At 66.1% G+C, this 47,436-nt stretch carries 40 protein-coding genes; 14 read left to right on the forward strand and 26 right to left on the reverse strand.

Features of this window, described 5'->3' with window-relative positions:
• The coding region (gene nirD, locus CK944_RS15585) for a nitrite reductase small subunit NirD (RefSeq protein ID WP_103173997.1) at positions 1-320 on the forward strand (320 nt) is incomplete at its 5' end.
• A 275-nt stretch (positions 321-595) separates the two neighbouring features.
• Here nirD and CK944_RS15590 read toward each other — a convergent pair.
• Positions 596-2,005, reverse strand: coding sequence for a class II 3-deoxy-7-phosphoheptulonate synthase (locus tag CK944_RS15590; RefSeq protein WP_103173998.1), 1,410 nt, complete (start codon positions 2,003-2,005; stop codon positions 596-598).
• A 130-nt stretch (positions 2,006-2,135) separates the two neighbouring features.
• On the opposite strand from CK944_RS15590, the gene CK944_RS15595 reads away from it, so the two are divergent.
• The gene (locus CK944_RS15595) at positions 2,136-3,113 is read left to right on the forward strand and encodes a GlxA family transcriptional regulator (protein ID WP_103173999.1); all 978 of its coding nucleotides are present in this window, start codon (positions 2,136-2,138) and stop codon (positions 3,111-3,113) included.
• 53 nt (positions 3,114-3,166) lie between these two features.
• Here the strand turns inward: CK944_RS15595 and CK944_RS15600 are convergent, their stop codons facing one another.
• The 6 genes from CK944_RS15600 to CK944_RS15625 all read right to left on the reverse strand — a co-directional run bounded on the left by CK944_RS15600 (position 3,167) and on the right by CK944_RS15625 (position 9,361).
• On the reverse strand, positions 3,167-3,616 hold the full coding sequence (locus tag CK944_RS15600) for a F0F1 ATP synthase subunit epsilon (protein WP_103174000.1): 450 nt from the start codon (positions 3,614-3,616) through the stop codon (positions 3,167-3,169).
• Positions 3,617-3,625: 9 nt separating this feature from the next.
• Positions 3,626-5,050 (reverse strand): F0F1 ATP synthase subunit beta, encoded by a 1,425-nt coding sequence (atpD, locus tag CK944_RS15605; RefSeq protein ID WP_103174001.1) that lies wholly within the window; start codon positions 5,048-5,050, stop codon positions 3,626-3,628.
• A gap of 17 nt (positions 5,051-5,067) precedes the next feature.
• A complete protein-coding gene (locus CK944_RS15610) occupies positions 5,068-5,946 on the reverse strand; it encodes a F0F1 ATP synthase subunit gamma (protein ID WP_103174002.1) in 879 nt (292 codons plus the stop codon).
• A 12-nt stretch (positions 5,947-5,958) separates the two neighbouring features.
• A complete protein-coding gene (atpA, locus tag CK944_RS15615) occupies positions 5,959-7,494 on the reverse strand; it encodes a F0F1 ATP synthase subunit alpha (RefSeq protein ID WP_103174003.1) in 1,536 nt (511 codons plus the stop codon).
• Entirely contained in the window at positions 7,494-8,054 is a 561-nt protein-coding gene (locus tag CK944_RS15620) for a F0F1 ATP synthase subunit delta (RefSeq protein WP_188714654.1), read from the reverse strand. The genes atpA and CK944_RS15620 overlap by 1 nt, the downstream gene beginning before the upstream one ends.
• A 479-nt stretch (positions 8,055-8,533) precedes the next feature.
• Entirely contained in the window at positions 8,534-9,361 is an 828-nt protein-coding gene (locus CK944_RS15625) for a methyltransferase domain-containing protein (RefSeq protein WP_103174005.1), read from the reverse strand.
• A gap of 58 nt (positions 9,362-9,419) precedes the next feature.
• Here CK944_RS15625 and gloB point away from each other — a divergent pair, with 58 nt between their 5' ends.
• Positions 9,420-10,166 (forward strand): hydroxyacylglutathione hydrolase, encoded by a 747-nt coding sequence (gene gloB, locus CK944_RS15630; protein ID WP_103174006.1) that lies wholly within the window; start codon positions 9,420-9,422, stop codon positions 10,164-10,166.
• A 212-nt stretch (positions 10,167-10,378) separates the two neighbouring features.
• On the forward strand, positions 10,379-12,700 hold the full coding sequence (gene clpA, locus CK944_RS15635; protein WP_103174007.1) for an ATP-dependent Clp protease ATP-binding subunit ClpA: 2,322 nt from the start codon (positions 10,379-10,381) through the stop codon (positions 12,698-12,700).
• Positions 12,701-12,822: 122 nt separating this feature from the next.
• Here clpA and CK944_RS15640 read toward each other — a convergent pair whose 3' ends face one another.
• The 4 genes from CK944_RS15640 to CK944_RS15655 all read right to left on the reverse strand — a co-directional run bounded on the left by CK944_RS15640 (position 12,823) and on the right by CK944_RS15655 (position 18,598).
• Positions 12,823-13,458, reverse strand: coding sequence for an aminotransferase class IV family protein (locus tag CK944_RS15640; protein ID WP_239986101.1), 636 nt, complete (start codon positions 13,456-13,458; stop codon positions 12,823-12,825).
• Entirely contained in the window at positions 13,419-14,480 is a 1,062-nt protein-coding gene (locus tag CK944_RS15645) for an aminodeoxychorismate synthase component I (protein WP_371411671.1), read from the reverse strand. Before CK944_RS15645 ends, CK944_RS15640 begins: the two co-directional genes overlap by 40 nt.
• Positions 14,481-14,542: 62 nt before the next feature.
• Positions 14,543-17,989, reverse strand: a complete 3,447-nt coding sequence (mfd, locus tag CK944_RS15650; protein WP_103174009.1) for a transcription-repair coupling factor — start codon at positions 17,987-17,989, stop codon at positions 14,543-14,545.
• A 36-nt stretch (positions 17,990-18,025) separates the two neighbouring features.
• Positions 18,026-18,598: a hypothetical protein gene (locus CK944_RS15655; RefSeq protein ID WP_103174010.1), complete on the reverse strand. Its 573-nt coding sequence runs from the start codon at positions 18,596-18,598 to the stop codon at positions 18,026-18,028.
• A gap of 89 nt (positions 18,599-18,687) precedes the next feature.
• Between CK944_RS15655 and hemB the strand changes: the two genes are divergently transcribed.
• The gene (hemB, locus tag CK944_RS15660; RefSeq protein ID WP_103174011.1) at positions 18,688-19,692 is read left to right on the forward strand and encodes a porphobilinogen synthase; all 1,005 of its coding nucleotides are present in this window, start codon (positions 18,688-18,690) and stop codon (positions 19,690-19,692) included.
• A gap of 110 nt (positions 19,693-19,802) precedes the next feature.
• Positions 19,803-20,453 carry a YSC84-related protein gene (locus CK944_RS15665; protein ID WP_103174012.1) on the forward strand — a complete coding sequence of 217 codons (651 nt, stop codon included), beginning with the start codon at positions 19,803-19,805 and terminating at the stop codon, positions 20,451-20,453.
• A 9-nt stretch (positions 20,454-20,462) separates the two neighbouring features.
• On the opposite strand, the gene CK944_RS15670 is transcribed toward CK944_RS15665, so the two are convergent.
• Positions 20,463-21,110 (reverse strand): GntR family transcriptional regulator, encoded by a 648-nt coding sequence (locus CK944_RS15670; RefSeq protein ID WP_103174013.1) that lies wholly within the window; start codon positions 21,108-21,110, stop codon positions 20,463-20,465.
• 31 nt (positions 21,111-21,141) lie between these two features.
• Positions 21,142-21,840, reverse strand: coding sequence for a M48 family metallopeptidase (locus CK944_RS15675; RefSeq protein WP_103174014.1), 699 nt, complete (start codon positions 21,838-21,840; stop codon positions 21,142-21,144).
• A gap of 112 nt (positions 21,841-21,952) precedes the next feature.
• Here CK944_RS15675 and CK944_RS15680 point away from each other — a divergent pair, with 112 nt between their 5' ends.
• Entirely contained in the window at positions 21,953-22,267 is a 315-nt protein-coding gene (locus CK944_RS15680) for an FYDLN acid domain-containing protein (protein ID WP_103174015.1), read from the forward strand.
• 39 nt (positions 22,268-22,306) lie between these two features.
• Here the strand turns inward: CK944_RS15680 and guaB are convergent, their stop codons facing one another.
• Positions 22,307-23,755 carry an IMP dehydrogenase gene (gene guaB / locus CK944_RS15685; RefSeq protein WP_103174016.1) on the reverse strand — a complete coding sequence of 483 codons (1,449 nt, stop codon included), beginning with the start codon at positions 23,753-23,755 and terminating at the stop codon, positions 22,307-22,309.
• Positions 23,756-24,003: 248 nt separating this feature from the next.
• Here guaB and CK944_RS15690 point away from each other — a divergent pair, with 248 nt between their 5' ends.
• The 6 genes from CK944_RS15690 (at position 24,004) to CK944_RS15715 (ending at position 29,829) form a co-directional block, all read left to right on the forward strand.
• Positions 24,004-25,191 carry an OmpP1/FadL family transporter gene (locus CK944_RS15690; protein ID WP_103174017.1) on the forward strand — a complete coding sequence of 396 codons (1,188 nt, stop codon included), beginning with the start codon at positions 24,004-24,006 and terminating at the stop codon, positions 25,189-25,191.
• Positions 25,192-25,289: 98 nt separating this feature from the next.
• Complete coding sequence (locus CK944_RS15695; protein WP_103174018.1) at positions 25,290-26,150, forward strand: ATPase; 861 nt, start codon at positions 25,290-25,292, stop codon at positions 26,148-26,150.
• Between the two features lie 3 nt (positions 26,151-26,153).
• Complete coding sequence (gene metA / locus CK944_RS15700; RefSeq protein ID WP_103174019.1) at positions 26,154-27,080, forward strand: homoserine O-succinyltransferase; 927 nt, start codon at positions 26,154-26,156, stop codon at positions 27,078-27,080.
• Positions 27,081-27,083: 3 nt separating this feature from the next.
• Entirely contained in the window at positions 27,084-27,962 is an 879-nt protein-coding gene (gene ppk2 / locus CK944_RS15705) for a polyphosphate kinase 2 (RefSeq protein WP_103174020.1), read from the forward strand.
• 9 nt (positions 27,963-27,971) lie between these two features.
• Positions 27,972-28,694 carry an SDR family NAD(P)-dependent oxidoreductase gene (locus tag CK944_RS15710; protein ID WP_103174021.1) on the forward strand — a complete coding sequence of 241 codons (723 nt, stop codon included), beginning with the start codon at positions 27,972-27,974 and terminating at the stop codon, positions 28,692-28,694.
• 94 nt (positions 28,695-28,788) lie between these two features.
• On the forward strand, positions 28,789-29,829 hold the full coding sequence (locus tag CK944_RS15715) for a PotD/PotF family extracellular solute-binding protein (RefSeq protein WP_103174022.1): 1,041 nt from the start codon (positions 28,789-28,791) through the stop codon (positions 29,827-29,829).
• 67 nt (positions 29,830-29,896) lie between these two features.
• Here CK944_RS15715 and metH read toward each other — a convergent pair whose 3' ends face one another.
• The 8 genes from metH to xdhA form a co-directional block, all read right to left on the reverse strand.
• Positions 29,897-32,614, reverse strand: a complete 2,718-nt coding sequence (gene metH / locus CK944_RS15720; RefSeq protein WP_103174023.1) for a methionine synthase — start codon at positions 32,612-32,614, stop codon at positions 29,897-29,899.
• Positions 32,607-33,650 (reverse strand): homocysteine S-methyltransferase family protein, encoded by a 1,044-nt coding sequence (locus tag CK944_RS15725; protein WP_103174024.1) that lies wholly within the window; start codon positions 33,648-33,650, stop codon positions 32,607-32,609. Before CK944_RS15725 ends, metH begins: the two co-directional genes overlap by 8 nt.
• 158 nt (positions 33,651-33,808) lie before the next feature.
• Positions 33,809-35,242, reverse strand: coding sequence for a mannose-1-phosphate guanylyltransferase/mannose-6-phosphate isomerase (locus CK944_RS15730; RefSeq protein WP_103174025.1), 1,434 nt, complete (start codon positions 35,240-35,242; stop codon positions 33,809-33,811).
• A 128-nt stretch (positions 35,243-35,370) separates the two neighbouring features.
• A complete protein-coding gene (locus tag CK944_RS15735) occupies positions 35,371-35,826 on the reverse strand; it encodes a DUF1236 domain-containing protein (protein ID WP_158248025.1) in 456 nt (151 codons plus the stop codon).
• A 102-nt stretch (positions 35,827-35,928) separates the two neighbouring features.
• Entirely contained in the window at positions 35,929-37,212 is a 1,284-nt protein-coding gene (gene guaD / locus CK944_RS15740; RefSeq protein ID WP_103174027.1) for a guanine deaminase, read from the reverse strand.
• On the reverse strand, positions 37,200-37,940 hold the full coding sequence (gene xdhC / locus CK944_RS15745; RefSeq protein ID WP_103174028.1) for a xanthine dehydrogenase accessory protein XdhC: 741 nt from the start codon (positions 37,938-37,940) through the stop codon (positions 37,200-37,202). The genes guaD and xdhC overlap by 13 nt, the downstream gene beginning before the upstream one ends.
• Positions 37,937-40,243: a xanthine dehydrogenase molybdopterin binding subunit gene (gene xdhB / locus CK944_RS15750; RefSeq protein ID WP_103174029.1), complete on the reverse strand. Its 2,307-nt coding sequence runs from the start codon at positions 40,241-40,243 to the stop codon at positions 37,937-37,939. Before xdhB ends, xdhC begins: the two co-directional genes overlap by 4 nt.
• A 1-nt stretch (position 40,244) precedes the next feature.
• Positions 40,245-41,696, reverse strand: a complete 1,452-nt coding sequence (xdhA, locus tag CK944_RS15755; protein ID WP_103174030.1) for a xanthine dehydrogenase small subunit — start codon at positions 41,694-41,696, stop codon at positions 40,245-40,247.
• Positions 41,697-41,809: 113 nt separating this feature from the next.
• On the opposite strand from xdhA, the gene CK944_RS15760 reads away from it, so the two are divergent.
• Positions 41,810-42,709: a LysR family transcriptional regulator gene (locus CK944_RS15760; protein WP_103174031.1), complete on the forward strand. Its 900-nt coding sequence runs from the start codon at positions 41,810-41,812 to the stop codon at positions 42,707-42,709.
• Between the two features lie 63 nt (positions 42,710-42,772).
• Here the strand turns inward: CK944_RS15760 and CK944_RS15765 are convergent, their stop codons facing one another.
• From CK944_RS15765 to CK944_RS15780, 4 genes are all read right to left on the reverse strand, one after another.
• On the reverse strand, positions 42,773-44,035 hold the full coding sequence (locus CK944_RS15765; protein ID WP_370463842.1) for a urate hydroxylase PuuD: 1,263 nt from the start codon (positions 44,033-44,035) through the stop codon (positions 42,773-42,775).
• Positions 44,036-44,038: 3 nt separating this feature from the next.
• The gene (gene uraH / locus CK944_RS15770) at positions 44,039-44,392 is read right to left on the reverse strand and encodes a hydroxyisourate hydrolase (RefSeq protein ID WP_103174032.1); all 354 of its coding nucleotides are present in this window, start codon (positions 44,390-44,392) and stop codon (positions 44,039-44,041) included.
• A 173-nt stretch (positions 44,393-44,565) separates the two neighbouring features.
• Positions 44,566-45,915, reverse strand: a complete 1,350-nt coding sequence (locus CK944_RS15775; protein ID WP_103174033.1) for an 8-oxoguanine deaminase — start codon at positions 45,913-45,915, stop codon at positions 44,566-44,568.
• Complete coding sequence (locus CK944_RS15780; RefSeq protein ID WP_103174034.1) at positions 45,899-47,377, reverse strand: nucleobase:cation symporter-2 family protein; 1,479 nt, start codon at positions 47,375-47,377, stop codon at positions 45,899-45,901. The genes CK944_RS15775 and CK944_RS15780 overlap by 17 nt, the downstream gene beginning before the upstream one ends.
• Positions 47,378-47,436: the final 59 nt, after the last annotated feature.

Raw genomic sequence — 47,436 nt, forward strand, 5'->3', positions numbered from 1 at the left:
TCGATATCGGATCGCTTGACGACGTCCCGGCCCAAGGCGCGCGCGTGGTCAGGACCGCGCAGGGCTGCGTGGCCGTGTTCCGCACCGCCGACGACCGCGTCTTCGCGCTGGAGGATCGCTGCTCCCACAAGGGCGGGCCTTTGTCCGAAGGCATCGTCCACGGCACCTTTGTCACCTGTCCGCTGCACAACTGGGTCTTCGACATGAACACCGGCCAGGCCCAGGGCGCGGACGAAGGCCGGGTGCGGACCTTCGCCGCCAAGGTGCAGGAGGGCCGCATCCTGATCGAGGCCACCCTGCTTCGCCGCAGCGCCGCCTGAGGAGCGCCCAGGGCCATCCACCACTTTAGTCCTGCAACCCGCACGATCTGTCCTTGTTGCGGCCTGGGTTGCGGAGTTCTGTCACCGGATATCACACCCCAAGGCTGTCCCATGCTGCGAGTGCTGTTCACCGACCGCAGGCGGCCGGGCCATTCATTTGCGCCGATCCGTTGGACGGACGAGACACAGCGGCACCGGCGGCTGGAACGACCACCTTGCCACCAAAGCCATGGTGCAGACAAAATCGGCCGCCCGGCAAGGGCGGCCGTGAGGCATCAGCCCACCATGGCGTCCGGGGTTCGGACGGCGGCTTCGCGGCGGTTGCGCAACTCCTCGGCCACCAGGAAGGCCAGCTCCAGAGACTGGCTGGCGTTCAGGCGCGGATCGCAGGCGGTGTGGTAACGGTCCGACAGATCCTCGTCGGTGACCGCGCGGACGCCGCCGGTGCATTCGGTCACGTCCTGGCCCGTCATCTCGAAATGCACGCCGCCGGGGATCGTGCCTTCCGCCTTGTGGACGGCGAAGAACTCTCGCACCTCGCGCAGGATCGAATCAAAGGCCCGCGTCTTGTAGCCGGTCGAGGACTTGATGACGTTGCCGTGCATCGGGTCGCAGGACCAGACGACATTCGCGCCCTCGGACCGGACGGTCTGGATCAGGCGCGGCAGATGGTCGCCCACCTTGCCCGCCCCGAAGCGCGCGATCAGGGTCAGCCGGCCCGGCTCGTTCTGCGGGTTCAGCTTCTCCATCAGGACCTTGAGGTCTTCCGCCGTCGTGGTCGGGCCGCATTTCAACCCGATGGGGTTCTGCACGCCCCGGCAGAACTCGACATGGGCGCCATCCACCTGGCGGGTGCGGTCTCCGATCCAGATCATGTGGCCCGACCCGGCCACTGGCAGGCCGGTCGTCGAATCGACACGGGCCAGGGCTTCCTCATATTCCAGCAGCAAGGCTTCGTGGCTGGTGTAGAAATCGACCTTGGACAGTTGGTGCGCCGTGTCGGAATTCACGCCCGCCGCCTGCATGAAGGCCATGGCGTCGCTGATCCGGCCAGCGATGTCGCGGTACTTCGCCGCCTCGGGGCCGCCCACGAAATCGGCGATCCAGCTTTGGACGCGGTGCATGTCCGCAAAACCGCCGGTCGAGAATGCCCGCAGCAGGTTCAGGGACGCCGCCGCCTGCGTGTAAGCCGCCAGCATTCGCTGCGGATCGGGGATCCGCGCTTCGGGCGTGAAGTCGAAGCCGTTGATGATATCGCCGCGATAGCTGGGAAGCTCGACCCCGTTCATCACCTCGGTCGGGGCGCTGCGGGGCTTGGCGAACTGCCCCGCCATCCGGCCGACCTTGATCACCGGCATCTGCGCGCCCCAGGTCAGGACCACGGCCATCTGCAGCAGCACCTTGAAGGTGTCGCGGATGTTGTCGGCGCTGAATTCGGCAAAGCTTTCGGCGCAATCCCCGCCCTGCAGCAGGAAGGCGCGGCCTTCGGCCGCCTGGGCAAGCTGGGCCTTCAGGCGGCGCGCCTCTCCGGCAAAGACCAGGGGCGGATAGCGGCGCAACTGCGCTTCGACCGCGTTCAGGGCGGCCGGGTCGGTATATTCCGGCATCTGCACGCGTGGATAGGCGCGCCAACCGGCCTTGTCCCAGGACTGGGTGGCAACGGTCTTGCGGTTCTCCTGCGTCATGGCACGGACTCCTTGGAAAAATGATCGTGCAGGTATAGACGGGAATGATGCCGGGGGGAAGAAGGCGGATCCCCTTGCAGCGGTCGCAAATCCCTGATGATGTGTCGTGATCACGCGCGAAGACTGCCCCATGCCCTCCGAAAAACCCCGACGCTTCACGTTCCTGTTGCTGGACAGGTTCACCATGCTGCCGTTCACGGCCGCGATCGAACCGCTGCGGCTGGCCAACCGCGCCGCCGGGGGCGAACTTTATTCCTGGCGTCTGGTGGGCGCCGGCCGCGACTGGGCCACCTGCTCAAACGGCGCAAGGGTGGCCCTGGACGGCGGCCTGGATGCCGAGATTGTCCCCGAACGCGATGAAGTGGTCATCGTCTGCGGCGGCACCGACATCGCCCGCGAGGCGACCAGGCCCGTTCTGACCTGGCTGCGCAAACAGGCGCGCGGGGGCGCCAGCATGGGCGCGGTCTGCACCGGCGCCTGGATCCTGGCCGAGGCCGGGCTGCTGGACGGGCGCAAGGCCACGATCCATTGGGAAAACCACGATGGCTTCGCCGAGGCCTTTCCGCAGGTCGATCTGTATCGGTCGGTCTTCGTCAATGACGGGAACAGGCTGACGGCGGCGGGGGGCACGTCGTCCATCGACATGATGCTGCACCTGATCGCCGAGGCGCAGGGCGACGCCATCGCGACCGAAGTCGCGGACCAGATGCTGCACACCACGATCCGCACCAACCAGGACCGGCAGCGGCTGTCCATCCCGACCCGGATCGGCGTCCGCCACCCCCGCCTGGCCGCCGTGATCGCCCGCATGGAGGGCAACCTGGAAGACCCGATCAGCCCTGCCCGGCTGGCGGCGGATGCGGGCATGTCCACGCGGCAGTTGGAACGCCTGTTCCGCCGCTATCTGAACCGCAGCCCGAAACGCTATTACATGGAAACTCGGCTGGCCCGCGCGCGCAATCTTCTGATGCAGACCGAAATGTCGATCATCGAGGTTGCGCTGGCGTCCGGCTTTTCCAGCCCGTCGCATTTCTCGAAATGCTATCGCGCGCTTTACGGCAGCACGCCTTACCGGGAACGGGGCACCGGGGCTGCGCCGCAGGCATGAAAAACCCCGGCGCGGGCTGCCGCGCCGGGGTTTTCTTTCTTCAAGCCGGCCGCTTAGGCGGGCACGGTCGATTGATTCGGATCCAGCCCCACATGGGTGCCCAGGGCCTCCATGTCCGCCAGCAGCTTGACCGCGGCGGTGACGACATCCTCGCCCACCGAATCGCGCTTGCCTTCGACGGCCTGGCGACGACGACGAGCCTCGGCCATCATGTCGTTATAGACGGCCTGGGTCATTTCCTCGCGCGGGTGGCCGCGTTCGGCCAGCAGGCTGACCGAATCGGCGCTGATCTCGACAAATCCGCCGGTGACGGCGAATTCGGTCTGCGATCCGTCGGCCCCCACGACCGTGACAAGGCCGGGCCGCAGCGTGACGATGGTGGGCGCATGGCCGGGCATGGCGGTCAGATCGCCATCCGTGCCCGGCAGGCGCACCTCGCGCACGGGAACGGAGACAAGTCTCCGTTCCGGCGACACGAGGTCGAACTGCATGGTATCGGCCATTTCCCCCCCTTACGCGGCTTCTGCCGCCAGACGCTGGGCTTTCGCCTTCACGTCCTCGATATCGCCGACCATGTAGAAGGCGGCTTCGGGCAGGTGGTCGTATTCACCCGCGACCACGGCCTTGAAGGACGCGATGGTCTTTTCCAGCGGCACCTGGACGCCGTCGGAACCGGTGAACACCTTCGCCACGTCGAAGGGCTGCGACAGGAAGCGCTGGATCTTCCGGGCGCGGGCCACGGTCAGCTTGTCCTCCTCGGACAGTTCGTCCATGCCCAGGATGGCGATGATGTCCTGCAGCGACTTGTACTTCTGCAGGATGCCCTGGACGTCGCGGGCGACCTGGTAATGCTCCTCTCCGACGACGGCCGGATCGAGGATACGGCTGTTCGAATCCAGCGGGTCCACGGCCGGATAGATGCCCAGTTCCGAGATCGCGCGCGACAGCACGGTCGTGGCGTCCAGGTGGGCGAAGGTCGTGGCGGGCGCCGGGTCGGTCAGGTCGTCGGCCGGAACATAGACGGCCTGGATCGAGGTGATCGAGCCGTTCTTGGTCGAGGTGATGCGTTCCTGCATCGCGCCCATGTCGGTGGCCAGCGTCGGCTGGTAACCCACGGCGGATGGGATGCGGCCCAGCAGCGCCGACACTTCGGAACCGGCCTGCGTGAAGCGGAAGATGTTGTCCACGAAGAACAGAACGTCGGTGCCGGTGGCGTCGCGGAACTGCTCGGCCACGGTCAGGCCGGTCAGCGCGACGCGCATCCGCGCCCCGGGAGGCTCGTTCATCTGGCCGTAAACCAGGGCCACTTGGCTTTCCGCCAGGTTGTCCGGCTTGATGACGCCCGACTCCACCATCTCGTGGTAAAGGTCGTTGCCTTCGCGGGTGCGCTCACCCACGCCCGCGAACACGGAATAGCCCGAGTGCACCTTGGCGATGTTGTTGATCAGTTCCATGATCAGAACGGTCTTGCCCACGCCGGCGCCGCCGAACAGGCCGATCTTGCCGCCCTTGGAATAGGGGGCCAGCAGGTCGATGACCTTGATGCCCGTCACCAGGATTTCCGACGAGGTCGCCTGCTGGGCGAATTCCGGCGCCGGCTGGTGGATCGCGCGGCGTTCGCTGACGTTCAGCGGCTCGCCCTCGTCAACGGGCTCGCCCACGACGTTCAGGATGCGGCCCAGCGTCACGTCTCCGACCGGCACGGTGATCGGGCCGCCGGTGTCGCTCACGCGCTCGCCGCGGACCAGACCTTCGGTCGAGTCCATGGCGATGGTGCGGACGGTGTTCTCGCCAAGATGCTGGGCCACTTCCAGGACCAGCTTCTTGCCGTTGTTGGTGGTTTCAAGCGCGTTCAGAATCGCCGGCAGGTGATTGTCGAACTGCACGTCAACGACGGCGCCGATCACCTGCGTGATTTTACCAGTGGCCTCTGCCATGTGATTACCCCTACGTGTCAGAGCGCCTCGGCGCCCGAGATGATTTCGATGAGTTCCTTGGTGATCGCGGCCTGACGCGAGCGGTTGTACTCGGTCGTCAGACGGTCGATCATCTCGCCCGCGTTGCGCGTGGCGTTGTCCATGGCCGTCATCCGCGCGCCCTGTTCGGACGCGGCGTTTTCCAGAAGCGCCGCAAAGATCTGCGTCGCGACCGAACGCGGCAGCAGGTCGGCCAGAATGGCTTCCTCGCCGGGTTCGTAATCGTAAAGCGCCGAGGCTCCGCCAGCCGCCTCGCCTTCCGGCATCTCGGCGGGGATGATCTGGCGCGCGGTCGGAACCTGGCTGATCACCGATTCGAAGCGGTTGTAGAAGATCGTGGCGACATCGAAGTCGCCGGCCTCGAAGCGGTCCAGCACGTCGTCCGCGATGGCGCGGGCGTTGTCATAGCCGACGCGCTTGACCTCGGACATGTCGACATGGTTCACGAACAGGCTGCCGTATTCACGCTTCAGCTGTTCGCGGCCCTTCTTGCCGACGGTCATGATCGCGACTTCCTTGCCCTCGCCGCGCAGGCGGTCGGCGTGCTGCCGCGCCAGCTTGACGATGGTGCTGTTGAAGCCGCCGGCCAGACCGCGTTCCGAGGTCATCACGACCAGCAGATGCTTGCGGTCCGCACCCGTCCCCGCCAGCAGGCGCGGCGCGGATGCCGAACCGGCCGCATTCGCGGTCAGTCCGGCCATCACCGCCGCCATGCGGTCGGCATAGGGGCGCGCGGCTTCCGCCGCGTCCTGCGCGCGGCGCAGCTTCGCGGCGGCGACCATCTGCATCGCCTTCGTGATCTTCCGCGTGTTCTTGACGCTTCCGATCCGGTTCTTGAGATCCTTGAGACTGGGCATCTATTCCCCCTCTCAGGCGCGGGTCTTGTTGTATGCGTCCAGAGCAGCCTTGATCGCGTCTTCCAGATCGCCCGAAACCTTGCGGTCGTTGCGGGTCATGTCGTCCAGCAGGTCGGCCTTCTGGTTGCGCAGGAACTGGATCAGCCCGTCTTCCCAGGCAACGACGTCGCGCACCGGCACGTTGTCGATATAACCCTTGGTGCCGGCATAGATCACGATCACGATCTCGGCGTTGGTCAGCGGACGATACTGCGGCTGCTTCATCAGTTCCGTCAGGCGCGAACCGCGGTTCAGCAGGCGCTGGGTCGCGGCGTCGAGGTCGGACCCGAACTGGGCGAAGGCCGCCATCTCGCGGTACTGGGCCAGCTCCAGCTTGACCGGACCGGCGACCGACTTCATCGCCTTGGTCTGGGCGGCAGAACCCACGCGGGACACGGACAGACCGGTGTTCACGGCAGGGCGGATGCCCTGGAAGAACAGTTCCGTTTCCAGGAAGATCTGGCCGTCGGTGATCGAGATCACGTTGGTCGGGATATAGGCCGACACGTCGCCCGCCTGCGTCTCGATGATCGGCAGCGCGGTCAGCGAGCCTGCGCCATTGGCCTCGTTCAGCTTGGCCGAACGCTCCAGCAGGCGCGAGTGCAGATAGAACACGTCGCCCGGATAGGCTTCGCGGCCGGGCGGACGGCGCAGCAGCAGCGACATCTGGCGGTAAGCCACGGCCTGCTTGGACAGGTCGTCATAGATGATCAGCGCGTCCATGCCGTTGTCGCGGAAGTATTCGCCGATCGCGGTGCCCGAATAGGGCGCCAGGAACTGCATCGGCGCGGGGTCGGACGCGGTCGCGGCCACCACGGTCGTATAGGCCATGGCGCCGGTTTCTTCCAGCTTCTTGACCAGCTGGGCGACGGTCGAACGCTTCTGACCCACGGCGACATAGATGCAGTGCAGGGTCTTCATGCCCTCGGCCTCGCGGCCGTTGTAGTTCTGCTGGTTCAGGATCGTGTCCAGAACGATGGCGGTCTTGCCGGTCTGGCGGTCGCCGATGATCAGTTCGCGCTGGCCCCGGCCAACGGGGATCATGGCGTCAACCGACTTCAGGCCGGTCGCCATCGGCTCGTGCACCGACTTGCGCGGCATGATGCCCGGCGCCTTGACGTCGGCGATGCGACGCTCGGTGAACTCGATCGGGCCCTTGCCGTCGATCGGGTTGCCAAGCGCGTCCACGACGCGGCCCAGAAGGCCCTTGCCGACCGGCACGTCCACGATGGAGCGGGTGCGCTTGACGGTGTCGCCTTCCTTGATGTCGCGGTCGTCGCCGAAGATCACGATGCCGACGTTGTCGGTTTCGAGGTTCAGCACCATGCCCCGGACGCCGCCCGGGAATTCCACCATCTCGCCGGCCTGCACCTTGTCGAGGCCATAGACGCGGGCGATGCCGTCACCGACGGACAGCACCTGGCCCACTTCGGCCACTTCGGCTTCTTGACCGAAATTCCTGATCTGATCCTTGAGGATGGCCGAGATCTCGGCTGCCTGGATTCCCATTATCCGACCTCTTTCATAGCATTCTGGAGGGAAGCGAGCTTCGAGCGGATCGAACTGTCGATCATCTGCGAGCCCAGCTTGACAATCATGCCGCCGATAAGAGCCTCATCGACGCGGGTGTTCAGTTTCACTTTCTTGCCCGACTTCTGCGCCAAGGTATCGCGCAGGCGGGCCTGCTGGTCGTCGGTCAGCGCAACGGCGCTCGTCACCTCGGCCGTCACCTCGCCGCGTTCTGCGGCGATCAGCGCCTGCAACTGGCGCACCAACTGCGGCAGCACGAACAGGCGGCGGTTCTTCGACATCAGCTGCAGCGTGTTGGCCAGGACCGGCGAAAATCCCATCTTCTGCGCCAGGGCACCGATGGCGCGGGCCTGGTCGTCACGGGTATAGATGGGAGAGCTGATCAGGGCGCGCAAGTCGGCGCTGTCATGCAGCGCGGCGCCCAGATCCTCGGTCTGCTGGGCCAGGGCGTCCAGGCCCCCGTCTTCCTTGACGATGTCGAAGACGGCCTGCGCATAGCGCCCGGCGATGCTCTGGGACATGGAAACAGAGTTGGCCACGGTCATCCTTTACGGTTTGCGCAAGCCCCACTGGCGGGCCGGTTTGCTGCCGGTCTGTCGCGGGGTGCGGGTCGCAGTCGCACGGCTTATGGAGGGCCGTTCGGAAATCTGCGGCGTCTCTAGCAGGTGATTGCGGGCCGGGCAACCGGATAGCGCATGGAAATAAGAGGCTTGCGGGCTAACAATCCTCAGCCCGCGGAACGGTGCGCAAAACACCCCGTCCCGCATCGTGGCAAGACCGGAACAGGCCCCGCTTCCCTGGACGCAGGGGGAACCGTTTCCGCAAATGGGCCGGAAAAAACCCGGCATGCGTGACCCGCGGACGCAGTGCACGCATGCCGGGCGCAACCGAGCACTGTACAGAGGACGGCTTGACCGTCCTGCCGATACCAGGACCGACCGGACGGACGGACACAAAAGTAGGCTACCAGTTACGACTTTAGGCTATATGCGAAACCGGTGACGGCCGTCAGTTCACCTTATGGACAGGTTTCTTCGCGATTCGACCCGGGGGCACGCCCTCTCTTCTGCAGATGGTGCAAGTTTCGGCCCAGCGGCGCACGGGCCGGGCGGGGGCCGACGACCCCGTCCAGAATCTCCAGCGGGCTTGGCACATGGACACGCAGTTCCGGGCCGATGGGCGCGCGGACCTGCTTTGACAGTTCGGTCAGCACGACGCCGGCGATCAGCACGCGGCTGATCCGCATGCCGGTGCGTTCCCACATCTGCGCGCTGCCCAGCCAGAACCGCCGGTCCGAGGGCGGGATATACACCGCCGATCCGTGCCATTCCGGGACAAAGCCCGCGCGCCGGGCCTGGGTCTCGATCTGTCCGGTCGTATAGCTGCGCCCCAGGCCGAAGGGCGTGCGGTCTGATGCCGCCCACAAGCCCGCGCGGTTCGGCACCATCGCCATGACCCGCCCGCCGGGTCCAAGGACGCGCCAGGCCTCGGCCAGCAGGGCGGCGGGATCGTCGCTGGTCTCCAGCCCGTGCAGGATCACCAGCCGGTCCACGCTTCCGGTTTCCAGCGGCCAGGCCGTCTCGTCGCACAGGACGCTGTGGTTGGGCATCCCGGCAGGCCAGGCCATCACCCCCTGCGGCCCCGGCATCAAGGCCGTGACCCGCCGCGCCGTGGGCAGATAGGGACGCAGCATCGGCGCGGCAAAGCCGAAGCCCGCCACGTTCATGCCGGTGCAGCCTGCCGGCTGCCAGCGGGACACCAGCCGGTCGCGCAGGATGCGCTGCACCACGCGCCCCAGTGACCGCTGGTAATAGAACTGGCGAAGGTCGGCGATATCGTGGTGCATTGCGCCCCGGCCCGGCTTTTGACAGGCTTGACCACATCACAGGAAAAGGACTTTGCCAATGCCGCTGGAACTGGTCACGCTGCGCTGCCTGAAGGACAACTATGCCTATTTGCTGCATGGCGACGAGGGCACCGTCCTGATCGACGCCCCCGAGGCCGCGCCGATCCTGCAGGAACTGGCGGCGCGCGACTGGGGCCTGTCGGCGATCCTGCTGACCCATCACCATTCGGACCATGTGGATGGCGTGGCCGAGATCGTGAAGCAAACCGGCGCCATGGTGATCGGCGCCGCCGCCGACGCCCATCGCCTGCCCCCGCTGGATCTGCGGATCACGCCCGGCGAGCCGCTGGAAGCCCTGGGCGAGCCGGTGAAGATCCTCGACGTGTCCGGCCATACGGTCGGTCATGTCGCCTTTCATTTTCCGCAATCGGGCTTTGCCTTCACCGCCGACAGCCTGATGGCCCTGGGATGCGGCCGCCTGTTCGAAGGGACGCCGCAGATGATGTGGGACAGCCTGGCGCGGCTGAACGCCCTGCCGGCAGACACCTTGATCTGTTCGGGCCACGATTACTGCGCGGGCAACGGCGCCTTCGCCCTGTCGGTCGATCCCGACAACCAAGCCCTGCGCGACCGCCTGGACACCGTCCAGCGCGCCCGGATGCCCTGCGCCCCTGCCCCCCTGTCGCTTGAGCGCGAGACGAATCCGTTCCTGCGTGTGGCGGCCCTGCGCACGGGGCTGGGGATGGAAGATGCCTCGGATGCCAAGGTCTTCGCGAAGCTCCGCGCGATGAAGGACGCATTCTGACCGGCAAGTGAAAATCGACATGCAGGGGCTGGCGCTTGAAATCCGCACCATGGCGCATCACATTTGCCTCAACCGTGGGAAAACCGTGGCATCGGCTAAAAATACCACTTGATGCCGCCCGAATTCCACCAAATCTTAACTGTATCGTGACAGTCTGGGCAGGTGGGCCTCAAGATATGCCCATACCGCCAGTCGACTGACAGGAGACGACCGTGCCAAGCTTCTCGACCTCATTGGAACAGGCCATCCACCAGGCGCTTGCCCTGGCGAACGAACATCGACACGAGCTTGCCACGCTCGAACACCTGCTGCTGGCCCTGACCGAGGAACCGGACGCGGTCAAGGTGATGCGGGCCTGCAATGTCGACCTGGACGAACTTCGCAAGCTGCTGATCGACTTCATCGAGGACGATCTTTCGACGCTGATCACCGATGTGGAAGGGTCCGAGGCCGTGCCGACAGCCGCCTTCCAGCGGGTGATCCAGCGTGCCGCAATCCATGTCCAAAGCTCGGGCCGGCAAGAGGTCACGGGCGCCAACGTGCTGGTCGCGATCTTTGCCGAACGCGAATCCAACGCGGCCTTCTTCCTGCAGGAAATGGACATGACCCGTTACGACGCGGTCAACTTCATCGCGCATGGCGTGGCGAAGAACCCCTCCTTCAACGAGAACCGCAAGGTCGTCGGGTCGGACGAACCCGAACAGAAGCAGGCCGAGGCCGCGACGGAATCCAAGGATGAAACCGCGCTTGGCAAGTATTGCGTGGACCTGAATGCCAAGTCCAAGAAGGGCGACATCGACCCGCTGATCGGCCGCGAGGCCGAGGTGGAACGCGCGATCCAGGTCCTGTGCCGCCGCCGCAAGAACAACCCGCTTCTGGTGGGCGATCCCGGCGTGGGCAAGACTGCCATCGCCGAGGGCCTTGCGCTGAAGATCACGCGTGGGGAAACCCCGGACGTGCTGGCGGGCGCCACGATCTTCTCGCTCGACATGGGCGCGCTGCTGGCGGGCACCCGCTATCGCGGCGATTTCGAGGAACGGCTGAAGGCGGTCGTGAAGGAACTGGAAAACCATCCGGACGCGATCCTGTTCATCGACGAGATCCATACCGTGATCGGCGCGGGCGCGACCTCGGGCGGGGCGATGGATGCCTCGAACCTGCTGAAACCCGCGCTGTCGGGCGGCAAGCTGCGCTGCATGGGCTCCACGACCTACAAGGAATTCCGCCAGCACTTCGAGAAGGATCGGGCCTTGTCGCGCCGGTTCCAGAAGATCGACGTGAACGAGCCTTCGGTGCCCGACACGATCAAGATCCTCATGGGCCTGAAGCCATCCTTCGAGAAGCACCACGACCTGCGCTATACCAACGATGCGATCAAGTCGGCGGTGGAACTGGCCAGCCGTTACATCAACGACCGCAAGCTGCCCGACAGCGCCATCGACGTGATCGACGAGGCCGGGGCGGCCCAGCACCTGGTCAGCGAAAGCAAGCGGCGCAAGACCATCGGCCCGAAGGAGATCGAGGCCGTGGTGGCCAAGATCGCCCGTATCCCGCCCAAGAACGTCAGCAAGGACGATGCCGAGGTTCTGCGCGATCTGGAAAGCTCGCTCAAGCGCGTGGTCTTCGGGCAGGATGCGGCGATCACCGCCCTGTCATCGGCCATCAAGCTGGCCCGCGCCGGCCTGCGCGAACCCGAAAAGCCCATCGGCAACTATCTGTTCGCCGGGCCGACCGGGGTGGGCAAGACCGAGGTCGCCAAGCAGCTGGCCGCGACCCTGGGTGTCGAACTGCTGCGCTTCGACATGTCGGAATACATGGAGAAGCACGCGGTGTCCCGCCTGATCGGCGCGCCTCCGGGCTATGTCGGCTTTGACCAGGGCGGGATGCTGACCGACGGCGTGGACCAGCATCCGCATTGCGTGCTGCTGCTGGACGAGATCGAGAAGGCGCATCCGGATGTCTACAACATCCTGTTGCAGGTGATGGACCACGGCAAGCTGACCGACCACAACGGCCGGCAGGTGGATTTCCGCAACGTGATCCTGATCATGACCTCGAACGCCGGGGCCTCGGACATGCAGAAGGCGGCGATCGGCTTCGGCCGCGACAAGCGCGAGGGCGAGGATACCGCCGCCATCGAGCGGACCTTCACGCCCGAGTTCCGCAACCGCCTCGACGCGGTCATCAGCTTTGCCGCGCTGTCGCGCGACGTGGTGGTCCATGTGGTCGAGAAGTTCGTGCTGCAACTGGAAGCGCAGTTGATGGATCGCAATGTCCATATCGAACTGACCCCGGAAGCAGCCGACTGGCTGGCCGAAAAGGGCTACGACGACAAGATGGGCGCCCGTCCCCTGGGCCGCGTGATCCAGGAGAACATCAAGAAGCCGCTGGCCGAGGAACTGCTGTTCGGCCGACTGACCAAGGGCGGCGTGGTCCGCGTCAAGATCGAGGACGACAAGCCCGTCTTCGATATCACCGGCCCCGACGCCCCGCGCATTGGAAAGTCCAAGACGCCGCTGCTGACCGCCGACTGATCGGCACGACAGAAACGAGGCCCCGCCCGACCTGTTCGCGGCGGGGCTTTCCTTTTGCGGGGGCGGCAAGCCGAAGGCTTGGCGTTTCCGGCCCCCTCGACGGGGGTCGGAAACGCTGCGCCCTAGATCAGCCGCGCCGGGATCAGCCCGCGCAGGGCATTGCCCATCAGGAACTCTCCGTCGCGCAGGTCGTCGGGCATCAGCCGCGCTTCCTCGGCGCGGCCCGCCTCGACCAGCGACCGGCGCAGCACGCCGGGCAACAGGCCGCAGGACAATGGCGGCGTCAGCAGGCGCGCGCCTTTGCGCAGGAACAGGCTGGTGATCGTGCCCTCGCAAACCTCGCCGCGCTCGTTCAGCAGGATCGCTTCGTCCACCCCTGCGGGAAGGGTCGCGCGGGCGCGGTCATAGATCGGCCGGTGCGATGTCTTGACCCGCAGCCAGGGATCCCCGCTGTCCAGCCGCAGATCCGAGACGACGACCCGCCACAGATCCGGGTTCGGCGGCAGCGGCTGGTGGGTCAGCGCGACCTGGCCCGCCGCATCGACGGCCAGCCGCGCTCGCAGCACCCGGCCGCGCGGCAGCCCGGCCAAGACCGCCATCACCCGCGCTTCGTCAAGGGCAAAGCCCACCGTGGCGCAGCCCGCCCGCAGCCGGTCCAGATGCAGCGGCCACAGCGCGATGCGCCCATCGGGTTCGGCGCGCATGGTCTCGAAGACGGTCAGGCCTTCGGGGACAGGTCCAGGAATGCGGCCTTGCACAATGCTTCCTCCCATTCGGAACCGGCGCGGCTGTCATGGATGATGCCGCCGCCGACATTCAGCCGCAACCGCCCCGGCGCCTCCAGCACCGGCGAGCGGATTGCCACGGAAAAGCGCATCGGCCCCGCCGGGTCGATCCAGCCGATTGCCCCGCAATAGACCCCGCGCGGCGCCTGCTCCAGTTCGGCGATGATCTCCATCGCGCGGATCTTGGGCGCCCCGGTGATCGAGCCGCAGGGAAAGATCGCCCGGAGGATATCCGGAAAGCCGACGCCGGGCGCAAGCTGGCCTGTCACGGTCGAGATCATCTGGTGGACGGTCGCATAGGTTTCGACATGAAACAGTTGCGGCACGCGGATGCTGCCGGGCAGGCAGATGCGCGACAGGTCGTTGCGCAGCAGATCCACGATCATCAGGTTCTCGGCCCGGTTCTTTTCGGACAGCGCGAGGTCGCGCGCCAGATCGGCGTCGGCACCGGCGTCCAATCCGCGAGGCGCGGTGCCCTTCATCGGCTTGGTTTCGATGATGCCTTGGTCATCGACCGCGAAGAACAGTTCGGGGCTGCGCGACAGAACGACCGGCCCGCCCAGATCGACAAAGGCCCCCTCGCCCACCGGCTGGCGGGCGGCAAGGGCGGCATAGATCGCCAGCGGATCGCCTTGAACCTCGGCCAGCATCGGGAAGGTCAGGTTGATCTGATAACAGTCGCCCGCCGCGATATAGGCGCGCACCGCGTCGATGGCCGCGTCATAGCGCGCCCGCGACCACAGCGGCCGGGCCGGTCCTATCCGCACACCGGTCGGTTCGGGCAAGGCGGGCGCGGGGCGCGGGCGGTCGAAGACGCCCATCAGGATCAGCGGGCAGTCCCGCTGGACAGGCATCAGGGCGGCAAGCTTCGGCGTCAGCGCGTGGCCCAGTTCATAGGACAGGTATCCCGCGACCCACAGCCCCTGGGCCCGCGCGGCCTCGATCGCCAGCAGGGCAGGCCCAACCCCCGAGGGACTGTCCGCGCGGATCACCATGCGCGGGGCGGCAAACAGCGTGCCGCCCGGCAGCGGTCCCCGGTCGAACCGGACCTGTCCGGTCACTTGGCGGCCTTGGCCTTGGCGGCCAGATCGCGCGCGACGGCAAAGGCGCCCTTGATGCGGTCGGCGTCGGATTTCCAGTCGCGGGCCAGGAAGATCTTGTTGTCGGTGACCTTCGCCTGCCCCTGCTGGTCGGTCAGGAATTCCACCAGGCCCGCGGGGTTCGGGAAGCGGTCCATGTGGAACTGCACCGTCGCCCCCTTCGGCCCGGCATCCAGGCGCGCGATATTGGCCCGCTTGGCCATCGCCTTGATGCGGATCACCAGCAGCAGGGTGTTCACCTCGCGCGGCAGGGGGCCGAAGCGGTCGATCAGCTCGGCGGCAAAGCCTTCCAGTTCGACCTTGGTGGTCAGGCCGGACAGGCGGCGGTAAAGGCCAAGCCGCACGTCCAGGTCGGGGATATAGCTTTCCGGGATCGTGACCGGCACGCCGAGGTTCAATTGTGGCGCCCATTCATCCTCGGGCGTGCCCTCGATCTCGCCGGATTTCAGCTTGGCGATCGTCTCCTCCAGCATCTGCTGGTAAAGCTCGAAACCCACCTCCTTGATATGGCCCGACTGTTCCTCGCCCAGCAGGTTGCCCGCGCCGCGCAGGTCCAGATCCTGGCTGGCGAGGTTGAAGCCCGCGCCAAGCCCGTCGATGGACCCCAGGAACTTCAGCCGGCGCATGGCCTGGGGTGTCAGCGGCTGGCGGGGCTTGGTCGTCAGATAGCAATAAGCGCGGGTCTTGGACCGGCCCACGCGGCCCCGGATCTGGTAAAGCTGCGCCAGGCCGAACATGTCCGCCCGCCAGACGATCATGGTGTTGGCGGTCGGGATGTCGAGGCCGCTTTCCACGATGGTGGTCGCCAGCAGCACATCGTGGCTGCCGTCGTAGAAGGCGTTCATGCGTTGGTCCAGATCGCCCGCAGCAAGCTGGCCATGGGCGACGATATAGCTGACCTCGGGCATGTTTTCGCGCAGCCAGTGTTCCACATCCGGCAGGTCGGCCAGTCGCGGGACGACGAAGAAGCTTTGGCCGCCACGGTATTTCTCGCGCAGCAGGGCCTCGCGCACGGTGACGCTGTCGAATTCGCTGACATAGGTGCGGATCGAGAGGCGGTCCACGGGCGGCGTGCCGATGACCGACAGATCGCGCACCCCGGTCAGCGACAGTTGCAGCGTGCGCGGGATGGGCGTGGCGGTCAGGGTCAGGACGTGGATGTCCGACCGCAGTTCCTTGAGCCGTTCCTTGTGGGCCACGCCGAAATGCTGTTCCTCGTCGATGATGAGCAGGCCCAGGTTCTTGAAGCGCACCCCCTTGGCCAGAACCGCATGGGTGCCGACCACGATGTCAACGCTGCCATCCGACAGCCCTTCGCGGGTCTTGGCGGCGTCCTTGGCGGAAACGAAGCGCGACAAGGGGCGCACGCAGATCGCAGTGCCGCGGAAGCGTTCGGCGAAGGTCTTGAAATGCTGCCGGGCCAGCAGCGTCGTCGGCGCGACAACCGCGACCTGCATCCCCTGGCTGGCGGCGATGAAGGCCGCGCGCATCGCGACCTCGGTCTTGCCGAAGCCTACGTCGCCCACGATCAGCCGGTCCATGGGGCGGCCCGCCGCCAGATCCTCGGCCACGTCCTCGATGGCGGACAGCTGGTCCTCGGTCTCGCTATAGGGGAAGCGGGCGGCGAAGGCCTGCCAGTCGTGATCCTCTGGCTCCAGCACGGGGGCGGCGCGCAAAAGGCGTTCGGCGGCGACGCGCATCAGCTTGTCGGCGATCAGCTTGATGCGTTCCTTCAGCCGCGCCTTGCGGGCCTGCCAGGCGCCGCCGCCCAGCCGGTCCAGCAGGCCTTCCTCGTGGCCGTAACGCGACAGCAGTTCGATATTCTCGACCGGCAGGTACAGCCGGTCGCCGCCCGCATATTCCAGCGCAACGCAGTCATGCGGCACGCCTGCGGCCTTGATCGTCTCAAGCCCCGTATAGCGCCCGATGCCGTGTTCGACATGGACCACCAGATCGCCAGGCGTCAGGCTGGTGGTGTCCTTCAGGAAATTGTCGGCCTTGCGGCGCTTCTTCGCGCCCCGGATCAGCCGGTCGCCCAGCACGTCCTGTTCGGAAATCACCGCCAGCCTGCCAAGCGCCTGTCCGTCGGCCACGAAGCCTTCGTCCAGCGGCCAGACGGCAAGGCCCACAGTGCCCGGCGTGTCAGAAAGGTCGCGAATGTCGGCAATGGGCTTTGCCGCAGTCATGCCTTCATCGGCCAGCAGCCCCGACAGGCGTTCCCGCGCCCCGTCCGAGAAGCTGGCGACGATGACCCGATGATCCTTGGAAAGAACCTTCACATGATCGGCCAGAGCCTTGAACAGGTTGATGCTTTCGGCCTGGCGTTCAGGCGCGAAATTGCGGCCCACGCGCCCGCCCGCATCCAGCACGCCCGGCCCCGGCGGCTGCGGCAGGACCGACAAGCGCAGCACCCGATGACGCGACAGCCAGTCGTTCCATTCGCCTTCGGTGGGGAACATCGCGTCGGGCGGCACGGGTTTATAGACCGTGTCGCTGCGCCCCTTGGCGGCCATGGCGGCCTTTCGCGCGTCGAACTGTTCGCGGATCATGGCGCGGCGGGCGTCGATCACCTGCCCCACATGGTCGTCCAGCACGACCGAGGCGCCGCGAAGATAGTCGAACAGGCTTTCCATTCGGTCGTGGAACCAGGGCAGCCAATGCTCCATGCCAGCCGTCTTGCGGCCCGCGCTGACGCTTTCATACAGCGGATCGTTGGTGCCGCCGCCATATTCGCTGCGGTAATTCTGGCGGAACCGGGTGATGGCGTCCTGATCCAGGATCACCTCGGACATGGGTGCCAGCTCGATCCGGGACAGCTTCTCGGTCGTGCGCTGGGTTTCCGCGTCGAAGCGCCGGGCGCCGTCCAGAACGTCGCCGAACAGGTCCAGCCGCACCGGCCCGGATTCACCGGGAGGGAAGATGTCGATGATGCCGCCGCGCACGGCATAGTCGCCGGGTTCGGTCACGGTGGGCGACTGCGTGAAGCCCATGCGCACCAGGAAGTCGCGCAGCGCGCCTTCGTCGATGCGGTCGCCCACCCGGGCGACGAAGCTTGCGCCCTCCACCAGATCGCGCGCGGGCACCCGCTGCAGCACCGCGTTCAGCGTGGTCAGCAGCACGAAGGGCCCCTTGACCGCCCCCTGCGCCAGCCCGGCCAGCGTCGCCATCCGCGACGCCTGAATATCGGGCGAGGGCGAGACGCGGTCATAGGGCGTCGTGTCCCAGGCCGGGAAGTTCAGGACTGCAAGATCGGGCGCCAGGAACGCCAGGGACGCGCGCATCGCGGCCATGCGGCGGTCGTCGCGGGCGATGTGGATGACGGGAGTGCCGCGCGCGGCTTCGCGCGCGATCAGCGCGGCGTCATAGCCTTCGGGCGCGCCGGAAAGGATCAGGTGTTCGGCCATGGAGGTCAGGTAAAGCCCCGCGCGGCGGAGTCAAGTTCAGAAGCCATAAGGATGGATCACCGACCACAACGCCCCCCACAGCGCCGTGACGGCGACGGCCGCCATCGACAGGACCGTGACCAGTCGCCGGTGGATGACCATGCGCCGGATTGCCTCGGCCGCGGCTTCGGGGATCGGGCGGCTGCCCTCTTCGGCCGCTTCCAGCAGCGGCATCAGGCGGCGGGCCAGGGCCACGCGCAACCAGAACAGGATCGCAAAGGGCAGAAGCAGCAGAAAGGCCGCCAGCGCCAGTTCCAGCGCATAGCCGATGCCAAGGATCGCCAAGGATGTCAGCAGGAATCCCGTCACCGCCAGGAAGACCAGTCCTTCCCGCGGACCCAGCCGCCAACGGGGCAGCACCAGCGACAGCCAGTCCAGCAGATGCAGGACCACGGGGCAGTCGCCCTGGCCTGCCTGCACCGCGCTGCGTGCGCGGCTGACGATCTCGGCCGGGACGCCGATCACGTTGCGACCGGTCAGGGACCAGGTGCCGATCACCACCAGCCAATACCAGACCGTGCCAAAGGACCGGCTGTCCAGAAAGCCGATCAGGCTGTCGAATTGCGGCACGCGGGCTTCCTTGTCCTTGGTCGCGCGCGACCTTAGAACGGCTGTTGCAGAAGGAAAAGCCGTCTTGCGCCCCCGAAAGGAAGCCTGCCATGCCGACGCCGATCATCGCCCCCTTCCCCGCCTCGCGCCTGCGCCGCCTGCGCCGGACCCCTGCGATCCGCGCCATGGTGTCGGAATGCGACGTCACGCCCGCCAACCTGATCTGGCCGATCTTCGTGACCGAGGTTTCGGGGGCCGAGGGCGAGATCGCCTCCATGCCCGGCGTGGAACGGCTGACGCTGGACGGGGCCAAGCGCGCGGCGGAACGGGCGGCAAGGCTGAACATCCCGGCCATCTGCATCTTTCCCCATTCCGACCAGGATCTTAAGACCGAAACCTGCGAACGCGCCTGGGATCCCGACAACATCGGCAACCGGGCCATCCGCGCGGTCAAGGAAGCCGCGCCGGACCTGGCGGTGATGACGGACATCGCGCTGGATCCTTATAACGCAAACGGCCATGACGGCATCGTGGTGAACGGCGAGATCCTGAACGACGAAACGGTCGAGGCCCTGGTCCGCATGGCCCTGGCTCAGGCTGAAAGCGGCGCGGACATCCTGGGACCGTCGGACATGATGGACGGGCGCATCGGCGCGCTGCGGTCGGCGCTGGAACAGGCGGGCCACAAGCATACGGCGATCCTGTCCTATGCGGCCAAGTTCGCCTCCAGCTTCTATGGACCGTTCCGGGACGCGGTCGGCGCATCCGGTCGGCTGGTGGGCGACAAGAAGACCTATCAGGTCAATCCCGCCAACCGGGGCGAGGCGATCCGCTGCGTGGCCCGCGACCTGGCCGAGGGCGCGGACATGGTGATGGTCAAGCCCGGCCTGCCCTATCTGGACATCTGCCGCGCCGTGAAGGACCAGTTCGGCGCGCCGACCTTCGCCTATCAGGTCAGCGGCGAATACGCGATGCTGGAAGGCGCGATCCGCAACGGCTGGCTATCGCGGGATGCGATGTTCGAAAGCCTTCTGTGCTTCCGTCGGGCAGGCTGCGACGGCATCCTGACCTATTTCGCGCCGCTTGTGGCCGAGGCGATCGCGGCCCGCGCCTGAGCGCAGGCGATCCGTCGCCCGCCCCCACAGTGGCGGGTGACAGCCCCGGCCGAATCTCCTACATTCGCCGAAAAATGCCGGGCACCCGGCGCGACATGTGGGGACAAGTGATGAGCAGCCTTTTCCGGACCCGGATCAATCGACGCTTGCTGCTGAAGGGCGCGGCCGGAACCGCTGCCCTGGCGCTTGCCGGGTGCAGCAATGCGGTCGGCACCAATGCCAACGCGCAACTGGATGCGCGGGTGGACGAGACGCATAACTACCTGATCCAGAACTATCCCTCGGCGCAGGCCCTGGTGCAGAACGCGCGCGGCGTCCTGTATATGCCGCTGATGACCGAGGCCGCGCTTGGCGTGGGCGGGGCCTATGGCCAGGGCGCGCTGCGGATCGGCGGGGCGACGGTGGATTACTATTCCGCCACCCGCGCCACCGTGGGCCTGCAGGCTGGCGCGCAGCAATATGCCCATGTGCTGATCTTCCAGACCGATGCGGCGCTTGCATCCTTCCGCGCCTCGCCCGGCTGGCTTGCCGGGGCCAATGCCTTCTACGCGATCCCGCAGGGCGGCATGGCGCTTGGCGCGGACACGATCACCGCGCAGCTTCCGGTCGTGGCGATGATCTTCGGCCAGGCGGGGCTGATGGCCGGCGCCTCCATCGAGGGCACGAAATACACCCGCGTCATCCCGTCCGAGATCCCGACGCTGGGCTTTGGCGGGCTTGGCCTGCCGCAGATGCAGATGCCGCAGATGGGCCGCTACTAGCCCCCCGCCCTAGCCCGAGGTCAGGTGACGCAGCCCGTGCGTGACATCCGCGCGCACGGCCAGCCGCAGGGCGGGCTCGTCCCCCGCCCGCAGCGCGGCCAGGATCATGCGGTGATGGCGCGGGGGCTCGTTCCGCTTCACCCGGCCGTACAGCGCCCGCATGGTCGGGCCAAGCTGCAGCCAGATCGTCTCCAGCATGGCCAGCATCGCCGGGGCCTGCGCGCGTAGATACAGCATCCGGTGGAATTCCAGGTTGCAGCGGATGTAACCCACGGCATCGTGGTTTTCGACCGCGTCGGCGATGCGCGCGTTCATCTGTGCCAGCCGGTCGATCAGCGCGAAATGGGCGCGCGGCAGGGCGCGGGCGGCCAGTTCGGGCTCGATCAGGGCGCGAAGCGCCGCCAGTTCCTCGATCCGGTCGTCCGACAGCGCGGGCGTGGTGACGCGGCCCGATGCCGACAGGGTCAGCGCGCCTTCGGCCACTAGGCGGCGCACGGCCTCTCGCGCGGGGGTCATGGACAGGTGATATTCGCGGGCGATGCCGCGCAGGGTCAGCGGCTTGCCGGGCGGCAGTTCGCCCAGCATGATCCGGCTGCGCAGGTTGCGATACAGCTTTTCATGGGCCGAAGGGTCGGTGGGGCGTGCAGGGGCGTTCATGGCCCGGTTGTGATCACAAAGCCCCTCCCCGTCAATCCCCGGCGGGGTCGCGGAACTGCCAGGCCATCAGGTCCGACCCATGCCGCTTCAGCCAGTCGCGGTGGCGGGCATAGTCGGGTATGAGCCCCGCCACCGCCCCCCAGAAGCGCGGCGAATGGTCCATGTGGCGCAGATGCGCGACCTCGTGGGCTGCGACATAGTCCAGCACCGCAGGCGGCGCCATCGCCAGCCGCCAGGAAAACATCAGCCGCCCGTCGGATGTGCAACTGCCCCAGCGGGACCGCGTGTCGCGCAGCACGATGGCGCGATAAGGGCGGCCAAGCGCCCCGGCATGGCGGTCGCAGGCGGCACGCAGGTCGGCCATGGCGCGATGCTTCAGGAAGGCCTGCACCACCGGCCCGGCAGGGCGGCTGGCGGGCAGCAGCAGGGCCGCGCCCGCAACAGCCGCCGCGCGGACGGCGGCGGGCGTCAGGGCCAGCATCTCGCCCGCGACCGGCAGGGCGGCGCCGTGGCGAACGATGCTGGGGGCGGGCCGCCGCTGGGTGGCCTGCATCAGCCAGGCCGATTTCGATTCCGCAAAGGCCGCGCCGTCGGACAGCGCCACATGGGCGGGCAGCGTCAGCACCACCGGCCCGCCGTCGCGCGGCACCCGCAGCACCATGCGCCGCGCGCGGGCCGACCGGCGCAGGGTGATCCGCAATCCATTGGCGATGGTGAACGCCTCGGCCATCCGCCTGCCCTTGCCCTGCCCCGCCGTCCCTGTCAGAAAAGCCTTTGACACCCCCCCGCGCCTGTGGCAGGGGGACCACCGATTTCCCTAAACGCGGCGGAAGGAGAATGCCATGCCCAAAGAGGAATGGGGCACGAAACGCCTGTGCCCGCACTGTGCCACCCGCTTCTATGACCTGCGGGCCAATCCGATGACCTGCCCCGCCTGCGGGAACACGTTCACGCTGGAAAGCCTGACCGATAGCCGCGGCAAGACGCTGGTCACCGAAAAGACCGCCGTTCGCGACGACGACGACCTGGTCGATGACGACGACGATCTGGGCGAGGACAGCGGCGAGCTGGACGACGATCTGCTGGAAGAAGACGATGACGACGGCGACGTGTCGCTGGACGACATCGCGGATGTCGCCGACAACGACGAGGAATAAGAAGAAAGGCCGGTCCCAAGACCGGCCTTTTCGCTTGCCTCACCCCAGGCGATAATTCGGGCTTTCCCGGGTGATCTGCACGTCGTGGACGTGGCTTTCCTTCAGTCCCGCGCCGGTGATGCGCACGAACTGGCAGTTCTTGCGCATCTCCTCGACCGTGGCGCAGCCGGTATAGCCCATGGCGGCGCGAAGCCCGCCCACAAGCTGGTGGATCACCGCGCTTGCGGAACCCTTGTAGGGCACCTGCCCCTCGATCCCTTCGGGCACCAGCTTGTCGGTCGCGGCGTCCTTCTGGAAGTAACGGTCGGCCGAGCCGCGCGCCATGGCGCCAAGGCTGCCCATGCCGCGATAGGACTTGAAGGACCGGCCCTGGTACAGGATCACCTCGCCCGGCGATTCATCGGTGCCGGCGATGGCGCTGCCCACCATGGCGCAGCTTGCGCCTGCCGCGATGGCCTTGGCGAAATCGCCCGAGAACTTGATGCCGCCGTCCGCGATGATCGGCACGTCGCCCGCGGCCGAGGCCGCGTCCATGATCGCCGTCAGTTGCGGCACGCCCACGCCAGCCACGATCCGCGTCGTGCAGATCGACCCCGGCCCGATGCCCACCTTGACCGCATCCGCGCCCGCGTCGATCAGGGCGCGCGTGGCCTCGGCCGTGGCGACGTTGCCCGCCACCACCTGCACCTCGTTCGAGAACATCTTGACGCGCTCGACCGCCTTGGCGACGCCTGCCGAATGGCCGTGGGCGGTGTCGATCACCACCATGTCCACGCCCGCCTCGATCAGGGCCTGGCTGCGCTCGAACCCCTCGTCGCCGACGGTGGATGCGGCGGCGACGCGCAGACGCCCCAGGTCGTCCTTGCAGGCCAGCGGGTTCAGGACCGATTTCTCGGTATCCTTCAGCGTCAGAAGGCCGGTCAGCTTGCCATGGCCGTCGGTGATCAGAAGCTTTTCGATCCGGCGTTCCTTCATCAGGCCGATGGCCTGCTGCCGGTCAGCCGGCTCTCGCAGGATCGCCAGGTTGTCCGTCGTCATGACCGCGCGCACCGGCGTGCGGTTGTCGCTGGCAAAGCGCATGTCGCGGTTGGTGACGATCCCCACCACGCGGCCCTCGTCGTCCACCACCGGAAAGCCGGTGACGTTGAAGCGTTCCTGGAAGGCCCTGGCGTCGCCCACCGTCTGGTCGGCGCGCAGCGTGATCGGGTTATAGACGATGCCGCTTTCGAACCGCTTGACGCGACGAACCTCGTCGGCCTGCTGTTCGGTGGACAGGTTGCGGTGGATCACGCCCATGCCGCCCGCCTGCGCCATGGCGATCGCCATGCGGCTTTCGGTGACCGTGTCCATGGCCGAGGACAGAAGCGGAATGTTCATGGCGATGGCGCGGGTCACGCGCGTCGTCACATCGGCGGTCGATGGCATGACCGTGGACGCGGCGGGAACCAGAAGCACATCGTCGAAAGTAAGCGCCTCACGAATCTGCATGGGAGGTATCCTTGCGTCAATTTCGTCTGGCAGTTTCCCCTTTCACGGGTCGGGGGGTTTGTCCAGTGCGGCGGCGCGGATTTCTTGCGGTCGCGCTGTAAGCCGGAACAACCGAAAGTTGCCGCAATGTCACTGGGCCCTGTCATATGGGGTCCCGACGCGGCGTCATATTGCACCGTTAATTGATTTGAAGAACATCGGCGGTAAGCTCGAATCCAGCGGTCGAATGGCTGCCAAGGGAGGAATCTATGAAAAAAATCTTGTCCGGCAGCGCGGTTCTGCTGATCACTGCATCCCCGCTGGTCGCCGGTGGCATCGAACGTGCGCCGCAATCGCTGGCGGTCCTGTTCGAGCAGGGGAATTATGCGGAATTGAGCTTTGGCGGTGTGGACCCGACAGTTGAGGGAACGGATGTCGGTGTTCCGCCCAATCCCCTTTTTCCGTCCGGCATTGCTCCTAGCCCGACCGGCGACGTCGCGCAGGGGTATGGCTTTGTCGGCTTGTCCTACAAGCACCAGTTCAACGATAACTTGTCGGCGGCCATCATCATGGAGCAGCCGTTCGGGGCGGACATCCGCTATCCGCTTGCGCCCGCCGGTTCGCCCGTTCTGGGCGGCACGCGGGTCGAGGTTAACTCGACCACCTTCACGGCATTGGCGCGATACAAGTTCGAGAACAACTTTTCGATCCATGGCGGGATTCGTGCGTCGAAAGCCGATGGTGGCGTGACCTTGAACGGGTTAGGGTACAACCGGATTGCGCCGCCCTATGCCTTGGAGATCGACGACGAATGGGGTATGGGCTACGTCCTAGGCGCGGCCTACGAAATACCCGAAATCGCCGGTCGTGTGTCGCTAACCTACAACTCTTCGATCGACCACGACTTCGACATGACCGAAACAGGCGACATCATCGGCGGGATTGACGGCATCACGGACATGATTTCGGGACAGTACACGGTCAAGACACCGCGTAGCTGGACCCTGGAAGGACAGACCGGCATTGCGCAGGACACCCTGGTCTTCGGTTCGATCCGTTGGGTGAAGTGGTCAGAGTTCATCGTGGACAACGCTGTCTTTCCCATTGCTACCCCGACAGGGGGAACCGTGCCGCTGGTCGAGGTCGAGGATACGACGACCTATACGATCGGCATCGGGCGCAAGCTTACCGACAACTGGTCCGCGTCTCTGTCGTTCCTCTACGAACCCAGCGAAGGGGATACGGTTTCGCCACTTGCCCCGACCAACGGGCGCAAGGGTGTCACCCTGGCTGGCATCTACACGATGGACAACATCAAGATCACGACCGGCATCAACTACACCCGGCTGGGTGGTTCCGACGTGGGCATCGGCGAAAGCGGCAACAAGACCACCGTCGCCACGATGGAAGACAACCACGCTTGGGGTGTCGGCGTCCGCATCGGCTACAGCTTCTGACGCCGCATCCATCATGACGACAGGGCCCCGCTTCGGCGGGGCCTTTGCTTTTCGCGGCCCCCGCATTACCTATGCGCCCGAAACGAGGGAAACATCCGATGATCTATCGCAGCGGCAGCGACTGGCTGGGGGCAAGCGCCAAGCGCGTGGTCCTGTTCGGGATGTCGGGCCTGGGCAAGACCTATCTGGCCAACATGCTGCGCGAGGCGGGCGACTGGTTCCACTACAGCGTCGATTACCGCATCGGCACCCGCTACATGGGCGAATTCATCGCCGACAACTTCAAGCGCGAGGCGATGAAGGTCCCCTTCCTGCGTGAGCTGCTGCTGTCCGACAGCGTCTATATTGCCTCGAACATCACCTTCGACAACCTGGCGCCCTTGTCCACCTATCTGGGCAAGCCCGGCAGCCCAAGCCGCGGGGGGCTGCCCTTCGACGAATACTGCCTGCGCCAGAACCAGCACCGCCGCGCGGAAATCGCGGCCCTGTTGGACACGCGCCATTTCATGGACCGCGCCCGCGACATCTATGCCATCCCGCATTTCGTCTGCGACAGCGGCGGGTCCATCTGCGAGGTCGTGGACCCCGACGATCCCGCCGATCCGGTGCTGTCCGCGCTGGAGCGCGACCTTCTGATGGTCTGGATCAAGGGGTCGGACGCGCATACCGCCGAACTGGTGCGCCGCTTCGACCGGGCGCCCAAGCCCATGTATTACCAGCCGGAATTCCTGGAAAAGGCCTGGATCGCCTATCGGGTCGAAAAGGGCCTGGACGGGGACGAGGTCAATCCCGACGACTTCATCCGCTGGACCTATGCGCGCGCCCTGGCCCATCGCCAGCCGCGCTATCAGGCGATGGCGCGGCGCGGCGTCACCGTCCTGGCCGAGGAGGTGGCCGAAGTCCGCAGTCCGGCGGATTTCGACGCCCTGATCGCCCGCGCCATCGACCGCAAGGAATAAGCCATGCCCATCACCCTGAACGAGAACCTGCCCGCCTATCGCATCCTGTCGGACGAAGGCGTGATGGTCATGTCTCCGGGCCGGGCCGCGACGCAGGACATCCGGCCGCTGCGGATCGGGCTTCTGAACCTGATGCCCAAGAAGATCCAGACGGAAAACCAGTTCGCCCGGCTGATCGGCGCCACGCCCCTGCAGATCGACTTCCAGTTGATCCGCATGTCGGACCACGAAAGCCGCAACACGGCGGCCGACCACATGGAAAGCTTTTATCGCCCCTTCCGCGAGGTCGAGGCCACGGGCGAGAAGTTCGACGGCCTTGTCATCACCGGCGCCCCGGTGGAACTGCTGCCCTTCGAGGATGTGACCTATTGGGACGAACTGACCCGCGTCTTCGACTGGACGCAAAGCCATGTCCATTCGACCTTCGGCGTCTGCTGGGGCGGCATGGCGATGGCCTGGCATTTCCACAGGCTGGAAAAGCATGCCTTGGACCACAAGGCCTTCGGCTGCTTCCGCCACCGCAACTTGGCCCCGGCCTCGCCCTATCTGCGGGGCTTTTCCGACGACGTGCTGGTGCCCGTCAGCCGCTGGACGGAGATCCGGCAGGCGGACGTTGACGCCCGCCCCGCCCTGCGCACGCTACTGGCCAGCGACCAGTGCGGCCCTTGCCTGCTGGAGGATCCGGGCCATAGGGCGCTGTATATCTTCAATCATTTCGAGTATGACAGCACGACCCTCAAGGAGGAATACGACCGCGACGTCGAGGCCGGAAAGCCGATCAACGTGCCCTTGAACTATTACCCCGACGACGATCCGGCGCGGGCGCCCTCGAACCGCTGGCGCAGCCATGCCCATCTGCTTTACGGTAACTGGATCAACGAGATCTATCAGACGACCGAATACGACCTGTCCCGCATCGGCGAAGGATAAGACATGGCGGAGATCCCGGACCTGCCCCTGGTCGGCAAGATCACCGAGGCGCTGAAGGCCGCGCCCAGGGACATCAGGAAAGCCCTGGAGAATGCCGCCAAGGATCAGGTCCTGGATCTGGCCTATCCCTATCGCGCCGAGATGGACAAGAAGTCCTACGAGGCGCAGATGGACCGGCTGCAACTGCAACTGGTGCGGCTGATGCATGATGTGGCGGCGACCGGCAAGCGGCTGGTCGTCCTGTTCGAAGGCCGCGACGCCGCCGGCAAGGGCGGCACGATCGAACGCACGCGGGAAAACCTGAACCCCCGTTCCGCCGCCATCGTCGCCCTGCCCACGCCGACCGAGCGCGAGGCGGGACAGTGGTATTTCCAGCGCTATGTCGATTGGCTGCCCGCCAAGGGCGAAATCGCGCTGTTCGACCGCAGCTGGTACAACCGCGGCATCGTCGAGCGCGTCTTTGGCTTCTCGACCGAGCATCAGCGCAACGCCTTCTTTCGCCAGCTTCCCGATTTTGAACAGATGCTGGTCGATGACGGCATCATCCTGGTCAAGCTGTGGCTGGACGTGGGCCGCGCCGAACAGCTGCGCCGCTTCCTGGACCGAGAGGCCGACCCGCTGAAACAGTGGAAGCTGTCCCGGATCGACGTGGAGGGCCTGGCGAAATGGGACGACTATACCCATGCCATCCGCGACACGCTGAACCGGTCGCATTCCCCCATTGCGCCCTGGACGGTCATCCTGTCCGACGACAAGCGCCGGGCGCGGCTTGCCGCGATCCAGACGATCCTGAACGCGGTCGATTTCGCGGGCAAGGACGCGGACGCCATCGGGGTCCCCGACCCGGCGATCACCGGTGGGCCGGAATTGCTGGACAGGTAGGGAGGGACCATGGACCTGGGAAATTGCCGCGCCATCGTCACCGGCGGCGCTTCGGGCCTGGGCGCCGCGACAGCCGCGCATTTCCGCGAACAAGGCGCGCAGGTCGTCGTCCTGGACCGCGCGGCAAGCGATGATGCGCACCATCTGCAGGCCGATGTGACATCCGCCGACAGCGCGGCTGCGGCCATCGCGCAGGCCGTGCGGATCATGGGCGGGATCGACATCTGCGTGAACTGCGCGGGCGTCGTGATCGGCGAAAAGACCGTGGGACGGAACGGGCCGCATGACCTGGACGCCTTTCGCCGCGTGATCGAGGTGAACCTGATCGGCAGCTTCAACGTGCTGCGACTGGCGGCGGCCGAGATGGCCCGGAACGGGCGCGCGGAAAACGGCGTGATCGTGAACACGGCATCGGTCGCGGCCTTCGACGGGCAGAAGGGCCAGGCCGCCTATGCCGCGTCCAAGGCGGGGATCGCCGGCATGACCCTGCCGCTGGCGCGCGATCTGGCCGGGCTGAACATCCGCGTCTGCGCCATTGCGCCGGGCATCTTCGCCACGCCGATGCTGCGCGGGTTGCCGCAGGACGTGCAGGACGGCCTGGCGGCCGAGGTGACCTTTCCCGCCCGCTTGGGCGATCCGCAGGAATTCGCCCGCATGGCCGCGCATATCGTTCAGAACGGCTATCTGAACGGCGAGGTGATCCGCCTGGACGGCGCGTTGCGGATGCGCTGATCAACGGTCCTTGACCGGCGCGCGATGCCCTTGCGCGACGGTTATGCCGCCGCTAGCGTTCGGATCAAACCGCCCAACAGGAAGGCCCGAAATCATGCGCTTGCTGATCACCACCGCCCTTGTCTCTGCCACAGCCCTGCCGGCCCTGGCGGCGGACCCGGAACTGACCGTCTTCGACTGGGCGGGCTTCGAGGAACCGTCGATCTTCCAGGCCTATATCGACAAGCACGGCGACAGCCCGACCTATGCCTTCTATGGCGACGATGACGAGGCCTTCCAGAAGATCGCATCGGGCTTCAAGGCCGACGTGGCCCATCCCTGCAGCCAGATGGTCAGCAAGTATCGCGACGCGGGCCTGATCGAGCCCTGGGACACCTCGAAGATCCCGAACTTCGACAAGATCGACCCGCAATTCCTGGATTCCGAGGTCTTCAAGGACGACGAGGGCATCTGGTACATCCCGACCGACTGGGGCGCAACGGCCATCGCCTATAACCCCGAGACGGTCCCGGCCGAGGACGTGTCCACGCTGCAGGTTTTTGTCGATCCGAAATACCAGGGCCGCACCTCGCTGCCGGATTCCTCGGACGATGTCTGGGCGCTCGGCTATCTGGCGACGGGCACGACCGATTGGACCAACGTGACCGACGAACAGTTCCAGGCCGCCGCCGACTGGCTGCGCCAGGCGCATCAGAACGTCGCGGCCTATTGGGCTGATCCGTCGGAACAGGCGCAGTTGATGGCGTCCGGCGCGGTGGACATCGCCTGGTCGTGGAACGACGGCGTGGTCTATCTGCAGAACGACAACTATCCCGTCGCCTTCCAGCGGGCGCCGAAGGAAGGGTCGTCCACCTTCTTCTGCGGATACATCAACCTGAAGGACGGGCCGGGCAACGAGGAAAAGGCCTATGACTTCATCAACGCCTGGCTGGAGCCTTCGGCGGGCAAGGCGCTGCTGGACACGATCGGATACGGCCATACCTCGACCGAGGCGATGGCGACCATCGCGGAGGAACCCGCGGTGAAGGAAGGCCTGTCCGAGGTCGATGCCCCGATCCTGGCGCAGACCCCGAACGACCCGGCGCAGCGGGAAAAGCAACTGGCCGAGTTCGAGAAGATCAAGGCCGGGTTCTAGGCGAAGAAGCGGGGGACCAGTCCCCCGCGCCCCCTGGGGTATTTCGGCAACGAAGAAGGGACGAGGCTTACGCGGCCTCGTCTTTCTTGCGCGGAGTATAGTTCAGGATCGGGGCCAGCCAGCGTTCGACCTCGGCCAGATCCATGCCCTTGCGCGCGGCATAGTCGCGGGCCTGGTCTTCCTCGATCTTCGCCACGCCGAAGTAATAGCTGTCGGGATGGCCGATATAGAGGCCGGATACCGACGATCCCGGCCACATCGCCATGCTTTCGGTCAGCCGCACGCCGGTGGCGTTTTCTGCGTCCAGCAGGCGGAACAGCGTCAGCTTTTCCGTATGGTCCGGCTGCGCCGGATAGCCGGGCGCGGGACGGATGCCCTTGTAGGGTTCGCCGATCAGATCCTGCGGCGTGAAGGTTTCATCGGCGCCGTATCCCCACAATTCCTTGCGGACGCGTTCGTGCAGCATCTCGGCCATGGCCTCGGCAATGCGGTCGGCAAGGGCCTTGACCATGATCGCGGCATAATCGTCGTTCGCGCGTTCATAGCGGGCGGCGATCTCGGATTCCTCGGGACCGGCGGTGACGACGAAGCCGCCGACGTAATCGGGCCGGCCTTCGGGCGCCACGAAATCCGACAGCGCCACGTTCGGGCGGTCGCCGCGCTTTGTCACCTGCTGGCGCAGGGTATGCAGCGTGGCAAGCGGCTGTTGCCGGTCCTCGCCGGTGAACAGGCGGATGTCGTCGCCCACCGCGTTGGCGGGCCAGAAGCCCACCACGGCGCGCGGGTTGAACCACCTGCCCTCGATGATCCGGGCCAGCATCTCCTTCGCCTCGGCGAACAGGGCGCGGGCGGCCTCGCCCTGTTTTTCATCCTCGAGGATGCGGGGATAGACGCCCTTCAACTCCCAGGTCTGGAAGAACGGCGTCCAGTCGATGTATCGCGCGATGTCCGCCAGATCCCAGTCGTCGATGATCCGGGTGCCGGTGAACTGCGGGGCGGTGGCCCGATAGGCGGACCAATCCACCTTCAGCGCATTGGCCCGCGCGGCAGCCAGCGGCAGGCGCTGCTTGGCGGCCTCGGCCCGTTCGTGGCGTTCGGCCACGTCCAGGTATTCGGCGCGGATCGCATCGACGTAATCCGCCTGCTGCGAAGGCGACAGCAGCGACGACACGACCCCCACCGCGCGGCTGGCATCGGTCACATAGACCGCCGGGCCTTGGTGATAGCGCGGCGCGATCTTGACCGCCGTGTGGATCTTCGAGGTCGTGGCCCCGCCGATCAGCAGCGGCACCTGAAAGCCCTCGCGCTCCATCTCGGATGCTACATGGACCATCTCATCCAAGCTGGGCGTGATCAGGCCCGACAGCCCGATCACATCGACGTTCTGTTCGCGCGCGACCTCCAGGATCTTCTGCGCGGGGACCATCACGCCCAGGTCGATGACCTCGTAATTGTTGCAGGCCAGCACGACGCCGACGATGTTCTTGCCGATGTCGTGGACATCGCCCTTGACCGTCGCCATCAGGATCTTGCCCGCGGCCTGCCGTTCGCCGCCGCCCCCGTTGGCGGCCTTTTCGGCCTCCATATGGGGCAGCAGGACGGCCACGGCCTGCTTCATCACGCGGGCCGATTTCACGACCTGGGGCAGGAACATCTTGCCCGCGCCGAACAGGTCGCCCACCACGTTCATCCCGGCCATCAGCGGGCCTTCGATGACATGCAGCGGGCGTTCGGCCTGCTGCCGCGCTTCCTCGGTATCGGCCTCGATATATTCGGTGATGCCGTTCACCAGCGCATGTTCCAGCCGCTTTTCGACCGACCATTCGCGCCAGGACAGATCCTTCTCCCGCGCCTTTGCCCCGCCTTCGCCCTTGAAGCGTTCGGCGATGTCCAGCAGGCGTTCGGTCGCGTCGGATCGGCGGTTCAGGACCACGTCCTCGCAGGCCTCGCGCAGGTCGGCGTCGATCTGGTCATAGACGGCCAGCTGGCCTGCATTGACGATGCCCATGTCCATGCCCGCCTGGATGGCGTGATACAGGAACACGGCGTGCATCGCCTCACGCACCGGCTCGTTGCCGCGGAAGCTGAAGGACAGGTTCGACACCCCGCCCGAGACATGGGCGTGCGGCAGGTTCCGGCGGATCCAGCGCGTGGCCTCGATGAAATCGACGCCATAGTTGTTATGCTCCTCGATCCCCGTCGCCACGGCGAAGATGTTGGGGTCGAAGATGATGTCCTCGGGCGGGAAGCCGACTTCCTCGGTCAGGATCTTGTAGGCGCGGGCGCAGATCTCGATCTTGCGGGCGCAGGTATCGGCCTGGCCCTGTTCGTCGAAGGCCATGACCACGACCGCCGCGCCATAGGCCAGGCACAGGCGGGCCTGCTGGCGGAACTGCTCCTCGCCCTCCTTCATGGAGATCGAGTTCACGACCGGCTTGCCCTGCACGCATTGCAGGCCCGCCTCGATCACCTCCCATTTGGAACTGTCGATCATCACGGGAACACGGGCGATGTCGGGTTCGGCGGCCAGCAGGTTCAGGAACTCGACCATGGCGGCCTTCGAATCGATCAGGCCTTCGTCCATGTTGATGTCGATGATCTGCGCGCCGTTTTCCACCTGATCGCGCGCGACTTCCAAGGCTGCCGCGTAATCGCGGTTGGTGATCAGCTTGCGGAAACGGGCGGATCCGGTGACGTTGGTGCGTTCGCCGATGTTCACGAAGGGAATGTCGGGTGTCAGGACAAAGGGTTCCAGCCCCGACAGGCGCAAGTGACGGTCAAGCATATTCGGGCACCTTTCGGGGGGTGAATTGGGCGACCGCCTCGGCGATGGCGCGGATATGGTCGGGCGTGGTGCCGCAGCAGCCGCCGACGACGTTGACCAGCCCCTCGCGGGCGAATTCGGCGACCTGCACGGCGGTGTCCTGCGGGCCTTCGTCATACTGGCCAAAGGCATTGGGCAGCCCGGCGTTGGGATAGGCGCAGATGTTGGTTTCCGCGACGCCAGCCAGTTCCGCCAGATGCGGCCGCATGGCGGATGCGCCAAGCGCGCAGTTCAGCCCCACCGACCAGGGCCGGGCATGCCGGACCGAGTGCCAGAAGGCGGTCGGCGTCTGGCCCGACAGCGTGCGCCCCGAAGCATCGGTGATCGTGCCCGAGATCATCAGCGGCAAGGCCTGCCCATGCGCCTCCATCGCCTGAATGCAGGCGAAGATCGCGGCCTTGGCGTTCAGCGTGTCGAAGATCGTCTCGATCAGCAGGATGTCGGCCCCGCCCTCGATCAGGCCGCGCGCCTGCTGCAGATAGGCAACGCGCAGGTCGTCGAAGGTGACGGCGCGATAGCCGGGGTTGTTCACGTCGGGGCTGATGGAAGCCGTGCGGTTGGTCGGCCCGATGGCGCCCGCGACGAAACGGGGTCGCCCGTCCTGCGCGGTGGCGCGGTCCAGCGCCCGGCGCACGATCCGCGCGCCTTCGACATTCAGGTCGTGGACGGCATCCTGCATCCCGTAATCGGCCTGGGCGATGGTCGTGGCGGAAAAGGTGTTCGTTTCCACGATATCCGCGCCCGCCATGGCATAGCGGTAATGGATCTCCTCCACCGCCTGGGGCTGGGTCAGCACCAGAAGGTCGTTGTTGCCCTGCTGCGGGTGGTCCGAATGGTGACGGCAGACATGGCCCGACCCGCGGCCGGTATAGTCATCCTCACCCAGCCGAAGTTGCTGGATCTGCGTGCCCATCGCCCCGTCAAGGATCAGGATCCGTTCGGCCGCGGCACGATCAAGCGCCGCAAAGGCGGGGGATTGGGGAAGTCTGCCGGTCATCGTTTCACCCTTGCCAGGAAGGGGCAGGTATAACGACGCAGGCTGGCGACGGCAAATTCATAATCCTACAGAAGATTATGAACGCGCGGCATATCCCCTTCATTCTGGATCAAATATCCTCGGGGGGTCCGGGGGGCGAAGCGCCCCCGGCTTTTCAGTCACTCCGCGCTGTCGCGGGCATAGACATCCTCGTACCGGACGATGTCGTCCTCGCCCAGATAGCTGCCGGTCTGGACCTCGATCAGGACCATGGGCACCTTGCCCGGGTTTTCCATTCGGTGGACGGCGCCCAGCGGCACATAGATCGACTGGTTTTCCGTCACAAGCGTCACCTTGTCGTCCACGGTAACGCGCGCGGTGCCGCTGACCACGATCCAGTGTTCCGACCGATGGACATGGCTTTGCAGCGACAGCGATGCGCCGGGCTTCACCACGATGCGCTTGACCTGGAAACGGTCGGCCAGGGCCAGCGTCTCGAACCAGCCCCAGGGACGGTGGTCGCGCGGAAAGGCCGTGGCCTGCTTGCAGCCCTTGGCCTTCAGGGCGCTGACGGCATGGCGGACGTCCTGCGCACGGCTCTTGTCGGCCACCAGGACCGCATCTGATGTCGCGACCACCATCACATCCTTCAGGCCGATCGCCACCACCTGCACATCGCTGCCATCCGACCGCAGCAGCACGTCATGGCAGTCGATGGCAGTCGAATGATCGTCCGTCACCACCCCATTCTCGGCGGGCGTTTCCAGCAGCGCCTCGCGCCAGACGGCGTCCCAACCGCCAAGATCCGACCAGCGGTCGGAAAAGCGCACCACGGTCAGGTTCGGGGCCTTTTCCATCACCGCATAGTCGATGGACTGGTCGGGCAGGCTGTCCCAGGGGTCCCTTGCCAGGCGCAGGAAGCCGATGTCGTCCCTGGCCTCGTCCAGGGCGGTCAGCACGGGGGACATGTATTCCGGCGCATGGGCGCGGAAGGCGTCGATCATGGTATCGGCGCGGAACAGGAAGATCCCGGCGTTCCACAGGAAATTGCCCTGCGCCAGCATCTGCGCCGCCGTGGTCATGTCGGGCTTTTCCACAAAGCGCGCAAGGGGCTGCGGGCCGTCGCCCTGCCCCGCCAGTTCCAGATAGCCATAGCCGGTTTCGGGACGGTCGGGGGTGATGCCGAAGGTGACGATCCGGTCCTCGGACGCGGGACCGACGCCCTGTCGAACCGCACGCGCGAAGGCCGCGCTGTCGGGGATCACATGATCCGAAGGCGCCACCAGCAACAGCCCTTCGGGGTCTTTCGCGGCCACCATCAGCGCGGCCACCAGGATCGCCGGGGCGGTGTTGCGGCCCGACGGCTCGATCACGATGGCGCCGGGATGGATGCCGATCTGGTCCAGCTGCTCGGCCACGATGAAGCGGAAGTCCGCGTTTGTCATGACAATGGGATCGGCGAAATCCGGCCCCGACAGCCTGCGGGCCGAGGCCTGGAACAGCGTCTCGTCCCCCATCAAGGGCGCGAACTGCTTGGGAAAGCTTTGCCGGGACACGGGCCACAGCCGGGTTCCCGATCCGCCGGCCATCAGGACGGGGGTGATCTTGGTCATGACGCTGTCCCTTGCGGCCGGTCTTTGTTCTGCAAGGGATAACCTGCCCGGCAGGATCAGAAAAGCCCACACAGATGAAAAGGCCGGCCCCGAAGGACCGGCCTGCAATCAGGGCCAGGCCCCGACGCTTATTCGTAGATATAGATGACCTTGCGGGTCTCGGGCTCGACGACCACCGGGCGGTCGTTGACATAGACGTATTGCACGTTCGAGTTCGGCACTGTCTGGATCGCCGCCGTTTCCGGCACAACGGTGCCGACGGCAAGGTCGCCGTCCAGAACCACGGATTCGGTGCGGTTTTCCATGATATAGGTGCGGGTTTCGGGGGTCAGCGCGTCCTCGCTGACGTCGCCCATGACCGCCCCGGCGACCCCTCCGATGGCCGCACCAACCGGGCCGCCCACCGCAGCGCCAGCGACTGCGCCGGTCGCCGCACCGCCCAGCGCGCCGCCGCCGGTGGTGTTCGGATCGCTTTCGACCTGGGTCACCGTGGTCGAAGGCTGGGTCTGGACAATGGTCGTTTCGGCAAAGGTGGCACCAGCTGCAAGGGTCGCTACGGCGGTCATGGTCAGAAGGGTTTTCATCGTGATCTCCATTTCCGTATTTGCTGCGTATCTGCGCATAAAATTCGGAAATCGGTGCAGAAGTTCCCGACGATCACGGATTATTGGCGCGACGCCACGGCATTAACTATGTTTCTTCATCGGCTTACCCGCGACATAGGTTTGGCAGATGCTGCGGTCGTCGCCCATGATCTGCAAGATGAAAAGTTCCTGTTCCAGCGTTTCGGCCCGGTCCATGCGCAGCGCCATCGCAGGCGTGGCGCGGGCGTCCAGCACCACCAGATCCGCCATGCTGCCCGGCTCCAGCGTGCCGATCTGGTCCGCCATGCCCAGGGCCAGGGCATTGCCGCGCGTGATCCAGTGAAAGGCCGACAAGGGCGTCAGCTTCTGCCCGCGCAGCTGCAGGATCTTGTAGCCCTCGTTCAGGGTCTGCAGCATCGAATAGCTGGTCCCGCCGCCCACATCGGTGGCGATGCCGCTGACCACGCCCGCCGCGCGCAGCCCGGCCTCGTCGAACAGGCCCGAGCCGAGGAAGAGGTTCGAGGTCGGGCAGAACACCGCCCGGCTGCCGGTTTCGGCCATGCGCGCGATCTCTCGCGGGCGCAGGTGGATCGAATGGCCCAGAAGCAGCTTGTCCGAAAGCAGGCCGTAGCTTTCGTAGATGTCCAGATAGTCGCGCGCCTGGGGATAAAGGCTCAGCGTGAAGTCGATCTCGTCCCTGTTTTCCGACAGGTGGGTCTGGACGTGGCAATCGGGATGTTCGCGCGCCAGCGTCCCCGCCATCTCCATCTGCTCGGGGGTCGAGGTGATGGCGAAGCGCGGCGTGATCGCGTAACGCTGCCGCCCCTTGCCGTGCCAGCTTTCGATCAGGGCCTTGCTGTCGTCGTATCCCTGCCGGGGCGTGTCCAGAACCTCGGGCGGGGCGTTGCGGTCCATCATCACCTTGCCCGCGACCATCGCCATGTTGCGGGCATGGGCTGCGGAAAACAGCGCCTCGGCGGATTGCTTGTGGACGGAACAGAAGGCCACGGCGGTGGTGGTGCCGTGGTCGGTCAGCAGGTCCAGGAAGGCCTCGGCCATCGCGGGGGCGTGGCCCTGCTGGCGAAAGCGCGCTTCCTCGGGGAAGGTATAGGTGTTCAGCCAGTCCAGAAGCTGCGCGCCCCAGCTGGCGATCACCTGCAGCTGCGGGAAATGGATATGCGTGTCGATGAAGCCCGGCATGACCAGATGCGGGCGGTGGTCGATCTCGGCCAGGCCTTCGCGGGCAAGGTCGGCGTAATCGCCCACGGCCAGGATGCGGCCATCCTCGACCAGGATGGCGCCGTCCTCGAGGTAGCGGTGGTTGTCCTGGGTGTCGTTGGGGTCGGCATGGAAGCCAAGGACGCGGCCCCGGATCAGCTGTTGCATGGGTATTTTTTCAACGAAGAAGCTGCGGTCAGCCGCGCGATCAGTTCGGCGGCGGTGAAGGCGGCGATGACCGCCGGGCGCTTGTCATGGGTGAAGCCCGCGCCGATGGGGCAGACCAGGGGCGCGGGGTCGAGGCCCCGTTCGCGGGCAAAGCGGCTGAACTGCGCGCGCTTGGTGGCGCTGCCAATCATGCCGACATAGGACAGGTCGTCGCGCGACAGCGCCTCGGCCGCCAGCAGGAAATCCAGCGCGTGGTCATGGGTCAGGATCACCACGGCGCTGCCGGGGCGGGCCGCGCGGATCTCGGCCTCGGGCAGCGGGGTCAGGCGGGTCTCGATCCCAGGGGCGGCCTGGGCCAGTTCCTCGGGACGGCTGTCGATCAGAAGCGCCTTGACCGGCAGCGGTTGCAGCGCCAGGGCCAGGGCACGGCCGACATGGCCCGCGCCGAAGACCAGCACATCCGGGTGATCCTCGGGCGTGGGACCCTGGCGGTCCAGTTGCAGGACCACCCTGCCCCCGCAGCATTGCCCGATCTCGGGGCCCAGGGGGATGTCCATGCGCGCCTCGGACTCGCCCGATGCCAGCATGGCGCGGGCGCGGTCGATGGCCATGTATTCAAGCTGGCCGCCGCCGATGGTGCCGTCCACGCGATCGGGGCCGACGAACATCTCGGCCCCCGCGTCGCGCGGGGTGGACCCCAGGGCCTGGATGACCCGGACGCGGATCATCCCCGCAGCTTCTCGATCGCCATCAGCACGCGCTCGGGCGTGGCGGGGGCGTCCAGGCGCGGGTGTTCGCGATAGTCGCTGAAGGAGGCAACGGCCATGTTGATCGCCTCGAAGACGCTGATGCCCAGCATGAAAGGCGGCTCGCCCACAGCCTTGGACCGCTTGATGCTGCGTTCGGCGTTTTCCGACCAGTCGGCCAGACGCACGTTGAAGACGCGCGGCCGGTCGGATGCCAGCGGTACCTTGTAGGTGGAGGGCGCGTGGGTCCGCAGCCGGCCCTTGTCGTCCCACCACAGTTCCTCCGTGGTCAGCCAGCCCGCGCCCTGCACGAAGGCGCCCTCGACCTGGCCCTTGTCCAGCGCCGGGTTCAGGGAACGGCCCACATCGTGGATCACATCGGTCCGGTCGATGACATATTCGCCGGTCAGTGTATCGACCGACACCTCGGACACCGAGGCGCCATAGGCGTAATAATAGAACGGCCGCCCCCGCCCGGTCGAACGGTCCCAATGGATCTTGGGCGTCTTGTAGAAGCCCGCCGCCGACAGGTGGATCCGCGCCATATAGGCCGCGGCGATCACTTCGTTCCAGGGGATCAGGTGGTCGCCCGCACGGATATGGCCGGGGACGAACTGGACGTCTTCGCGCGGCTGCTGCCAGCGTTCGGCGACGAATTCGACCAGCCGGGCCTTGATCTGTTCCGCTGCGTCAAGCGCCGCCATGCCGTTCAGGTCCGTCCCCGAGGACGCCGCCGTGGCCGAGGTGTTGGGCACCTTTTCCGTCGTCGTGCGGGTGATCTTGATGCAGGTGATGTCGCACTGGAAGGCCTCGGCCACGACCTGGGCGACCTTGGTGTTCAGGCCCTGCCCCATCTCGCAACCGCCATGGTTCAGCGCGATGGACCCGTCGTTATAGACATGGATCAGCGCGCCCGCCTGGTTGAACCAGGTCGCGGTGAAGCTGATGCCGAACTTGACCGGGGTCAGCGCGATCCCCTTGCGGATCACGCCACCCTTGGCGTTCCAGTCCAGCACGGCCTGGCGGCGGGCGTGATAGTCGCTGGAAGCCTCCAGCTCCTCGAAGATGCGGGGCAGGATCTGGTCGGTGACCTCCTGGTGATAGGGGGTCAGCTGGCCGTTCCGGTACAGGTTCGCCTTGCGGATCTCCAGCGGGTCGCGGCCCAGGGCATAGGCGATCTCCTCGATCATGCGCTCGGCCACGATCACGCCCTGCGGCCCGCCAAAGCCGCGAAAGGCGGTGTTGCTGACGGTGTTGGTCTTCATCGGATGGCTGCTGACGCGCACATCGGGATAGTAATAGGCGTTGTCGCAATGGAACAGCGCGCGATCGGTGACCGGCCCCGACAGATCCGCCGAAAAGCCGCAGCGGGCATACCAGTCGCCCTGCACGGCGCGGATGCGGCCGTCGTCGTCGAAGCCCACCTCGTAATCCACCACGAAATCGTGGCGCTTGCCGGTGGCGGTCATGTCGTCGTCGCGGTCGGGGCGGATCTTGACGGCGCGGTTCCAGCGTTTCGCGGCGATGGCCGCGACGCAGGAAAACAGGTTCATCTGTGTTTCCTTGCCGCCGAAGCCCCCGCCCATCCGGCGCACGTTCACCACGACCGCGTTGTTCTGGCAGCCCAGGACATGGGCCACCATGTGCTGAACCTCGGACGGGTGCTGGGTCGAGACGTTGATCGTGACGTCCTCGTCCTCGCCCGGCACGGCCATGGCGATCTGGCCTTCCAGATAGAAATGGTCCTGTCCGCCGATGTTGAAGCGGCCCTTGATGCGGCGGGGTGCGGCGGCCATGCCCGCGTCGGCATCGCCCCGGCGCAGCGTCAGGGGATCGGTGACATAGCCCATGCCCGCGTCCTTCGCGGCCATCGGGTCAAGCGCATGGGGCAGCACGTCATAGGTGATGCGCGCCTTGTGCGCCGCGCGCCGGGCCTGGTCGCGGGTTTCCGCGATCACGGCAAAGATCGGCTGGCCCCAGAACAGGACCTCCTCCTCGGCGAAGATCGGGTCGTCGTTCTTGCCGTTGGGGGAGACGTCGTTGACGCCGGGAATGTCCTTGGCGGTCAGCACGCCCACCACGCCGGGATGCGCCAGCGTTTCGGAAAAATCCATGCCGGTGATCTTGCCATGGGCGCATTGCGACAGGCCCAGATAGGCGTGCAGAAGCCCATAGGGTTCGGCCAGATCGTCGGTGTAATCCGCGCGGCCGGTGACATGCTTGATGGCGCTGTCGTGGATCGTGTCCTGGTGCGCCTGGCCGCGAATGATGAGATCGTCTTTCATGTCATGCTCCAACGGCTTCATGCAGGCGCACCGGCAGGCCCGGTTCCGACTGTTCCAGCCAGAAGCGGCGGAACAGGTTGGCGGCCACGGTGCGGCGATAATCGGCGCTGGCGCGCCAGTCGGACAAGGGCTGGAAATCGTCCGCCACGGCGCGGGCGGCGGCCTCGAAGGCTTCGCGGGCGAAGGGTTGGCCGGTCAGCGCGGCCTCGGCCCCGGCGGCGCGCTTGGGCGTGCCCGCCATGCCGCCAAAGCAGATGCGCGCGTCGGTGATGGTGCCACTCTCAACGGTCAGGCAGAAACCCGCAGCCACGGCGGTGATGTCGCTGTCGCGGCGCTTGCTGATCTTGTAGGCGGCGATCTTCGCCTGCGGGCGGGTCGGGATGATGACTTCTTCCACGAACTCGCCCGGCGCGCGGTCCTGACGCCCGTATTCGATGAAGAAATCCTCCAACGGCAGTTCGCGCCGCGCCGCGCCCTTGCGCAGCACGATCCGCGCGCCCAGCGCGATCAGCAGGGGCGGCGTGTCGCCGATGGGCGAGCCGTTGGCGATATTGGCGCCGATGGTGCCCATGTTGCGCACCTGCCAGCCGCCGATGCGCAGCCAGTAATCATGGGCGGCGGGGATGTGCTGACGGATCAGCGGCGCGGCTTCGGAATAGGTGACGCCCGCGCCCAGGCGGATCTCCTCGCTCTCGACGCGCTTCGATTTCATCAGATGGCCGATGAACACCGCCGGGGAAATGTCGCGCATGAATTTCGTGACCCACAGGCCCACATCGGTCGCGCCCGCGATGATCGTGGCCTTCGGCTCGGCCTCCAGCACGGCGGCAAGGTCATCCACATCAGCGGGAATGATGGCGCGTTCGCCACCCTTGGACAGCTCGACCCTCTCGCCTCGCATGTCGCGCAGCTTCGCGGTCACCAGTTCCCGTTCCACCGCCAGGGCGTCGGATGCCTGTCCGCCCGCGCGGCCGGCGGCAAGCGCGGCCTTGATGATCGGCTCGTATCCCGTGCAGCGGCAGATATTGCCCTGCAGCGCGACCTCGATATCGGTGGCCGTGGCGCCCGGATTGGTCATCCACAAGCCATACAGCGCAATCACGATGCCCGGCGTGCAGAAGCCGCACTGGCTGCCGTGATGTTCCACCATCGCGGCCTGGATCGGGTGCAGCCCGCCGTCCGGCCCGCGCAGATGTTCGATCGTGACGACATGGCAGCCGTGGCAGGACGCCAGGAAGCGGATGCAGGCATTCACGGGTTCATAGATCAGCCCGTCGTCGGTCAGGCGGCCCACCAGCACCGTGCAGGCGCCGCAATCGCCTTCGGCGCAGCCCTCCTTGGTGCCGGTCAGGCGGCGGTTGATGCGCAGGAAGTCCAGCAGCGTGTCCGAGGCGCCGACGGCTGTCAGTTCAACTGCCTGATCGTTCAGCATAAAGCGCAAGGCGGGGGTCATGGCGTTCCTTCGTGGCTGTGGACCATGGGAAAACCTAGGCGGAAAATAAGGGTTGCGAAATCTGTCCCGACCCGGAAGACTTTACACGATTCCTTGAAAACGGCCTATCACCCATGTCCTATCTTGAAAGCCTGCGCGTCTTCGTTCGTGTGGTCGAACTCGGCTCGATCACGTCGGGCGGGCGGGATCTGCGGCTTTCGCCGGCAGTCGCCTCGAATCGCATCAAGGATCTGGAGAACCGGTTCGGCGTGCGGCTGCTGAACCGCACCACCCGCAAGCTGACCCCGACCGAGATCGGGCGCGCCTTCTATGACAACGCCCGCCGCGTGATCGACACCCTGGACGAGGCCGAGGCGCTTGTGTCCAGCTTCTCGGGCCGCCCGCAGGGGGTGATCCGCCTGACCGCGCCCCTGGGCCTGGGGCGGCGGCTGATCGCGCCGCTGATCCCGCCCTTCTGCAAGGAAAACCCTGGCGTCGAGTTCCGGCTGAGGCTGTCGGACCGCAACGTCAACATCGTCGAGGACGCCATCGACCTGGCCTTCTTCCTGGGCGAACCTGCCGATTCGGCGCTGAAATGGCGCAAGATCGCGGATTGCCCGCGCGTGCTGGTCGCCTCGCCCGAATACCTGGCCCAGAACGGCACTCCGAAGGCCCCCGAGGATCTGGTCGATCACAACTGCCTGCTGCTGCGCTATCCGCGCAGCCCCGAATTCTACTGGGTCCTGCAGACCGAGGACGGCCCGCAGAAGATGATGGTTTCGGGCCGTTTCGACACGGATGACGGGGACGTGCTGACAACCTGGGCGCGTGGGGGCGAAGGCATCGCGAACCGGCCGCTGTACGAAGTGGCCGCCGACATCAAGGCGGGCCGCCTGGTCGAGGTCTTGCCCCAGAACCGCCCGCTGCCGTCGCAATTCGGCTGCCTGACCCCGCATCGGCGGTTGCAGGACCCGAAGGTGCGGATGTTCGCGGATTTCGCGGTGCGGGAATTGAAGAAGATCTTCGACCGCTGAGAAAAGAAAACAGCCGCGGCTGGATCGCCGCGGCCGCTTTTGCGCACGAAAGGCGCGGTTGCCCTACATCCCGGCCAGGCTTGCGCCGCCTGCCGCGCGGAACCAGCGGATGATCTGCTCGCGCTCCTGCGGCTCCATATAGGTGACATTGGCGGGCGGCATCGCGTCGGTCAGCCCGGCCTGGACATAGATCTCTCGCGCGTGCTTGGCGATGTCGCCGGGGGTTTCCAGGAAGACCCCCTTGGGCGCGTGGCGGATGCCCTCGTATCCGGGTTCGCGCGCATGGCACATGGAACAGCGGCCCAGCACGGCGTCGCTGACCTGCCCGAAGCCTTCGGCCTCGGCAAAGCGGGCCTCGACCGGGGTCAGGGGCCGGGCCTCGGCCTGTTCCAGGCTGTCCTGGTTCAGGCCGGCCGATGACAGCCACATCACCATGATGAACAGCACCGCCGTCACGGCCCAGGTCCACCACTGGTATCCCCGGCGGGCATGCATGGTGTTGAAGAAATGCCGGATGGTCACGCCCATCAGGAAGATCAGCGCCGCGATCAGCCAGTTGTACTGGCTGGCGAAGGCCAGCGGATAATGGTTCGACAGCATCAGGAAGATGACCGGCAGCGTCAGATAGTTGTTATGCGTCGAACGCAGCTTGGCGATCTTGCCGTATTTCGGATCGGGCGCCCGCCCGGCCTTGAGGTCCGCCACCACGATCCGCTGGTTCGGCATGATGATGAAGAACACGTTTGCCGTCATGATCGTCGCGGTGAAGGCGCCCAGGTGCAGCAGCGCCGCGCGGCCGGTGAAGATCTCGTTATAGCCCCAGCCCATCACGACAAGCGCGACGAACAGCAGCAGCATCAGGATCGTGGGCGTCTCGCCCAGGCGCGACTTGCACAGCGTGTCATAGATCAGCCATCCCAGCGCCAGCGACCCGGCCGAGATCAGGATCGCCTGCCAGGTCGCCAGGTCGGCCTTGGCCGTGTCGATCAGATACAGGTTGGCGCCCGCCCAATAGGTGACCATCAACAGCGCCGCGCCCGACAGCCAGGTGGCGTAGCTTTCCCATTTGAACCAGGTCAGATGCTCGGGCATCCGCTCTGGCGCAACCAGGTACTTGTTGATGTGATAGAAGCCGCCGCCATGGACCTGCCATTCCTCGCCATGCGCGCCCTTGGGCAGGCCGGGAACCTTTTGCAGCCCCAGGTCGAGGGCGATGAAATAGAAGGACGATCCGATCCAGGCGATGGCGGTGATGACATGCGTCCAGCGGATCGCGAAGGCCAGCCATTCCCAGATGATCGTCTGGTCGGGGATCAGGTGCAGCATGGATCAGCTTCCCCGATAGGTGGAATAACCGAAGGGCGAAACCAGCAGCGGCACATGGTAATGGTCGTCCTGCGACATGCCGAAGCGGATCGGGATCACGTCCAGGAAACGCGGGCTTTCGGGTTCGATCCCGGTCGCGTCCATCCAGGCGCCCGCGTGGAATTCCAGCTCATAGGTGCCGGTGGCGAAATCCGCCGCAGGCAGGATCTGGCTGTCGGTGCGGCCGTCGTGGTTGGTCTTCAATCGTGCAAGTTCGGTCCGCTGGCCGTTCTCAAGACGGAACAGCACCACCTCCATCCCCTCGGCCGGGCGGCCGCGCGCCGTGTCCAGCACATGGGTGGTCAGGTATCCAGGCATCGTCGCCCTCCCTCATTATCGCTGTTTTCTTGAATAACCGATCCCTTCGCATCCGCACGAGAGGGACCATAAGCAAGGTAGTCTTAAGATTTCGTAGAAAATCCGCCGTTCACTTTGGCGCAAATATCCTCGGGGGGAGCGCGAAGCGCGTGGGGGGCAGACAGCCCCCCGGCCTAGTCCGCCAGGCGTGCCACGGCCCTTTCGGCACGCGCCCGCAGATCGCGCGGATCAACGGTCAGCAAACGGTGATCATCGACGACCGCCCTGCCCCCGACATAGACCGCACGCGGCCTGATCGGCGCGCAGAAGACCAGCGCTGCCACCGGATCCCACTGCCCCGCCAGCGGCAGGTCCGACACGTCCCACAGGACCAGATCGGCCTGCATCCCCGGCGTCAGAGCGCCAATGTCGCTGCGGCCAAGAACACGCGCGCCGCCAAGCGTGGCGATCTCCAATGCCTCGCGCGCGCCCATCGCGGCGGGGCCATCGTTCAGCCGCGCGACCAGCATGGCCTGCCGCGCTTCCAGCCCCAAATGGCTGCAATCGTTGCTGGCCGATCCATCGACGCCAAGACCCACCGGAACGCCCGCGTCGCGCATGGCCCGGACGGGCGCAATGCCGCTGGCCAGCCGCGCGTTGGAACAGGGGCAATGCGCGACCCCCGTGCCGGTGCGGGCAAACAGGTCGATCTCGGGCGCGGACAGCTTGACGCAATGGGCGTGCCAGACATCGTCGCCGGTCCAGCCCAGGCTTTCGGCATAATCGCCCGGCAGCATCCCGAAATTGTCCAGCGAATAGTGGACATCCTCGTCATTCTCGGCCAGGTGGGTGTGCAGGCGCACGCCCTTCTCGCGCGCCAGGATCGCCGCGTCCCGCATCAGTTCCCGGCTGACCGAGAAGGGCGAACAGGGCGCAAGCGCCACCTGCACCATCGAACCCTCGGACCCGTCGTGGAAGGCGCCTACCACGCGTTCGCTGTCGCGCAGGATCGCGGCCTCGTCCTCGACCAGGGCATCGGGCGGCAGGCCGCCCTTGCTTTCGCCGATGGACATGGCCCCGCGTGTGGCGGTGAAGCGGATGCCGACCTTCCCGGCGGCCTCGATGCTGTCGTCCAGGCGCGATCCGTTCGGAAACAGGTAAAGGTGGTCGGACGAACAGGTGCATCCCGACAGCGCCAGTTCCGCAAGCCCGACCTCGGCCGACAGGCTGATGTCGTCCGGCGTCATGCGCGACCAGATGGGATAAAGCGTCCGCAACCAGCCGAACAGCGCCGCGTCCTGGGCTGCGGGCACCGCGCGGGTCAGGGTCTGGAACAGGTGGTGATGGGTGTTGACCAGGCCCGGCGTGATCACGCAGCCGGCAGCATTGACGATTTCGGCACCATCGCGCGGCAGGTTTTCACCCGCCGCGACGATCTTTCCATTCTCGACCAGGACATCGCCGCCCCGGATCTCGCGCCGGGTGTCGTCCATGGTGACGACGACCTCGGCGCCCTTGAACAGCGTCCTAGTGGTCCGCGACATGACCCGCCGCCCGCAACTCTTCCTCGTCCACATGGGCCGCGCCGTTGTAGAACCAGTTCAGCAGCACCGCCGTGATCGCCGCCAGCAGGATGCCGGAATGGATCAGCGGATGGATCGCGTGCGGCATCCACTGGTTGAAGTTCGGCGCGACCAGCGGGATCATCCCCATGCCCACGGAAATCGCGACGATGAACAGGTTGTGCCGGTTGTTCGCGAAATCGACCCGCGACAGGATCCGCACGCCGGTCGCGGCGACCATGCCGAACATCACCAGGCCCGCGCCGCCCAGGACGGTGGTGGGCAGACTTTCGACCAGGGCGCCCATCTTCGGGATCAGGCCCAGCACGATCATGATCACGCCGCCCGCCACGCAGACGAAGCGCGACCGGATGCCGGTGACGCCCACCAGGCCGACGTTCTGCGAGAACGAGGTATAGGGGAAGGTGTTGAAGATGCCCCCGATCACGGTGCCCAGTCCGTCGGCGCGCAGCCCTGCGGCCAGGGATTTCTGCTCCATCGGCTTCTTGCAGATGTCGGACAGCGCCAGGAACATGCCGGTGGATTCGATCAGCGTGACCAGCATGACCAGCACCATGGTGGCGATCATGATCGGGTCGAACGTCGGCATCCCGAAATGGAAGGGCTTGATCACTGCGAACCATTCCGCCGCGCCGACCTTGTCGAAGTTCATCATGCCCAGCATCGCGGCCACGACGCCGCCCACGACGATGCCGACCAGCACCGCGATGTTGGACAGGAAGCCGCGCGCGAATTTCGACACCAGCAGGATCGTGCCCAGCACAAGGATCGCGATCATGATGTTCTGCCCCGCCGCATAAAGCGGGTTCTGCACCGTCGGCGCCAACGTGACGCTCGCCGGCACCTCGCCGGCCGCGCGGGCCGCTTCCAGCCAGGCCGCGGCCTCGGGGTCCACGATCTTGGGGGCGGTCGGACCGACCTGAAGGCCGAAGATCCAGTTGATCCCGATGGGCATCAGGCTGATGCCGATGGTCAGGATCAGCGTGCCGGTGACGACCGGCGGAAAGAACCGCAACATCCTGGAAATGAAGGGCGCGATGAAGATGCCGATGATGCCCGCCGCGATGATCGCGCCGAACAGGGCGCGGGCGCCTTCATGGCCGGGCAAGGATGTCGCGACCGCGACCATCGGGCCGACCGAAGCGAAGGTCACGCCCATCATCACGGGCAGCTTGATCCCGAAATACTGAGTCGCGCCCAGGCTCTGGATGATGGACACGATGCCGCAGACGAACAGGTCGGCGGAAATCAGGAACGCCACTTCCTCGGGGGGCAGGTTCAGCGCCCGCCCGACGATCAGGGGAACCGCAATGGCCCCCGCATACATGACCAGCACATGCTGGAACCCAAGCGTGAACAGCTTGGGGGCGGGAAGGATCTCATCCACCGGATGGATCCCCCCCTGATAGGTTGCGTCAGACATTGCGGACCTCCCTTTCCACGGCTGTCTTGTTTTCCCTCAGAGATCGACCTTTGCGGCCT

The organism is Paracoccus sp. SY, assembly GCF_002901215.1.
Classification (GTDB): domain Bacteria; phylum Pseudomonadota; class Alphaproteobacteria; order Rhodobacterales; family Rhodobacteraceae; genus Paracoccus; species Paracoccus acridae.

Bases quoted from the DNA above. Each gene is read 5' to 3' on its own strand.
- atpD (WP_103174001.1), bottom strand. From the start codon at position 5,050: ATGGCAGAGGCCACTGGTAAAATCACGCAGGTGATCGGCGCCGTCGTT.
- CK944_RS15725 (WP_103174024.1), bottom strand. From the start codon at position 33,650: ATGACCGGCAGACTTCCCCAATCCCCCGCCTTTGCGGCGCTTGATCGT.
- CK944_RS15715 (WP_103174022.1), top strand. From the start codon at position 28,789: ATGCGCTTGCTGATCACCACCGCCCTTGTCTCTGCCACAGCCCTGCCG.
- ppk2 (WP_103174020.1), top strand. From the start codon at position 27,084: ATGGCGGAGATCCCGGACCTGCCCCTGGTCGGCAAGATCACCGAGGCG.
- CK944_RS15600 (WP_103174000.1), bottom strand. From the start codon at position 3,616: ATGGCCGATACCATGCAGTTCGACCTCGTGTCGCCGGAACGGAGACTT.
- CK944_RS15730 (WP_103174025.1), bottom strand. From the start codon at position 35,242: ATGACCAAGATCACCCCCGTCCTGATGGCCGGCGGATCGGGAACCCGG.
- gloB (WP_103174006.1), top strand. From the start codon at position 9,420: ATGCCGCTGGAACTGGTCACGCTGCGCTGCCTGAAGGACAACTATGCC.
- xdhA (WP_103174030.1), bottom strand. From the start codon at position 41,696: ATGACCCCCGCCTTGCGCTTTATGCTGAACGATCAGGCAGTTGAACTG.
- CK944_RS15735 (WP_158248025.1), bottom strand. From the start codon at position 35,826: ATGAAAACCCTTCTGACCATGACCGCCGTAGCGACCCTTGCAGCTGGT.
- CK944_RS15670 (WP_103174013.1), bottom strand. From the start codon at position 21,110: ATGAACGCCCCTGCACGCCCCACCGACCCTTCGGCCCATGAAAAGCTG.
- CK944_RS15760 (WP_103174031.1), top strand. From the start codon at position 41,810: ATGTCCTATCTTGAAAGCCTGCGCGTCTTCGTTCGTGTGGTCGAACTC.
- CK944_RS15780 (WP_103174034.1), bottom strand. From the start codon at position 47,377: ATGTCTGACGCAACCTATCAGGGGGGGATCCATCCGGTGGATGAGATC.
- CK944_RS15695 (WP_103174018.1), top strand. From the start codon at position 25,290: ATGATCTATCGCAGCGGCAGCGACTGGCTGGGGGCAAGCGCCAAGCGC.
- mfd (WP_103174009.1), bottom strand. From the start codon at position 17,989: ATGGCCGAACACCTGATCCTTTCCGGCGCGCCCGAAGGCTATGACGCC.
- hemB (WP_103174011.1), top strand. From the start codon at position 18,688: ATGCCGACGCCGATCATCGCCCCCTTCCCCGCCTCGCGCCTGCGCCGC.
- CK944_RS15610 (WP_103174002.1), bottom strand. From the start codon at position 5,946: ATGCCCAGTCTCAAGGATCTCAAGAACCGGATCGGAAGCGTCAAGAAC.
- CK944_RS15595 (WP_103173999.1), top strand. From the start codon at position 2,136: ATGCCCTCCGAAAAACCCCGACGCTTCACGTTCCTGTTGCTGGACAGG.
- CK944_RS15590 (WP_103173998.1), bottom strand. From the start codon at position 2,005: ATGACGCAGGAGAACCGCAAGACCGTTGCCACCCAGTCCTGGGACAAG.
- CK944_RS15625 (WP_103174005.1), bottom strand. From the start codon at position 9,361: ATGCACCACGATATCGCCGACCTTCGCCAGTTCTATTACCAGCGGTCA.
- CK944_RS15710 (WP_103174021.1), top strand. From the start codon at position 27,972: ATGGACCTGGGAAATTGCCGCGCCATCGTCACCGGCGGCGCTTCGGGC.
- CK944_RS15775 (WP_103174033.1), bottom strand. From the start codon at position 45,915: ATGTCGCGGACCACTAGGACGCTGTTCAAGGGCGCCGAGGTCGTCGTC.
- metA (WP_103174019.1), top strand. From the start codon at position 26,154: ATGCCCATCACCCTGAACGAGAACCTGCCCGCCTATCGCATCCTGTCG.
- uraH (WP_103174032.1), bottom strand. From the start codon at position 44,392: ATGCCTGGATACCTGACCACCCATGTGCTGGACACGGCGCGCGGCCGC.
- metH (WP_103174023.1), bottom strand. From the start codon at position 32,614: ATGCTTGACCGTCACTTGCGCCTGTCGGGGCTGGAACCCTTTGTCCTG.
- xdhB (WP_103174029.1), bottom strand. From the start codon at position 40,243: ATGAAAGACGATCTCATCATTCGCGGCCAGGCGCACCAGGACACGATC.
- xdhC (WP_103174028.1), bottom strand. From the start codon at position 37,940: ATGATCCGCGTCCGGGTCATCCAGGCCCTGGGGTCCACCCCGCGCGAC.
- atpA (WP_103174003.1), bottom strand. From the start codon at position 7,494: ATGGGAATCCAGGCAGCCGAGATCTCGGCCATCCTCAAGGATCAGATC.
- CK944_RS15765 (WP_370463842.1), bottom strand. From the start codon at position 44,035: ATGCTGCACCTGATCCCCGACCAGACGATCATCTGGGAATGGCTGGCC.
- CK944_RS15645 (WP_371411671.1), bottom strand. From the start codon at position 14,480: ATGGTGATCCGCGCGGACAGTCCCTCGGGGGTTGGGCCTGCCCTGCTG.
- CK944_RS15675 (WP_103174014.1), bottom strand. From the start codon at position 21,840: ATGGCCGAGGCGTTCACCATCGCCAATGGATTGCGGATCACCCTGCGC.
- CK944_RS15680 (WP_103174015.1), top strand. From the start codon at position 21,953: ATGCCCAAAGAGGAATGGGGCACGAAACGCCTGTGCCCGCACTGTGCC.
- guaD (WP_103174027.1), bottom strand. From the start codon at position 37,212: ATGCAACAGCTGATCCGGGGCCGCGTCCTTGGCTTCCATGCCGACCCC.
- guaB (WP_103174016.1), bottom strand. From the start codon at position 23,755: ATGCAGATTCGTGAGGCGCTTACTTTCGACGATGTGCTTCTGGTTCCC.
- CK944_RS15690 (WP_103174017.1), top strand. From the start codon at position 24,004: ATGAAAAAAATCTTGTCCGGCAGCGCGGTTCTGCTGATCACTGCATCC.
- CK944_RS15665 (WP_103174012.1), top strand. From the start codon at position 19,803: ATGAGCAGCCTTTTCCGGACCCGGATCAATCGACGCTTGCTGCTGAAG.